40 protein-coding genes and 1 tRNA gene are annotated in these 50,896 nt (G+C 27.5%); 20 read left to right on the top strand and 21 right to left on the bottom strand.

Annotated elements, in window-relative coordinates; genetic code table 11:
• Positions 1-159 precede the first annotated feature (159 nt).
• The 6 genes from uvrB to R4K56_RS06065 all read right to left on the bottom strand — a co-directional run bounded on the left by uvrB (position 160) and on the right by R4K56_RS06065 (position 6,876).
• Positions 160-2,211 (bottom strand): excinuclease ABC subunit UvrB, encoded by a 2,052-nt coding sequence (gene uvrB, locus R4K56_RS06090; protein WP_335772166.1) that lies wholly within the window; start codon positions 2,209-2,211, stop codon positions 160-162.
• 14 nt (positions 2,212-2,225) lie between these two features.
• A complete protein-coding gene (locus R4K56_RS06085; RefSeq protein ID WP_335772165.1) occupies positions 2,226-3,080 on the bottom strand; it encodes a M23 family metallopeptidase in 855 nt (284 codons plus the stop codon).
• A complete protein-coding gene (locus R4K56_RS06080) occupies positions 3,077-4,252 on the bottom strand; it encodes a hypothetical protein (RefSeq protein WP_335756713.1) in 1,176 nt (391 codons plus the stop codon). Before R4K56_RS06080 ends, R4K56_RS06085 begins: the two co-directional genes overlap by 4 nt.
• Before the next feature lie 44 nt (positions 4,253-4,296).
• Positions 4,297-5,478, bottom strand: coding sequence for a M23 family metallopeptidase (locus R4K56_RS06075; protein WP_297296044.1), 1,182 nt, complete (start codon positions 5,476-5,478; stop codon positions 4,297-4,299).
• Between the two features lie 73 nt (positions 5,479-5,551).
• The gene (locus R4K56_RS06070) at positions 5,552-6,238 is read right to left on the bottom strand and encodes a tetratricopeptide repeat protein (RefSeq protein ID WP_335756714.1); all 687 of its coding nucleotides are present in this window, start codon (positions 6,236-6,238) and stop codon (positions 5,552-5,554) included.
• A 137-nt stretch (positions 6,239-6,375) separates the two neighbouring features.
• Positions 6,376-6,876: an imm68 putative immunity domain-containing protein gene (locus R4K56_RS06065; RefSeq protein ID WP_335772164.1), complete on the bottom strand. Its 501-nt coding sequence runs from the start codon at positions 6,874-6,876 to the stop codon at positions 6,376-6,378.
• 247 nt (positions 6,877-7,123) lie between these two features.
• Between R4K56_RS06065 and R4K56_RS06060 the strand changes: the two genes are divergently transcribed.
• From R4K56_RS06060 to R4K56_RS06050, 3 genes are all read left to right on the top strand, one after another.
• Positions 7,124-7,194, top strand: a tRNA-Cys gene (locus tag R4K56_RS06060).
• A gap of 12 nt (positions 7,195-7,206) precedes the next feature.
• Positions 7,207-9,099, top strand: coding sequence for a penicillin-binding protein (locus R4K56_RS06055; RefSeq protein WP_335760110.1), 1,893 nt, complete (start codon positions 7,207-7,209; stop codon positions 9,097-9,099).
• A 24-nt stretch (positions 9,100-9,123) separates the two neighbouring features.
• The gene (locus R4K56_RS06050) at positions 9,124-10,026 is read left to right on the top strand and encodes a carbohydrate kinase family protein (RefSeq protein WP_335772163.1); all 903 of its coding nucleotides are present in this window, start codon (positions 9,124-9,126) and stop codon (positions 10,024-10,026) included.
• Positions 10,027-10,029: 3 nt separating this feature from the next.
• On the opposite strand, the gene R4K56_RS06045 is transcribed toward R4K56_RS06050, so the two are convergent.
• From R4K56_RS06045 to R4K56_RS06035, 3 genes are read right to left on the bottom strand one after another with little or no spacing between them, the layout of a single operon-like run.
• On the bottom strand, positions 10,030-10,584 hold the full coding sequence (locus R4K56_RS06045) for a hypothetical protein (RefSeq protein WP_335772162.1): 555 nt from the start codon (positions 10,582-10,584) through the stop codon (positions 10,030-10,032).
• Between the two features lie 27 nt (positions 10,585-10,611).
• Entirely contained in the window at positions 10,612-11,784 is a 1,173-nt protein-coding gene (locus tag R4K56_RS06040; protein WP_335772161.1) for a tetratricopeptide repeat protein, read from the bottom strand.
• Between the two features lie 22 nt (positions 11,785-11,806).
• On the bottom strand, positions 11,807-12,481 hold the full coding sequence (locus tag R4K56_RS06035) for a bifunctional nuclease family protein (RefSeq protein WP_335756720.1): 675 nt from the start codon (positions 12,479-12,481) through the stop codon (positions 11,807-11,809).
• Positions 12,482-12,680: 199 nt separating this feature from the next.
• Here R4K56_RS06035 and R4K56_RS06030 point away from each other — a divergent pair, with 199 nt between their 5' ends.
• From R4K56_RS06030 to R4K56_RS06015, 4 genes are all read left to right on the top strand, one after another.
• Complete coding sequence (locus R4K56_RS06030) at positions 12,681-14,441, top strand: SpoIVB peptidase S55 domain-containing protein (protein ID WP_335772160.1); 1,761 nt, start codon at positions 12,681-12,683, stop codon at positions 14,439-14,441.
• A complete protein-coding gene (locus R4K56_RS06025; RefSeq protein ID WP_335756722.1) occupies positions 14,428-16,479 on the top strand; it encodes a ligand-binding sensor domain-containing protein in 2,052 nt (683 codons plus the stop codon). The genes R4K56_RS06030 and R4K56_RS06025 overlap by 14 nt, the downstream gene beginning before the upstream one ends.
• A 117-nt stretch (positions 16,480-16,596) precedes the next feature.
• Positions 16,597-18,066, top strand: a complete 1,470-nt coding sequence (locus R4K56_RS06020) for a phosphotransferase (protein WP_335769362.1) — start codon at positions 16,597-16,599, stop codon at positions 18,064-18,066.
• Positions 18,067-18,075: 9 nt separating this feature from the next.
• Complete coding sequence (locus R4K56_RS06015; protein ID WP_335772159.1) at positions 18,076-18,969, top strand: DMT family transporter; 894 nt, start codon at positions 18,076-18,078, stop codon at positions 18,967-18,969.
• On the opposite strand, the gene R4K56_RS06010 is transcribed toward R4K56_RS06015, so the two are convergent.
• The 6 genes from R4K56_RS06010 to R4K56_RS05985 all read right to left on the bottom strand — a co-directional run bounded on the left by R4K56_RS06010 (position 18,964) and on the right by R4K56_RS05985 (position 26,122).
• The gene (locus R4K56_RS06010) at positions 18,964-19,584 is read right to left on the bottom strand and encodes a GNAT family N-acetyltransferase (protein ID WP_335772158.1); all 621 of its coding nucleotides are present in this window, start codon (positions 19,582-19,584) and stop codon (positions 18,964-18,966) included. The two genes, R4K56_RS06015 and R4K56_RS06010, sit on opposite strands and share 6 nt — an antisense overlap.
• Before the next feature lie 11 nt (positions 19,585-19,595).
• Entirely contained in the window at positions 19,596-22,136 is a 2,541-nt protein-coding gene (locus R4K56_RS06005) for a helicase C-terminal domain-containing protein (RefSeq protein ID WP_335772157.1), read from the bottom strand.
• A 133-nt stretch (positions 22,137-22,269) separates the two neighbouring features.
• A complete protein-coding gene (locus R4K56_RS06000; protein ID WP_335772156.1) occupies positions 22,270-23,451 on the bottom strand; it encodes a CapA family protein in 1,182 nt (393 codons plus the stop codon).
• Positions 23,452-23,495: 44 nt separating this feature from the next.
• A complete protein-coding gene (locus R4K56_RS05995) occupies positions 23,496-24,899 on the bottom strand; it encodes a hemolysin family protein (protein WP_335757246.1) in 1,404 nt (467 codons plus the stop codon).
• Between the two features lie 24 nt (positions 24,900-24,923).
• Positions 24,924-25,613: a peptidoglycan recognition protein family protein gene (locus tag R4K56_RS05990; RefSeq protein ID WP_335757245.1), complete on the bottom strand. Its 690-nt coding sequence runs from the start codon at positions 25,611-25,613 to the stop codon at positions 24,924-24,926.
• Between the two features lie 8 nt (positions 25,614-25,621).
• On the bottom strand, positions 25,622-26,122 hold the full coding sequence (locus tag R4K56_RS05985; protein ID WP_008726787.1) for a chemotaxis protein CheX: 501 nt from the start codon (positions 26,120-26,122) through the stop codon (positions 25,622-25,624).
• Positions 26,123-26,503: 381 nt separating this feature from the next.
• Here R4K56_RS05985 and dnaE point away from each other — a divergent pair, with 381 nt between their 5' ends.
• A complete protein-coding gene (dnaE, locus tag R4K56_RS05980; protein ID WP_335772155.1) occupies positions 26,504-30,208 on the top strand; it encodes a DNA polymerase III subunit alpha in 3,705 nt (1,234 codons plus the stop codon).
• A 290-nt stretch (positions 30,209-30,498) separates the two neighbouring features.
• On the opposite strand, the gene trpS is transcribed toward dnaE, so the two are convergent.
• Entirely contained in the window at positions 30,499-31,497 is a 999-nt protein-coding gene (gene trpS, locus R4K56_RS05975) for a tryptophan--tRNA ligase (RefSeq protein ID WP_335772154.1), read from the bottom strand.
• A 23-nt stretch (positions 31,498-31,520) separates the two neighbouring features.
• Positions 31,521-32,510: a PSP1 domain-containing protein gene (locus tag R4K56_RS05970; RefSeq protein ID WP_335757264.1), complete on the bottom strand. Its 990-nt coding sequence runs from the start codon at positions 32,508-32,510 to the stop codon at positions 31,521-31,523.
• 166 nt (positions 32,511-32,676) lie between these two features.
• Here R4K56_RS05970 and R4K56_RS05965 point away from each other — a divergent pair, with 166 nt between their 5' ends.
• Entirely contained in the window at positions 32,677-33,306 is a 630-nt protein-coding gene (locus R4K56_RS05965) for a hypothetical protein (protein WP_335772153.1), read from the top strand.
• Between the two features lie 655 nt (positions 33,307-33,961).
• Positions 33,962-34,990: a tRNA 2-selenouridine(34) synthase MnmH gene (gene mnmH, locus R4K56_RS05960; protein WP_335772152.1), complete on the top strand. Its 1,029-nt coding sequence runs from the start codon at positions 33,962-33,964 to the stop codon at positions 34,988-34,990.
• 84 nt (positions 34,991-35,074) lie between these two features.
• On the opposite strand, the gene R4K56_RS05955 is transcribed toward mnmH, so the two are convergent.
• The 3 genes from R4K56_RS05955 to R4K56_RS05945 form a co-directional block, all read right to left on the bottom strand.
• Positions 35,075-37,255, bottom strand: a complete 2,181-nt coding sequence (locus R4K56_RS05955; protein ID WP_335772151.1) for a methyl-accepting chemotaxis protein — start codon at positions 37,253-37,255, stop codon at positions 35,075-35,077.
• A gap of 146 nt (positions 37,256-37,401) precedes the next feature.
• Entirely contained in the window at positions 37,402-38,091 is a 690-nt protein-coding gene (gene tsaB / locus R4K56_RS05950) for a tRNA (adenosine(37)-N6)-threonylcarbamoyltransferase complex dimerization subunit type 1 TsaB (RefSeq protein WP_335772150.1), read from the bottom strand.
• Positions 38,088-38,543, bottom strand: a complete 456-nt coding sequence (locus R4K56_RS05945; RefSeq protein WP_297295983.1) for a YaaR family protein — start codon at positions 38,541-38,543, stop codon at positions 38,088-38,090. The genes tsaB and R4K56_RS05945 overlap by 4 nt, the downstream gene beginning before the upstream one ends.
• Before the next feature lie 199 nt (positions 38,544-38,742).
• On the opposite strand from R4K56_RS05945, the gene R4K56_RS05940 reads away from it, so the two are divergent.
• The 5 genes from R4K56_RS05940 (at position 38,743) to R4K56_RS05920 (ending at position 45,766) form a co-directional block, all read left to right on the top strand.
• Positions 38,743-39,438, top strand: a complete 696-nt coding sequence (locus R4K56_RS05940) for a YggS family pyridoxal phosphate-dependent enzyme (protein ID WP_335772149.1) — start codon at positions 38,743-38,745, stop codon at positions 39,436-39,438.
• Positions 39,439-39,967: 529 nt separating this feature from the next.
• Entirely contained in the window at positions 39,968-42,673 is a 2,706-nt protein-coding gene (locus R4K56_RS05935) for an ankyrin repeat domain-containing protein (RefSeq protein WP_335772148.1), read from the top strand.
• A gap of 157 nt (positions 42,674-42,830) precedes the next feature.
• A complete protein-coding gene (locus R4K56_RS05930) occupies positions 42,831-43,865 on the top strand; it encodes an NADH:flavin oxidoreductase/NADH oxidase (RefSeq protein ID WP_335772147.1) in 1,035 nt (344 codons plus the stop codon).
• A gap of 167 nt (positions 43,866-44,032) precedes the next feature.
• The gene (locus R4K56_RS05925) at positions 44,033-44,965 is read left to right on the top strand and encodes an Rpn family recombination-promoting nuclease/putative transposase (protein WP_335772146.1); all 933 of its coding nucleotides are present in this window, start codon (positions 44,033-44,035) and stop codon (positions 44,963-44,965) included.
• 54 nt (positions 44,966-45,019) lie between these two features.
• Entirely contained in the window at positions 45,020-45,766 is a 747-nt protein-coding gene (locus tag R4K56_RS05920; RefSeq protein ID WP_335772145.1) for an ankyrin repeat domain-containing protein, read from the top strand.
• Positions 45,767-45,773: 7 nt separating this feature from the next.
• Here R4K56_RS05920 and R4K56_RS05915 read toward each other — a convergent pair whose 3' ends face one another.
• Positions 45,774-47,060 carry an ankyrin repeat domain-containing protein gene (locus R4K56_RS05915; RefSeq protein ID WP_335759820.1) on the bottom strand — a complete coding sequence of 429 codons (1,287 nt, stop codon included), beginning with the start codon at positions 47,058-47,060 and terminating at the stop codon, positions 45,774-45,776.
• Positions 47,061-47,250: 190 nt separating this feature from the next.
• Between R4K56_RS05915 and R4K56_RS05910 the strand changes: the two genes are divergently transcribed.
• From R4K56_RS05910 to R4K56_RS05890, 5 genes are all read left to right on the top strand, one after another.
• A complete protein-coding gene (locus R4K56_RS05910) occupies positions 47,251-47,823 on the top strand; it encodes an HDIG domain-containing metalloprotein (protein WP_335772144.1) in 573 nt (190 codons plus the stop codon).
• Between the two features lie 16 nt (positions 47,824-47,839).
• Positions 47,840-48,481: an isochorismatase family protein gene (locus R4K56_RS05905; RefSeq protein WP_335772143.1), complete on the top strand. Its 642-nt coding sequence runs from the start codon at positions 47,840-47,842 to the stop codon at positions 48,479-48,481.
• Positions 48,478-49,011, top strand: coding sequence for a methylated-DNA--[protein]-cysteine S-methyltransferase (locus tag R4K56_RS05900; protein ID WP_335772142.1), 534 nt, complete (start codon positions 48,478-48,480; stop codon positions 49,009-49,011). Before R4K56_RS05905 ends, R4K56_RS05900 begins: the two co-directional genes overlap by 4 nt.
• 19 nt (positions 49,012-49,030) lie before the next feature.
• Positions 49,031-49,585 (top strand): GNAT family N-acetyltransferase, encoded by a 555-nt coding sequence (locus R4K56_RS05895; protein ID WP_335757277.1) that lies wholly within the window; start codon positions 49,031-49,033, stop codon positions 49,583-49,585.
• 521 nt (positions 49,586-50,106) lie between these two features.
• A complete protein-coding gene (locus tag R4K56_RS05890; protein ID WP_014932870.1) occupies positions 50,107-50,652 on the top strand; it encodes an AAA family ATPase in 546 nt (181 codons plus the stop codon).
• Positions 50,653-50,896: the final 244 nt, after the last annotated feature.

The raw sequence follows: 50,896 nt of genomic DNA, 5'->3' as shown, positions 1-50,896 counted from the left end.
CTGAAAATTTTTAACTTTCTTTATTATCATCTTTATTTTGTATAAGTTATATAAACTTCTATACATTTATAAAAAAATATAAATATGAAATTAGTCTTAAATCATACTAAATATATTTTGTAGTAATTAAGTTTAGTGATATTTGATTGCATATAAAAATTATTTTTTACGTTTTCCATTCGGATTTTTAGAAGTTACATTTTTATGCACTGATTTTTTAGCAGGATTTAATTGTTTAAGCTGATTTATTTTCTCTCTTATTTCAATAGCCTTTTCAAATTCTAAACTGTCAGAAGCTCTTTTCATTTCTTTTTCAAGCTCTTTTATATAATCATCGCTTTGCTGTTCAGGGTCTATTCTTACTCTTTCATTGAAGCGTCTGAAATCGAAATGAAGTTCATAAGAAGTTTCAACTTTTTCTTCGCGTTCAATTATATCTTGAATCTTTTTGATAATTGTTTTTGGAGTGATATTATGTTCTTTATTATACTCCATCTGTATTTTTCTTCTTCTTTCAGTTTCTTCTATAGCCACTTTCATAGCATCGCTTATACTGTCAGCAAACATTATAACTCTGCCGTTAGCATTTCTTGCTGCACGTCCAATAGTCTGTATTAGGGTAGTTGTATTTCTTAAGAAACCTGTTTTATCAGCATCAAGTATTAATATGAGCGATACTTCAGGAACGTCAAGCCCCTCTCTTAAAAGGTTAATTCCAACAAGAACATCGAAAGCACCAAGTCTTAAATCTCTTATTATTTCAACACGTTCTACAGTTTGAATGTCAGAATGTAAATAACGAGTTCTTACTCCATTTTCATTTAAATATTTTGTAAGGTCTTCTGCCATTTTTTTTGTAAGTGTAGTTATGAATATTCTTTCATTGTTTGATATTGTTTTCTTTATTTCTTCAAGTATTCTGTCTATCTGTCCGTCAATAGGGTATACTTCAATTATAGGATCAAGCAATCCGGTAGGACGAATAATCTGTTCTACAACTTGGCTGCTTTTTTTTAATTCATATTCTGCTGGTGTGGCACTTATGTATATTGTGTCATGAGTGAGTTTTTCAAATTCTTCAAAGTATAAAGGTCTGTTGTCAAGAGCTGAAGGAAGTCTGAATCCGTACTTTACTAAAGTTTCTTTTCTGCTTCTGTCTCCGAAAAACATTCCTCTAATTTGCGGAACGCTTACATGCGATTCATCTATTATGGTTAAAAAATCTTCTGGGAAATAGTCTATTAAACAAGCAGGTCTGTCTCCTTCTTTTCTTCCAGATAATGGTCTTGAATAGTTTTCTATTCCTGCACAGTATCCTACTTCTCTAAGCATTTCTAAATCATATTTTGTTCTTCCGTATATTCTTTCTGCCTCTACTAATTTTCCTTCGGATTTGAATTTATTATATTGTTCTTCAAGTTCTTCTTCTATCAATTTTATTCCTGCTGCTAATTTGTCGCCTCCTGTAACGAAGTGTTTAGCAGGATATATTACAACTCTTTCCTGTTCTGATAATTTTTGTCTTGTAATAGGATCAATTTTTATTATTCTTTCAACAGTATCACCGAAGAATTCTACTCTTATAACCTCATCAGAATAGGCACTCATTATTTCTATAGTATCACCTATAACTTTGAATCTTGCTCTTTCAAGTACATCTTTAACACGTTCGTATTGTATTGAAACTAACTTTTCAATTATTTCATCTCTGTCATATTCTCCGTCTTTTTCTATAGCAATATATAATTTTCTATAATCTTCAGGAGAACCCAAACCGTATATACATGAAACAGAGGCAACTATTATAACATCACGTCTTTCAAGAAGCGAAGTAGTAGCTTTAAGTCTTAATCTGTCAATTTCATCATTAACGGAAGCGTCTTTATCAATATATAAATCTTTTGCAGGGACATAAGCTTCAGGCTGATAGTAATCGTAGTATGAAACGAAATATTCTACTGCATTATTTGGAAAAAAGTCTTTTAACTCTCTGTAAAGCTGAGCCGCCAAAGTTTTGTTATGCGACATTACAAGTGTAGGTCTGTTTGCTTTTTCTATAACATTTGCTATTGTAAAAGTTTTTCCGCTTGCTGTAACACCCAAAAGAGTTTGATATTTATTTTTATTTTCAAGTCCTTTTACAAGTGATTCTATTGCAGTTACTTGATCGCCTGAAGGTTTGAAATTTGATTCTAATTTAAAATTTCCCATAGTTTTTAATTATTTTAATAAAAATTAACGGTTCTAGTTAATACTACAGTTTTATTATCAAAATCTGTAACCTCTGCTTTGAATGTATATTTTCCTCTTTTAGGAGTAAATACACCGCCTCTATAGAAATGTGAATCTACACCATATACTTCTTCAAAAGTATAATTTGGGGATATATAATATACATTATCCCTTTTTATAAAATATGTGAAATCATAATCTCTTACTAATTCATTATTCATAAATATTTTCACTCTTTTAAGCCCCATAGGTATGCTTCCAAGTAAGTCATAAGCTTTTACGAATAATTTTATTTCTCCGTTGTAACTCATAGGCATTTTGTCTTTTATTTGTATAAGTCTGTTTTCAGTTCTCAAATAAATTCCATGTATTAATGGTGCCTGAGTTGAACCTTTACTTATAGTTAAATATTCCAAAGGGTCTACTACTAATCCTTCTTTCATATTTTCTATTGTCAAATGTAAATGTGCTCCTCCAGATCTTCCGCTGTTTCCAGTAAGAGCAATAACATCTTTTTCTGTTACTTTTGCATAAGATTTTTCTACTGTACCCGGTTCTATATGATAATAATAACTTCTTAAATTGTCTGGGTGTTCTATCATAACCACATTTCCAACACCATAAAGAGGTCTTGTAGGGTCTTCTTCTTCATCTATATAATAAACTATTTCTCCGTCTTTAACCGGATATATTTCCATTCTATTTCCGCCGAAATCAACTCCGTTATGAAAATGGTCTGTTCTGAATTCTCCGAATGTACTTGTTATCCTTATTCTATTAGGATCAATAGGTACTCTTGCAAATAAAAATGATGATATTAAAAACATTAACAATGCATATTTTTTCATAGTTTAACCCTCTTGTATGTATAAATCATTTTGTCGCTTACAATCATATATTCATTTTCTAAATTAGATATATCGAGATTATATACCCAGCCATCTAAATATTTTTCAAAAACAATCTCTTTCAAATTATTATCATATATTAATACAACACTTTTAGCATCTTTTGAAACACTCATAATAGTAGAATTAGTTTCACTGTTTAATTTCATATTGATAGCATTTTGCATATTGTATTTTTCTAAATTAATTCTATCAATTTCTTTTCCTTTGTTTAAAGTGTATAATACAATATCTCTGTCAGCAAGCATATATGCAAACATTGATTTTTCACTTACATAACTAGATACATGACGTCTTCTATTAAGTCCAGTATCCAAATACCACATAGTACTTCCATTAGCATCATAAAGAGTCATATATTCCGGTCTTATTCCGCTAACAGATAAAGCAAAACTTCCATATTCACTTATAGCAACTGATTTTACTATATTTATCTCGCTTAATATAGTGGATATTGCAAAACTTAAATTTCCGTTTCTGTTTATATATGCTATATCTCCGCTTGAAAATCCCGCTATATAATCTCCTGTATTAAGTGCGAAAGCTCCGTCAGTAATAATTTCTCCGTATTGAATATGTTTGCTTAATGGGTTATTGTTAAAGTCAAACATTTGTATTTTTGAGTTATCGCTTGAGTGATACACTATTCTTTCAGCATAAGGTGCCATTTCCGGATATATAGAAGTATTAGTACGCCATATAATAATACCCATATTATTATAAGCATCTATATAATTACCATATCTTTTGTATATGATGAAATTTTGATTATTGGCACTTGCTAATTCTCCTCTCATCAAATTTGTACTGTATATGGTATCTCCATTAAAGTCAAAGTAATGTACTATTCCTTCCGGCTTTGTGAAAAAATTATGTTTGAATATGCCGTCAATATTGAAATTATCATCATGGGAAGGAGGTTCAATAGATGTGGTTTCTTTATTCCAAACATTCACAGTATTATATTCTTCATTTAATCTGTTTGTACCAAAAAAGAATATAAATAAAATTATTAAAACAACTGCAGTTATAATAGTTAAATATCTAATAAATAAAGGTTCTATTTTATGTATATTCTCTAATTCTATTATTGATTTTTCTTTTATCTGCATTACTATTTTATACTCTCTTTATAATTAAAAAATAAATATATGAATTATTTTATTTGTGTAAGAACTTTTGTATTAAAAGAAACAGGCTTTTCTAAAATGCTTAATGGATCAAAAGTCATATTTCCAGCTCTCATTTCCCAGTGACAGTGAGGGCCAGTAGACATTCCTGTAGAACCTATTAATCCTATAACTTCTCCTTTTTTTACATATTGTCCTTCTTTTGCTATTAATTTAGACATGTGGAAATATGAACTATATACGCCTTCTCCATGATCTATAACAACACAATTTCCTCTTACGAATAATTCCCTTGATACTCTTACAACACCATTATTAGCAGCTATTATTGGAGTACCATTTGTATTTGCTATATCGAAACCTTGATGATATCTGGCATAGTCTTTAGTATATCCTCTAAAAGCACCAAATCCAGAAGAATATCTTCCTTGAGAAGGCATTATATAAACTTTATCTGCATAATTTGTTGGAGTGTAGCTTATATATACATTTCCGTTTAATAATTCTTTTTCTTCTCTTGATTTTTTAGGGTTACTTATTATATTTTTCATTGTTGCAGTAACGCCTGGAATTTGTTTTGGTTTTGGAGGTGGCGGAGTAAAGTCTAATTTTATATCTATTGATACTTTAAGAAGTGTTTTATCTTTTAATTCTATATCTGATACGAATTTATATTTTTCATCTTGTGCACCTACATATATTCCAAATATGCTTTTATATACTTTCATATTTCTGTCAGCATTTTTTACTTCAAAGAATTTTACTATAGGTCTTGCACTTCCGAGAAGTTTGGAATTTTCTATTTTTATTTCATCTTTAGAAGCTATAAATATTGTTGATACTTTTCCAGCATAAAAAGGAAACGGATCAGCATATATTTTTATATCTTCATCATAATTTTGAAAATCTTTTAAAGATTGAAAATTTTTATCTTTTATATATAAAGCTCCATTTATAAGTTCTACTTCATTAGTATTGATTTTTACTTTAGTGTTTGGAGCGATGTAGTAATATTTATCATCTATATTTATTTCAATAAAAGCATTCTTCTTTGTTTCTAATATATCTTTGTCATAACCTTTGTCTGATGAATTAAGATTAACAGTTTTTCCATCTCTAGTGATTGTGATATTTCCTGAGTACTGAAAGTTATAATCAGCGTATAAAGATATAGAAACTAAAAATATAATTGTAATAATATATTTCATAAAACTCCCTCTATTATATTTTATGTAATTATACTTTATCAAAATAAAGAATATTTTTTGTGTATATATTAAATCATTTTTTTGATGCTTGATCTAATTTTAATAAATGATCTTTAATATCCCTATTAGTAGGTGCAAGTTCAAAGGCTTTAGTTAAGAATTCTTTAGCATGTTCTAAATCATTTTTTTTGAGGAAAGCCCAACCTAAAGAATCTAAATAAGCAGGATTATTAGGATCTATTGATACAGCTTTTTTTATTTCTTCTATACCTTCATCAATATTTGTTTCTGTGTCAACTAAAATAAATCCTAATGAGTTTCTGGCATTGGCACTTTTAGGATCAAGATTAACAGCTTTTTTCAAATGCTCTATAGCTTTTCTTATATTTCCCTTTTTATAATATACATATCCTAAAGCAGCATGTATTTGAGTATTTTCAACTCCTGAAGATAAGGCATCTATAAGCTCAAATTCTGCAAGGTCGTACATTTCTTTTACAGCATAAATATATCCAACTATTATATGAGCCTGCATAAGTCTTAAAGGGTTGTCTAAGCGTCTCATTATTTTATCAAATACTTGAAGGGTATTGTCATAATCTTGAATTTGTGCATAGGCTAATGCTAAATGATATCCTGATTCAACATCATTTCTTTCTGAGAATATTTTTTCTAATGAGTCTATTGCCTCTTTATAGTTTTCATTTCTAAAAAATTTTATACCATCTTCTAATTTGCTTCTACTAGAGCCTATACTCATATATACTCCTACTATATATTTGATTTCGTATATTGTATATTTATAATATAAAAATCTCAATATATTTTAAATAAAACTTCTATAAAAAAATTATGTAAAGTTATTAATATTTTTTTTATTTATTTTTTATAAATTTATTAAAATGTAAATTTTGACATTTCATTTGCTATATATTTTGTCTTTTCAGCAATATCATTAATAGTTTCATCATCACACATATCAGCTAAATCATATTCAGAAGCATTAGCAGAAAAGTCATTTAATATATTTATAAATGATTCTATATCTTCCTTATCAGTATTTATTGATATGTATTTATCTTTTTCAGAATTACTATATAAATCTTTTAAATATATTTTTTTGTTATGAAGACATTCTAAAATTAATACTGATAAATCTAATATTAAATCTATTACTATATCTATATTATGTTCAATACCATTACAAACATATTTTATATCTTTGCTTTCTCTAAATGAATCAGCTTCTATTGGGGAATATTCATTATATATATTAAAGTTAGTGAATATTTGCTTAACACTATATTGAGTATCATCATTCTCGTTAAAATAATCTAATAGTACTAATGAGTCATCACAGTCACCGAAATATTCTCCCCATAACTTATCTATATACATATTATTCCTTTTGTTATAAATAATTTAACGCCTATATTATATAAGAAATATATTATTTGTAAAGTTAATTAATGTGTAAATATAATTCAATTTTATTGAATTAAATAAAAATATTTTTAATTTCCAACTTGAATATGTAAATATTAAATGTGTTGTATATTAAAATAGATATTTTCTTATTAAATTAAATTGTTAACATATTGACTTTTTATTTGTTTTAGTATAAGATTACTACATCTAAAAATATGGCGGCGTCGCCAAGTGGTAAGGCAGGAGTCTGCAAAACTCTTATCATCGGTTCAAATCCGTTCGCCGCCTCATTTTCTAATTATGAATGAAATTCGAATAAAAAAGTTATATTTATTTCTCGTATGTTTTGTTATAGTAACTATTGCTATTCTTTTCAGACTTTTTAATCTTACAGTTAAAGACAGAAAACCATTAAGTTCATTAGACGGCTTAGATAAACCAAGAGGAATTATATATGATTCAAAAATGCATCCTCTTACAATTAATATACCAGCTTATACAATTTATCTTGATACTGAATCTGTTGCTTTAGACGGTAATGAAGATACTGATATTAATGAAGCTTATACAAAGATTTTTAGTATTATTGGTATTACTAAAGAGAAATTTACAGACTTGCTCTCTACAAAAAGAAGAACTATAAGATTGGCTCAGAATATTAATTTGGAATCATATAAAAAAATAAAAGAAATTAAAGATAAATATACTGTAAGAAGTATTTATGGAATAGAAAGCTATAAAAGATTTTATCCTTATGAAGATGTTTTCGCTCATGTTATAGGTTATATGAATAAAACTGAAACGGAAGGTTATGCTGGTCTTGAGGCAACTTATGAAGCTATACTTTCTTCAGAGAATGATAATCCTAAAGATATAGTATTAACTTTAGACAGAGATGTTCAAACTATAGTTCGTAATGAGGTTTTAAAAACAGTTGCTGAGAAATCACCTCAATCTGTTACAGTTATAGTGTCTGATGTAAATACAGGTGCAATAATAGCTAATTATTCTTATCCTTCTTTTGATCCTAATAATCCTTTTGTTTATGTTAATAATGAAAGAATGGACAGAAGTATAATGAGTACTATATATCCCGGAAGCACTATGAAAATATTTGCAGAACTTGCTGCTATAGAGCAGGGAGTTGTAAACAGTGATGAGGTTTTTCATTGTAAAGGATATTATGATTACAGCAGGCAAACACGTATACATTGTGATTATCCTCATGGAGATGTAGCTTTTAATGATATATTAAAATACAGCTGCAACTATGCTATTGTTACTATAGCAGAAAGAATAGATAAGCAATTTTTTTATGATTATTTAAAGAGATTTGGTTTCGGAGAGCCTACAGGTGTAGGCCCTTATAAAAATGAATGGAGCGGTATATATCACCCATTAAATAAATGGCATAGATTTTCAAGAGGTTATTTAGCTATAGGTTATGATTTGAGTGTTACTCCTATGCAGATAGCTGCTTCTTATTTACCGTTATTAAATGGCGGTTGGAAAGTTCCTATGCATGTAGTTGATTCATTATACGATGGAATAGAAAAAATAAGCGTTACAAATAGATTGAAAAAAACTAGAATTATAGATGAACAATACTCACAAATAGCAAGAGTTCTTCTTAGAAAAGGTGTTGAGTCTGGTTCTACAGGACATAGAGCTAATTTACTTAATATAGATGTTGTAGGAAAAACTGGTACTGCTATAACTGAAGTTTATAGAGGAAATGATAGTGAGAAGCCAGAAAAATATTATCAGTCTATATTTGTTGGGGGGTTTCCTCTTGAAGACCCTAAAATATCAATACTTGTTTTACTTGATGACCCTTTAGGTTCTGGAAGCAGAGCAGCTGGAAGGGTAGCAGCTCCTCTTTTTGCTAAAATTGCTAATCAGATTATACCATATTTGGGATTGGTTGATGGAGAAATATATTCAATAAATACTAATGACTTTTTATCTTTAGTTCCTCCACCTAGTAATACTACTAATAATATAATGCCTAATATAACAGGTCTTTCTTTAAGAGATGCTTTGAATAATATATCTTATATTGTATCTAACAATAATGCTAAAATAGCTATACAAGGTGAAGGATATGTGTCTGAATTTTCTCCTCAGGCTGGAACTTCTATAACAAATAATTCTGTGATAAGATTATTATTAAAAGCACCATTAAGTGAATGATAATTATTATTTTTGGAGTTTTTTATGAATAATATACTTACTTTCGGTGAACTTTTATACGATGTGTATGATAATGTTTCAGTAATAGGAGGAGCACCTTTTAATTACTCATTACAGTTATCAAGACTTATAAATAATGAAGATAAGCTAAGATTTATTACTGCATTAGGTAATGATGATTATTCAAAAGATGCTATCAATTTTATAAATAATGAGAATATAGATTCTTCATTAATAGAAATATTAGATAATTATGAAACAGGTAAAGCTACTGTATTTCTTAATGAGAAAAAAGTTCCGGATTATATAATACATGAAAATGTTGCTTGGGATAATATAGAATATAATGAAAATATTGAAAAAGCTTTAGAAGAAAAGTATGATATGTTCTACTTTAATATACTTTCTCAAAGAAATGAAAAATCATATACTACATTGAAAAAAATATTTAAAAACATAGATTCTAAATATAAAGTATGCGATGTTACTTTTAGAAAGAATTATTATACAAAAGATAAAATAAAAGAATCTTTAGAATTCGTTAATATATTAAAAATTAATGATGACGAACTTGCCGTTATAAAAGAACTTTTCTATCCTTCTTTAGAAAATGATAATGAAACTTTATTAAAAGCAATTAACAAAGATTTTAATATTGATTATATATTCCTTACTCTTGGGGCAAAAGGTGCAAGTGTATTACATAATAATGAATATATATTTAGTCCTTCAAATAAAGTAAATGTTATTGATACAGTTGGTGCCGGAGATAGTTTCTGTGCTGCTTTAAGCTATGCTATACTTAAAAATCTTGATGTTAATAATGTATTAAAATTTGCTTCAAGTGTTTCAGAAGAAATGGTGCAGGTAAAAGGCGGTACTGCAAAATATGATACTAAAAAAGTGAAGTCTAAATTTGGTTTATAATATTTAGGTTCTTCCAGTATAGTACTTGAACTTTTCTTTAGTTAGAAATCTTAAAGAGGTGAATTTACCTGTATATTGTTCATTAGTTATGATAGTCCATCTTATATTATCATAGAATTCTTGCAGGTTATTTTGAAGCATGTTATCTATATATGCAGATGGATATTTTGAAATATATTGGTAGATTTGCCTATTTATTAATAAAGTTATAAATTTTTTAGGCGGAGTATTATAGGCTAGTAATGCTTTTTGTATTCTAATATTTTGATTTATAGACATTTTTTCTTCTTGAGTTTTTGCTTCTTTTTCTCTTTTTTCCAAATCAGTTAATGTTTTTTGAATATTATATATATTATTACTGTATATAGTTTTGCCTTCATCTGTAAAAATATAATTAGCATCTATATAAAAAACATATTCTTTATTGTCTGATGATAAAAGTTTATCAAATTTTTCTATTATTCTAAATTTAATATTTAGATTATAATTGAATGTATTTTGAGAATACAGTAAAATACTAGGTAGAGTTAATAATAGCAGTGTAAAATATTTTATCATATACTATTATTCGGAATTATTTTCTTATTATTTTGGAATAGATGACAATAATCTCATAAAATCTTTATCATTTGGGAATAATTTTAAAGCTTCTTCAGATATATCATTTGCATTATTATATCTTCTTTCATTATATTCAGTAACAGCATAATTATAATATGAAACTTTCAAATTATTTCTTAATACTTTGGCATCATCACCTATATCAGCAATACCAAGTTTGTATGTTTGTATAGCATTTGGATAATCTTTTTGACTTAAATATGAAGTGCCTATTGTATTGTAATAATGTATTCTATTATTTTTTGTCATAGAACTTGAAGGATCAAATATATAAGCTTCTTCTAAAGTTTTATATGCTTCTTCATAATTATTTCTTTTTAAATAATCTAAAGCTAATCTATTATAAGCATTAACTAGATTATTATTATACATTTTAGTATTTGGAGATAGATAATAAGCTTTTTTAGCCATTACTAATTGTTTTTCCAAATCTTTTTCAATTTTCTTTAATGATATAGAATTAGGGTATAATGTTGCTATTAAAGTAAAAATATCCACTTCATTTCTATCTCTATAATTTCCTTGAGGTACGAATGTAACTATTGTGGAATTTCCAGTATTTCTTATTTCTTTTTGTCCCGGATTAAATCCTCTTGATATAGTTGTTTCTACATCTATTTTTCCTTGATCTGTATATACAGTACAAAAAGAGTGACTAGATGTTAATACACCTGTAACTTTAAATCCGAATTCACTATATAATAATGAATATAATATGCTTGAAGATAAACAGTTATATTCTCCTTTATATATTAAATCTTGGAATAGAGTAGATGTTTCAAAATATTGTTTTAACACCCCGCTGGAATATAACCAATTTAATAATCTTTTACCGAAATCATAAGCACCTTCTTTTGTATATTGAGATAATTCTTTTTTGGCAAGATTTCTTATTTCATCTAATTTTCCTCTGAAAAAATCGAATTCATCTTTATCTGTAATACCAGATGCAATTATGAAACCATCATAATGTATTTCTAAATCATTAGTTTCACCATTATCTATTTTTGTAAAGAAGTCATATTCCAATTCAGTAAGTTCGTCTGCATCAAATCTTATTTTATCAGATGGTTTAGCATATATTATTGAATATGAAACAAATATAAGAAATAAAAGTATTTTAATATAGCTTTTCATATAACCTCTAAAGTTATAAAAATTATTCAGTTAAATTATCAAGTTCATCTCTGTATCTTGCAGCATCTTCATATCTTTCTTCTCTTACTGCCTGATCCAATAATCTTTGTAATTCTTCTTTGTTTTTTTTGCCGCTATCTTTAATACTTTGATTATTCTGGTTTATATTATTATTGTTATTATTTTCTTCAGGTTCTCTCTTTAAGAAAATATTTTCACTTCCGCTTTCTTTCAATTCTTCTCTATCAAATCTTTGATATGTGAAAGGGATACTGTCTTTTACTTTCATTAAAGTATCATTTTCTTCTAATACTATTCCTGCTTTATCTACAACATGTTCTTCTATAAATATAGGAGCTCTGCATTTGAGAGAAAGAGCTATAGCATCAGAAGGTCTTGAATCAATAAATATATTTTTTGCATTATGTTCAATAACTAATTTTGCAAAAAATGTATCTAAATGTACATTATCTATTATAACATTTATAAGTCTTATATTGCAATTTTCAAATATACTTCCTACTATATCATGTGTAAGAGGTCTTTCAATTTTATATCCTATAAGACTTGACATTATAGATTGAGCCTCTAAATATGCTATAGATATAGGGACAACTTTATCAGACTTTTCTGGTTTTAATATAACAACAAAACCTTTATCGGTTATTGCTAAATTAAGTATTTTTGCTTCTACCACTTTATAAACCTCGTTTTTAAACCTATTACTTATATTTACTTACTATAATATTAATATATATATATTATTTGTCAAGGTAAATTTTATTTAATATTCTACTTGTCGATAATTAAAAATTATTATATTATAATATTTTACTATTTATATTGAAATATAGTTTAATAAAAGTTATAATCACTTTAAAATATAATTTATAAATATGGAATCTATGAGAAAGAAAATATTTTTTATTTTAGTATTAACAATATTTTTCACATTTAATTTGTTAGCACAGACAACCGAAGATTTACCTCCTTTGCCTCCTGAAAATCCAGAGGTTATTCCTATGAGTGAAATACATGAAGGAATGGAAGGTGTAGGCTATACCGTTATACATGGTACTAATGTACAGCCTTTTAAAGTTAAGGTATTATCTATCTTGAAAAAGAGATGGCATAATAGTGATGCTATACTTATACAGTGTGAAGGATTAAATTTAGAACATTCGGGTACTGTTGCAGGTATGAGCGGTTCGCCTATATATTTTGACGGTAAAATAGCTGGTGCTTTAGCTTTTGGTTGGAATTATGCAAAAGACCCTATAGCCGGAGTTACTCCTATAGAAGAAATGTATAAACTATATGAAGATACTAATGCCAAAGCTCCTTCCTTAGGTTTTGCAGATGATAATTCACTTCAAACACCTCTTATATTCTCAGGTATAAGCAGCAAGGCTTTTAATGAATATTCTTCTTCATTTAAGAAAAGCGGTTTCTATCCTATGCAGGCAGGCGGTTCAGTTTCAGATACTAATCAAGCTAGTAAATTTTTGTTTGGTGATTCTGTTGCTATAGTTATGGCTGACGGCGATGTTTCTCTTGCTGGAATAGGTACTGTTTCACATACAGATGATGAAAAATTCTTACTTTTCGGTCACTCAATGTGGTCTAAAGGAAGATTAAGAGCTCCAGTATCAAGAGCATATATAAATCATATAGTAGCATCAGTTGATTCTTCATTTAAATTGGGTGCTGCTTATTCTAATTATTTAGGATATACTGTTTATGACGGTGTATTTGGTGTTTCCGGAGTTTATGGGGAAGTACCTGAAAATACTATGGTTCCAGTAAAATTGGAAATAGAGGATCAAACATTCCTTACTAGAGATTATAATTTCAGAGTATTGAATGATCCTACTTATTTTACAGATATACTTTCTATGGCTATATATAGTGCTATCAGTTCTACAGCCGGCGGAGATGAAGAAGGTGTATTCAGTATTAGTTATGAAATAGAAACTGATTATTTTGCCGAACCTTATAAAGTTACAGATAAAATATTAGCTTATTCTTCTACTGATGCTTTCAAATCAGCTATAGAACAATTAATATCTCCTATTGATTTCTTTATATACAATAATTTCAATAGGGTAGGTATAAAATCAGTAAAATTGTCTATAAAAAGAAATAATCTTGAATATGCTTTCTTAAATGATATTACTTTAGTTGAGCCTAGAGCAGTTGCGGGTGAAACTATACATTTAAGAGTAGGTGTTACGCCTTATGGACAAGAAAAACAATACATAGATATACCAGTTAAACTTCCTGTTAATTTGAAAACAGATGTTTACAGTATTTATGCAGCTAATGAGTATATATATTACTATGCAGAAAAATTATTTATGCCTAGTAAATATGAAATAAGAAGTTTAGATGATGTAATGCGTATATATGGAAAGAGTTATGATGACAGTGCTTTGAAGGTATGGCTTTATTCATCATCAAGAGGTGTTCAAATAGGAAAGGATTCATTCCCGACACTTCCTCCATCAAAATATGGTATAATGGCAAAAAATGCTACATCTGATAAGGCTGCTGTTATTACTGCTATAAATGGAAATTATAAAATGCCATGTTCTATACTTGGATTAATGAAAATAGATATAATAATTGAAGGGGCTAGAAAATATGAAAATCGCTAAGATTGTTTTTATACTGCAATTAATATTTGTATTAACTTCTGCTAATGTTTTTGGTGTTGTTACTAGGACATTATCTAGCACAAAAAGAGGTTTTTATGATAATGGTATATATGATGGAATAATGCTTACAGAACAGGGCAGTTTAACTTTAGCTCCTGTTATAGAGCAAAATGGTTCTATTAATGGAAAAGATATTTGGAAAATATATCCAGCTAATGACGGAACTATGTTTGCTGCTATAAGCGGAACAGGGGCAGAATTATATAAAAGAGAAGCTGATTCTACTAATTTTACTTCTTTTGCTGCGGCAACTAATGAAAGTGCTTTTACAGCTGTCATTAGTGATAGTGCCGGAAATGTATATGCTGCTACTGGCCCTTATGCTAAAATTATTAAATATGACAGTCAAGGTAATGAGATTTGGAGTAAAACTTTAGATGACACTTATGTATGGGATATGAAGTTTGATAACAATGGTAATTTGTTTGCTGCTGCGGGCGGTAATAATGCCAGAGTATTAAAAATTACATCTGATGGAGATATTAGAGAAATATTAAAAACAGATGAACAGCATGCTATGTCATTATATTTTGATTCTAAAAATCATAAACTTTATGTAGGAACTGCAGGCAGAGGTCTTGTATTATGCATAGATTTAGCTACTAATTTAGAAAATCCTTCTCATAAGGTAGTTTATGATACTGCTGAAAATGAAGTTTATGCTATTACTATGGATAATATAGGTAATTTATATTTTGGTACTGCTACTAGAGAACCTGCTTATTTAATGCTTCCTTCTATAATAGATGGTGATAAAAGACCTAATGAAAGCGATAAAGAATTTAGAAATTCATTATATAAAGCTGATACTAATGGAACTGTTCAAAGATTATTCTTCTTAAATCAAACATTAGTTTTAGCATTAAGCAGTGATAAAAATAATAATGTATATTTTGTTACTGGAGATACTGCTGATATATATAAGATAAATGGAAATGATGGACTTTTATCTTATATAGGCGGATTAAAAAATAAAATACTTTCTACATTTGCTGTTAATGAAGAAGGACTTTATTTTGCTATATCAAAAACGGGTGAAATATATAAAATAAAACATGGATATCCAACTCAAGGAAGTTTCACAAGCGATACATTAGATTTAAAACTTTTAAGTAAATTAGGAAGTTTAAATACTATGACTACTATTCCAGATGGTGCTAATGTAACTGTTGAAGTTAGAACTGGAAATGTGGCTAGAGTAGATAATACTTGGAGTGATTTTACTCCGGTTGATGCTAATGGAAAAGTAAATGTTCCAAACGGCAGATTTATGCAATTTAAAGTTACAATGGAAACTACTGATGAAGAATTAACACCAGTATTGAATTCTATGGATTTTACTTATGTTGAAAATAATTTAGAACCTGAAGTTTTGAATGCTGGTCTTACTACTAGATATCGTCAGCAAAATGATTCTTCTGAAACTGCTAAAAGTCCTCAGCTTGAAGAAAATGAAGCTATGGTATATTGGAAAGGTTCTGACCCTAATGGCGATAAACTTATATATGATTTAGAGTATAGATTAAAAGGTGAAAAAAATTATAGAAAATTAGCTAGTAATTTAGAAACATCATATTATAAATTTAATTCTTATTTAATGCCTTCTGGTATTTATGATTTCAAAATAACTGCAAGTGATAAATATGATAATCCAGTTGGAGAGATAAAAACAAAAACTTTAGAGGTATTTAATGTAAAATATGATAATGATCCTCCTGAAGTTTTTGATTTCAATGTTTCTGGTAATGGAGCTAATAGACAAATTACTTTCAGAGTAGAAGATAAATTATCTTTTATTAAAACTGTTAGATATTCTACTATAACAGGAGAGTGGAGATATATTGTTCCAGATGATAAATTATTAGATTCTATGAATGAAACATTCTCAATTACTATAGATGATCCTGATGCTGGCTCTGTAACTATTGAAGTAATGGATGCCGATGGTAATATTAAATATTATTCTTTTTTGATATAATTTTATAAATTAAATGTTATTGAGATAGTGAATTTATATTTACTATCTCTTTTTTATTTGTATATAATTAAATAAATGAAATATATTATCTAATATATAAAAAATAGCGGAGGTAAAATGAAGGCTATAATACTTGCAGATTCAAGAACTTTAAAACTTACTCCTTTCAGTCTTGTTAAACCAGTAGCATTATTAAAGATAAATGGAAAAACAATATTAGAAAATATGATTAATATTTTGAAAAAAGAAAATGTTGATGATATAACTGTTGTTACTGGATACAAACATGAATTATTTGATGAATACAAAACAAAATTAGGTTTTAAAAATGTAGTACATAAAGATTATTATACCAAAAATACAAGTGCCTCATTAAAATTGGTTATAGATGAAATAGAAAAAGGCACAATAATACTTAATGGAGATATGTTTTTAGAGGATAACTTTTTTAAATATATTAGACCTGATATATCGCAATTTTTATCACAAAAAATAATAGATAATGCTGTTTCATTTGGTTATATATCTGATAGAAATTCAAAGCTTGTTGATATAGATGCCAATGCTACAAATGGATATGGAGATGGTATTGCCATATTAGATAATGAAGAAGATATTGAGGTTTTAAAAACTGAACTTATGAATATTCCTGATTATGATGCTTGGGAGTATTGCATATTAAATTCTATTGATAAAATAAATTTTTATGTTTTTGATCATGATAATCTTTATACAAGAATTAATTCTTTTGGAGATGCTTTATATCATGATAATTTACTTACACCAAAGGAATTAGCTGAGCAATGTTCTGATAATGATAGGGCAGAAAAACTTGGCGGAATTACAAATATTAATTATAAAATAAAATTCTTAGGTCAGGATAAAGTTATAAGAATACCTGGAAAAGGAACAGAATATATATTAGATAGAAATGCTGAAAAGAAAATTTTGAATATTATATACGATAAAGATATAGTTCCTAAAAGTGAATTTTATGACAGTGATTTAAAATTAACTGATTTTTTAAAAGGATATAGAAATTTAGAATTCCATGATATAAAGAATGATTTTGATGTTGTTCTGCCTCTTATAATAGAACAGATGAAAAAATTGCATTCATTAAAACATGAGGATTTTGAATCTTTTAAAACAATTTCAATAGTTGAACAAATAAATAATTATGAAAGACTTGCAAAGATTCAATTAGTCACAAGATTAGAACATAAATTTATACTTGATTTAGCCAGAAAGATAGATAATTCACCGAAAGTATTATGTCATATGGATTTGCAGCTGCCTAATATAATGTATAATGGTAAAGATATAAAGTTTGTTGATTTTGAATATGCAGGATTTTCTTCTATTATTTGGGAGCTTGGTAATTTTACTGCAGAATTGGAATTGAATCAAAAACAGATAGAGAAAGTTATAAATTTATATGGCGATATTACTTATCGTGAAATTATGATAGGGCAATTAATATCCAATTATGTATGGGCTTTATGGGGTTGGATTTGCGATCATATATCATTGGGAAGAAATTATTTAACTAGATTTCATGCCAATATGAATATTTTTGATGATTAAAGATTTTTTATGAATTATAATAAACAAAATTTTTTAGGACATAGTTTAGCTTTTATAAGTGTTTTTATATGGTCAGCACTTTATGTTTCTACAAAAATATTATTAGAACATTTTAATGCATTTGAATTATTATTTTTACAATTCATTATAGGTTATATTTTCCTTTTGATTATTAAACCAAAAAGACTTGTATTAGAAGATAAAAAAGATGAAATATATTTTATTATATGCAGCCTTTTCGGTATTACAATATACAATTTATTTTTGAATATTGCTATAGATTATTCTTTAGCTTCTAATGTTAGTGTTATAATTGCAGCATCTCCTTTATTTACTGCTTTAATTAGTTTTTTATTAAAGATAGAGAAGCCTTATTTTAATTTTTTTATTGGATTTATTATATCTATAGTTGGTATTATTATAATAACTTTCAATGGAAAAATAGAATTGCAGTTAAAACCTTTAGGAGATATTATGGCTGTAATTTCTAGTATAGGCTGGGCTGTTTATTCAGTATTTATAGTAAAGATTACATATAAGAAATATGACTTTATATTATCTACTAGAAAGATTATATTTTATGGAATTGTATTTATGATTCCTTCATTTTTCTTTTTTGATTTTAATCCGAATTGGGCGGCATTAAAAAATCCTATAGTATTATTTAATATGCTGTTTGTAGCTATTTTTGCTTCCGGTATATGTTTTATTATATGGAATGAAGCAACGGATTTAATAGGAGTTTTAAAGACTAATGTATATGTTTATTTGACTCCTATAATTACTATAATTATTTCTATAATAGTGCTTAAAGAAAGAATGACTTTTATTGCTTTTATTGGTATAACTTTAACATTGATTGGAGTTATAGTTTCAGAATTAAGATTAAATAAAAAATTATAGTTCTTTGTCGTATAAATAAAAATCTATATCGTATTTTTTAGTGAATGGTATTGAGAAATGTTTTTCTTTATTTTTATGCATTCCAAAATGTTCATAAAATTTATAATTACAATAAGTATCAGTATATAAATAAAGATTGTTAATATTATTTTCTTTTAGATAATCATTAAATTGCTGAAAAAGTGCTTTACCTATACCAAGACCTTGACAATCTCTGCTTACTGCGAAAAATGAAAGTTCAGCATCATAATTTTTATTAGTTTGTTTGTATAGATTATTATTTATTGATTTTATTTTTTTGTATACTAATAAAGAAATGAGTCCTTCAATATTTTTTGACATTTTAGATTTTATTTTTTGTATTTGATTTTGGTATAAATTATTTGTTTTTGAATTTGTTATTTTACCTATTAAAAATCCGACAGGTATTTCATCTTTTAAAGCTATATTAGCGAATGTTGCAGTATTAAGAAATGAATATAAATTTAATTGAGCTGTAAGTTTTGCATTTCTTTCTGATAGTATATTATTAAATCCCCAAACTTTTATTACAATGTCAGTTAGAATATGGAAATCATTTTCTGTATATTCTCTGTAACTAATATTGTGACTCATAATTTGCTGTTTTAATAATCAAAAAAATTATTCATATCTTTAAATATTTCTTTCATACTTCCTCTTAATAGTGTAGCATTAGGAAGTGATTGAATGAATTGAATGCCGTAATTTTTGGTATATAGTCTTCTGTCGAGAACAAATACAACACCTCTGTCATCTTTGCTTCTTATAAGTCTTCCGAATCCTTGTTTGAATTTTATAACTGCAAAAGGTAGGGCATAATCTAAAAAGGCATTGCCTCCATTTTCTTCGATGAATCTGTATCTTCCTTCACTTATAGGATCTGTTGGTACTGCAAATGGCAATTTAGGGATTATAACAACTTCTAAATTTTTTCCTGCAACATCTACACCTTCCCAGAATGAATCAACGCCATAAAGTACATTGTTTGAAGAAGATTTGAACATATCCAATAATGTATGTCTGTGTACTGATGCTGTTTGTGCTAATGCATTTATATTTTTCTTTTTTAATTTTTCAGATGTACTTTCATAAACGCTCATTAAAGATGAAAATGAAGTAAATAATATAAATGCTCTGCCTCCAGTGATATTGCATACATCTAATAATATTTTTGATGTGAAGTCATTAAATGTATCGCTTGCTACATCTGGCATATCTGTTGCAATATAAAGCCTTGCATTATCTTCATAATTGAATGGAGATTCCAAATATATTTCTATTTTTTTATTTTTTTCTATAAAATCAAAACCTAATCTATTAGAAAAGAAATTAAAACTTTTTGAAACTGTTAAAGTTGCTGAGTACATTGCAACAGTATCAAATCTTGAATATAAATAGTCATTCAAATTTTTTGCAACTGTAACAGGTGTTAAATGCCAATTAAGTATAAGACTTCCTTTTTTAGTTAGTCTTGTTTCTATCCATCTTATATATTCATCTTTTTTATAATCTATTGCAGCATTTAATGATACTAATTGTCTTTTCAACCTCTCTAAATAGGCATTTGACATCTGTGCTATTTCTTCATAATCAAAACCTTTTTCTATAGCAATATCAAAAAACTTTTTATATAATTTATCGCAAGTATTTACAAGCGAAGTCATTGATAATACCATTTCTCTAAGAGGTTTTAATCCGTCATTTTTCCAATGAGCTGTACTAACAAGTTCAGGACTTATTCTAAATTTGTATCCCAATCCTTCTTTTGTCTGTATGTTTTTATGACAATAATTAATAAATTCTTTTGATTTATCATCTACAACATTTTTTAATCTTGCTGTATAATCATGTGCTTTATTTATTAAATCTATTATTTCATCATATTCCGATTTTTCAATTAATGCTTTTTTCTCATTAAGCATAATATTGATACTTTCTATAACTCCAAGTCTTTTATTCTTTTTTATTCTTGAAATATAGAAAAGTGCTTTTAGTATACCATTTTTACTTCCTTCATCACCAAAGTAACTGGAAGCAGAATTCTCGAAATTATGTGCCTCATCAATTAAAACTTTTGTGTATCTAGGAAGAAGACTGTATCTGCCTGCAGTTTCTGCATATAAAGATAAATCTGCACAAAGTATATGATGATTAACTATTAATAATTGAGCAGCATTTAATTGTTTACGCATTTTATAGAAATAGCAGTCTTCTAAATATTCGCATTTTCTATGAGTACAAGTATCTGTATCACAGCAAACCATTTCCCATAATTCGCCTTTAGGCTTGTATCCTAAATCTGTGATTGATCCGTCTTTAGTTACATTAAACCAATTATTTATATCTTCAAAAAAATGTACCTGCTCTTCAAAATCAAATCTGTCTGCATCGTTTAAAGCTTCTTTTACTTTTTTAATGCATACATAATTATTGCGTCCCTTAACTAAAGCGTATTTTACACTAGGAGCAATTCCGCCTATAATAGATGGTATATCTTTTGAAATTATTTGTTCCTGTAAATTTATTGTATTAGTTGATATAACTATTCTGGTTTTATTTTCTTTAAGCCATAAAAGGGCAGGCACTAAATATGCAAAAGATTTTCCAATACCTGTACCAGCTTCTGATATTAAATGTTTATTATTGTTGAATGCTTCTATTGTAGCTTCTACAAGTTCTGTTTGTTCCTGTCTGTATTCATATTTTTTTAATAATTTGCTTAATGTTCCATTTTCAGTAAACATAAATAAAGCATCTGGAGTATCTATTGTTTTTACATTTTCTGATTTTATAGGCTTTACAACTTCATAATATTCATCAACATCATTATTTACTATATAGAAACCAACTCCTGCATTATTTCCGAGTTCGCTTGCTATTGCTAAATCAGCTCTTGAAGGTGTAAGCTGTCCAGATGGGTGATTATGAATTACAGCATCAAATTCTAATGATAGTGATATAATTGCTGGTACTGAGTCTTTATTTCCTCTTGCCATTACTTCTATATAATCAAGTATACCATAAGCATTAAAATTTATTCCAAAATATACTTCATTTCCATAAGCGTCTACTATCGACTTTCTCATAAAGTTAATTGCGTCTATGGAAAATACGCTGTCTATTTCTCTTGCATAATTATTACTCATATTGGTATAATAATATAGTATATATCGAAATCTTTGTCAATGTTTTTTTAATATAGTTTTATTAACAAATACAATTTTTTATTTCTAAGCATCTATTCAGCCCGCCCACCCCTTATATGATAGGCATTGATTTTTAATTATGGGCTAAAGTATTATTTGTATTAATTTCATTAGTTGTTATGTTGTTTACAAACATAGTTTTTACTTTTTCATTAGTTAGAGGAGAGTAAAAATCATGTATTAATTCATAACCTTTTTTTATTGCATTAGTATCATAAGCACTATAAATATGATTGCTTGATAGAGTAGGCATATTTATGTTAGGATCTTCTTTGATAGGCTTCATAACAAAATCAAATCCGCTTTTCTTGAAGAATGCATAATAAGTTGGAACATAAGAAAAATTAATTTCTTTGTTTTCATTAATTTCTAATGAAACAACAGTACCTATGTCAAGATAAGGATATCTTCCTTTGTGATTTGCTATAAAATTTCCTAAAGAATATATTATTATACCGCTATGATTTGTACCTTCATATATCTCTACAGGTCTAGGAACATGCGGGTGATGACCTACTATTATGTCAACTCCATTTTCTATTAATGCTCTTGCAGTTTCCTTAGTTGCTTCTTCAGGAGCAGTTGTATATTCTAATCCGAAATGCAATGATATTATTTTTATTTCATTGTTTGTAGCAAGTGCCAAATCAGATTTTACTTTTTCTATTAAATCTTCTTGTTTAGGGAAAAAATTCATAAAATAGAAATGATCATTTTTATTTGTTTTATGACTTAATCCATTATCAAGCATTGTATATGCTGATATAAAAAGAGGCACATTATTAATATTTGTTATGACAGGTGCTATACTATGTGAATTAGTAGAACCTCCTAAAGTCAATTTATTATTTCTATGAAGCTCAGCAACTGTTTCTGATTCTGCTTGAGCTCCTTGGTCATAGGCATGATTATTAGCAATGGAAAAAGTATTAAAATAATTGAAAAAATATTTTAAATAATCTAATGAACCATTAAATTCAGGATAAGGCATAGGAGGCTTATTAGTATTAACAACGAATTCTAAATTGGCAAATACAATATCTCCTTGAAAGTAATCTTTTAAATCTATTAAAACATCATTACTTTCAAAAGCCTTAACTATAGTAGGGTGAGTCATTATATCACCAGTGAATACTAATTTAATACTTTCAGGCGGCTCAGGAATTTTTTCTTCTTCTTTTTTATTTACTTCATTGTCGGAACATGAAATTAATAAGGATAAGAAGAATATAACAGCAATAATATTTTTTATCATAGTTTTTTACCTAATTGTTTTTTTTATTTGTTATTTTTATTATCTTATTCATTTGCAATTTCTAAATCATTTTTTTCCATATCATGCATATCTATTTGTTCATTATTTTCAGTGTTGTCAATATTATCATTACCTCTTGTATATTTTAGAGGAGTGAATTCTATTTCTACAATTCTTCTGTCTTCAACTTTCATTATCCTTCCTCTATAACCTTTTAGTATAAAACGTTCATTAGTTTCTGGAATATGATCAAGCATATCAAGAACATATCCTGCTATAGTTTGATATTCTTCATGCTCTAATTCTAATTTTAAAGTTTTATTAACATCTTCTATAGAAGCATTTCCGTTTATAATTATTCTTTTTCCTTTAAATCTTATTACATCAGCCTCTTTTTTATCGCTTTCATCTTCTATATCACCCATAATTTCTTCTATTATATCTTCCATAGTAACAAGTCCTGCAGTTCCGCCGTATTCGTCAATAGTAATAACCATTTGTAATTTCTTTTTTTGCATATCATTAAATAAACTGCTTATAGTTTTAGTTTTAGGTACGAAATATGGAAGCATAATATAATCAATAGCTTTCTTTTTTATTTTGTTTGCTTTTTTGCCGCCGACTTTAACATATTCTTTAAATAATGATCTTGTATGAAATATACCTATTATATGATCAACTGTTTCTTCATAAACAGGAAATCTTGAAAGACCAGTTTCTACAGTAAGTTTAATTATCTCATCAACATCTGTTTCAGCTTCTATACATACCATATCAACACGCGGAGTCATAATTTCTTCTACAGTTTTATTTCTAAAATCTATAACACCAGTAAGAAGTTCATGAGTATATTCTTTTATTATACCTTCTTTATGTCCTAAATGAATTATAGTTGTAATATCTTCCATACTTGATAAAGCACTTCTTTTTTCTGCATTTCTTAACTTTTTAGGTACAAAATAATTCATTATGAAAGTTGTTACCTTATCCATTAAAAAAGTTATAGGTTTGAATATGAAATGACAGAATTTCATGAAATATAAAAGATAAGGCATTACTTTTTCAGCATTTACTCTCATCAATACTTTTGGTAATATTTCACCAAATATGATAATTAATATTGTTATAGTAGCTGTTGATATTGTTACCATTACATTTGTTGTTAAGTATGGCAAAGCATCAGCCAGCCTTATAGCAAATACTGTTATTATTGAGCTTGCTGTGATATTTACTATATTATTTCCAACTAAAAGAGTAGGGATCATAGAACTTGATTTTTCCCAATACTTTTTATCTTCTTCTTTTATTTTTTTCTCTCTTACCAAACGCATTAATGTAACATCATCAATAGAAGTATATGCTGTTTCACTTCCAGAAAATAACGCTGACAATATTATAAGTATGACAATAGTTAGTATTTCAAATAAATAAATTAATATAATCTCCATGATTTTATAAACCTTATTACTTTTTTATAATCTTTCTCTTAATTCCTTCATAAAATTAGTACCAGGATCTCTTTTTCCAGGATTTATGTATTTTGTATTTAGTTCTTTATATAAAGAATAATGAGGAAGTGTTTTATCTTTATATTCATAATGAGCTATAACGTATTTTATACTTTTATATTTGTTTTGTAGATATTTTATTAATTTGACATTAGATTCTAATTGTTCTTTAGTAAGTTTATCGGGATAGCCTATATTTTCTATACTTATAGAAGTATAATTAAATCCGACAGTATGTCTTGCTATATATTCCGTTGGAGTATTTGCATATATTGTACCATCATAATCTACTAGAAAATGCGTTCCAACATTTACTTCACCTCCAGCTTCTATGTCTGGTCTTCCAATTAATAAATCATTTTGAAATATGTTAACTGCTATTTTTAGATTTGGTGTTTCTGTAGAATGAACAACTATTATTTGAGGATTATCTAAATATATTAAAGGCTGTCCATAATGAACTTTAGTATAATCCGACAATAGTTTTAATCTTAAAGAATTAGGCGTAATTTTATAACTGTTATTTATATCTATTTTAGGGGTATTATTTCCTGTTTTGGCATAATTAGTATTAATAACAGTATCTCTCATTGTGTTGTTACAAGATAATACTGTTATTATAATAAATATTGTACCAATTATATTTTTTAACATTTAATAAATTAAGCGTCCATAGCTATATTAACGCTAACGAATCCAAGAGAAGATTGGAAAGGTATGATTATAGTTTGTAAATTTTTAGGAATTATTTGTATTTCTTTACCAAAATAGAGTATAGGAGGAGTAATATCGCAGCTTATTCCTTCTTCAGCCAATTTAGTAATAGCAAGACCGCTTATAGTATTTCCCATTTCATTTATAACACTTCTCATCATATCTTCAAAATCATCTTCAGAATCATATTCACCGCGTTTTTTATCTGTAAGATTTTCAGTTAAAAGCTGAGAGAAATTTTCTGGGAATTCATAAAGAACCTGTCCATTAACATCGCCTACAATTCCAATAGCAACACCATATCCAGAAAATAACTTACGTCCCTGACCTTTTACTAAAGTACCTTTTTCCATTGTAAGTCCTGCCATTTCTTTAAATATTGATACTAAAGACACTATGAATGGATTGATAAATCTAACATCCATAAATTTTATAGGAGTTGTAGCCATGTTTTTAATTCCTTCATTATTATTTTATTTTACTTATAATTATAACATACTTAATTTTTATTTCAATCTAAATTGCCAATTATTTATTACTTATGTAATTAAATGATTTATTTATAGTTATATTTTTTATTGTTATTAGTAATTATGTTTTTCTATATAAGTTTTTTAAAATAATTTTGTTAAGTTTTTTATGTATTTATTTTATGAAGTATATGTTTTATTAATATATGAAATAAAATATTTTGAGAATATTAATTTTATAATAAATATACCGTAAATATTTATAGTAAAAATATAAAAACTATTTATATATTTTTTATGAATTTAACTTGATATTTAACTTAAATGATATAGAATAAGAACAATAAATAGGGGTTTATTATGTCATTTGTTCATTTGCATGTACATACACAATATTCAATACTTGACGGAGCTTCAAGGATAAAATCACTATACTCAAAAAAAGATAAGAAAAAAAGGCTTATACCTGGTTTGATAGACAGAGCTGTTGAATTAGGAATGCCTGCAATAGCTATAACAGATCATGGTAATATGTTTGGAGCTATGGAATTTTTTTCTGAAGCTAAAGATAAAGGCATTATACCTGTTATAGGATGTGAGCTTTATGTAGCCCCTAAAACTAGATTCGACAAAAAATTAGAGAACTCAGAAGAAAAAAGTGCAATGCATCTTATTATGCTTGCTAAAGATAAAGAAGGATATAATAATTTATGTAAATTGGTTACTTTCGGATATACTGAAGGTTTCTACTATCGTCCTAGGGTAGATCATGAATTAATAGAGAAATATAATAAAGGTCTTATTTGTTTATCAGCATGTATGGGGGGAGAAATTCCTATAGCTATAAGGAAAAAAGATTATAAGCAAGCATCAAAATTAGCTGAATATTATAAATCTATTTTTGGTGACGATTTTTATATAGAACTTCAAGATCATGGAATGCCTGAAGAAAAGACTTTAAATAGTGCTTTATATAAGTTGGCAAATCATCATAATATAGAATTGGTTGTAACTAATGATGTGCATTATGTATCTAAAGAAGATGCTAAGGCACATGAAATACTTTTGGCTATACAGACAAAAGCTACTTTGGATTCTCCTAGAAGATATAAATTCCCAAGTAATGAATTCCATTTAAAAACTGAAGAAGAAATGATGAAATCATTTGCCAAACTTCCAAAGGCATTTGAAAATACAGTAAAAATAGCAGAGCAATGTAAAGATTTGAATATAATGACAAAAACCTATTACATGCCTAATTATGAGCTTCCTAATGGTGAAACTGAAACTTCAGCACTTAGAAATATGTGTATGGACGGTTTGAACAAATATTATAACAATAATATACCTAAAGAGGCTATGGAAAGGCTAGAAATGGAATTAGGTGTTATAGGAAAAATGGGATTTGAAGGTTATTTCTTGGTAGTTCAGGACTTCATTAACTATGCTAGAAATCATGATGTTGCAGTTGGTCCCGGACGTGGAAGTGCTGCTGGTTCAATAGTTGCATTTGCTACAGGAATTACTAAAGTTAATCCTCTTGATTATAATTTGCTTTTTGAAAGATTCTTGAATCCGGAAAGAAAAAGCATGCCCGATATTGACGTTGACTTCCAAGATGATAAGAGGGAAGTTATAATAGATTATGTAAAAAATAAATACGGTAAAGACAATGTTTCACAAATAGCTACTTTTGGTGCTTTGGGAGGACGTTCTGTTATAAGAGATGTTTGCCGTGTTATGGGTATAGATTTAGCTACAGCTGACAGGCTTGCTAAAAGTATACCAGATGATGTAAAAAGAGTAGTAGATATATATGATCACCCAGATTGTGCTGATCTTGTTAAAGAGATAGAAGGTAATAGAGAATTAAAAAATATGTATGAAATATCTACAAGACTTGACGGTTTGGTTAGGAATGTAGGTCTTCATGCTGCTGGTGTTATTATATCTTCTCACCCTATAGCTGATTTAGCACCAGTTTATCAGGATTCTAAGACAGGTACTAGAGCTTGCCAATATGAAATGACTTATGTTGAAAGTGCCGGTCTTATAAAAATGGACTTTTTAGGTATTAAAAACTTAAGACTTATAAAAGATGCTATAAAAGATATAAAAGACAGATATGGTATTGAAATAGATATAGATAAGATTCCTTTAGATGATGAAGCTGTTTATGATATATTTAGAAGTGCAGATACAGGCGGAGTTTTCCAGTTTGAAAGTCCTGGTATGCGTCAAATGCTTATAAATATTCAGCCTACAGGTTTTGATGACTTAGTATCAAGTGTGGCATTATACCGTCCAGGCCCATTAAACTCTGGTATGGATAAAGACTATGCTGATAGAAAAAATAAAAGAAAAGAAATAGTATACAAACACCCAGATTTAGAGCCTATACTTAAAGAAAGTCAGGGAGTACTTATATATCAAGAGCAGATTATGGCTATAAGTAGGGTTATAGGCGGATTCACTGCTGCAGAAGCTGATGATTTAAGAAAGGCTATGGGTAAAAAAATCGTAGAGAAAATGAACTCTATGGAAGAGAAATTTATTAAAGGCGGACTTGAAAGAGGTTATGATAAAGAGTTATTGACTTATTTATTTGATACAATGAAAGGTTTCGCTGAATACGGATTCAACAAGTCTCACTCTGTTTGCTATGCTTTAATTGCTTATCAAGAGGCTTATATTAAAGCTCATTATCCTATGGAATATTATGTGGCTTTACTCAATACTGTTATAGCTGACACGGATAAAATTTCTCTATATCTTAACGAAATTAAACAGAAAAATATAGAGATAGTTACAGCAAGCGTATTTGAAAGTGATGCTTTATTCTCTCAAAAGAATGGCAAAATAGTTTATGCTTTACATGCAGTTAAAGGTGTAGGACTTCATGCTGCTTTAGCTATTCAGGAAGAAAGAGAAAAGAATGGACAATTCAAAAATTTAGAAGATTTTGTAAAACGTGTTGATGTTCATTTAGTTAATAGAAAAGTATATGAAACTCTTATAAAATGCGGTGCTTTTGCTGAATTCGGTCATACTGAAAGTGCTTTGATTTCTTCACTTGATGCTATACTTGCTCATGCATCTAATTATCAAAAAGAAACTTTATCAGGTCAGACTATGTTATTTGACTCTATGTCTGAAGATGATACCGGTGGTGCTTCTTTGGTAATAGAAAAGCAAGTTGAGTATGCTTCTAATATTTTGATGGAAAATGAAAAAGAGGTTTTAGGTTTTTCATTAAGATATCACCCTTTTGCAAGATATATTACTAAAATTGATTATAAATATTTCAATAATACTTTAGATATAGATAATTTAAAAGATAAAGATGAATTCTTAATTCCTGCAGTTGTTCTTAATGTTATAGAATCAACTACAAAGAAAAATACACCTATGCTTACATTAAAAGTTATAGATTTATTCTCTGAGTATGTATTCTATATAACAGCTAAAACTCAAATAGAAAAATTTAAAGATATGTTAAATGAGCAAGTTGGTATTGTGATAAAAGGACGCAGAGAGAAGAACAGATTTTCTGATAAAATATACAACAATATAGTTGATATTAAATTATTGGATTCTTTCTTAAAAGATAAAAATCTTAAACTTAAAGAAGTTAAAAGAGATAACATAAAAAGAGATAATGTAATTGAAACAGCAGCAGAAAATAAACAAGTTCAATCTCAAAATGAAGCTCCATTTAAGAATATTAATAAAGAAAATGATATTAAACGTTCTGATAATGTTGTTTCAAATACTCCGTTTACAAGCAGACCTAATAATAGTATAGCTGTTAAACATTCTAATAGCGGTAAAAAACAATTAGCTCTCTATGTGAATAAAAATATATTTGATGATATGGATTTATTATGTTTGCAAAATGCAATATCTTTGAATCCTGGAGATTATACTATATTCTTAAAATTAAAATCCGAAAGCGGTACAGAAGTATTTAAAATAGGTGAGGATTATAAGGTTGATCCTAATCAGAGATTCTTGAATGAAGCTAAAAGTTCATTAAGGTCTTTAATAGAAATAGAATATGCTTAAAAGATGATTTAGAGATATAAAAAAGACTGTTAATTTTTGTTAATTAACAGTCTTTTTTTATGTGGAATACAAATTATTATTTTTTATTATTGCTAATAAAAATTGTTCGCTCAAAGGCTATGTTAAGTAAACTTGCCAGAGGCTCACAATTTTTATAATTAGCTTTACAATATTTAAAAATTATTATTTTTTATTATTGCTAATAAAAATTGTTCGCTCAAAGGTTCTGTCAAGTAAACTTGCCAGAGGCTCACAATTTTTATAATTAGCTTTACAATATTTAAAAATTATTATTTTCTTTTATTGTCTACTAATCCCATTTTTTCTCTTACTTCATATAATGTTTTTTCAGCAACTTCAGAAGCATTTTTAGCTCCTTCTTTAAGAACATCATAAATATAATCTTTATCATTAGATAATTTATTGATATTTTCTCTAATAGGTGCTAATTCGTTATTTATGTTTTTTGCTAGCATTCTCTTACATTGTACGCAGCCTATAGTTGCATTTTTACAGCCTTCGCAAATTTCTTTTTGCTCATCTTCAGTAGAAAATATTTTATGATAATTATAAACATTACATATATCAGGATTTCCAGCATCTGTTTTTAATTTTCTGTTTGTATCAGTCATAGCTTTCTGCATTATTAATTTCTCAGTTTCTTCTGCTGTTAATGATAATGCAATATGGTTATTCAAAGACTTACTCATCTTATTTTGACCATCTAATCCTAATATTCTTAAGACCTTACCATGGTAAGTATCTGGTTCTTTAAAATATTCTCCGTATCTGTTATTGAATTTTCTAACTATCATTCTAGTTAATTCAACATGCTGTTCTTGGTCTTCTCCAACAGGGACAATGTCTGGGTGATAAAGCAATATATCAGCAGCCATTAATGAAGGGTAGGTTAATAAAGCAGCATTAATATTTTCTACATTTTTTCTTGATTTATCTTTATATTGAGTCATTCTTTCTAACTCTGCTACAGGTATAATAGAGTTAAATATCCAGGCAAGTTCAGTATGAGCTCTTACATCAGATTGTACGAATATAGAACATTTTTTTGGATCAAGTCCGCATGCTAAATATTCTGTAGCTGCATCCATTATTCTTTTTTGCATTTGAGTAACATCATATTCTACAGTTATAGCATGATAATCAACTATACAAAAAAATCCGTAATAATCATCAAGTATAGTAACCCAGTTTTTTAAAGCACCAAGATAATTACCAATATGAAGTGAACCAGTAGGCTGTATTCCGCTTAACATAACTTTTTTTGACATTTTATAACTCCATTTTATTAATTTTATTCAGCTTTTATATTAGCAATTAAGAAACCTTCTTCAGTAGTTTTTAAATCGCTAACATTAATATATATAAGTCTTTTATCTTCTGTTTCTATTAATAATTTTTTGTTTAAAGGATTCAAATCTTTTATTACAGCAGGTACACTATTAAATACTAATTTAGTTCCAACTTTAGGTAAGTCTTTCTTTAATGAACAATAAGCCTTATATTCATGACCTAAACAGCACATAAGTCTTCCGCATTGTCCTGATATTTTTATTGTATTCAAAAGCATTCCTTGTTCTTTTGCCATCTTTATAGTAATAGTTTCAAATTTACCTTTTATTACTTTGCAGCATAATTCACGTCCGCATATTCCGCATCCGCCTATAGATCTGGCTTCATCTCTAACACCTATTTGTCTTAATTCTATTCTTGTTTTGAAATGTGCTGCTAAATCTTTTACTAACTCCCTAAAGTCTATTCTTTCCTCAGCAATAAATTCGAATAGAAGTTTAGCTCTGTCCAAAAAATAATATGAACTTATTAACTTCAAATCCAAATTATGATTATTTACTTTTTCTTTGCATATTTTAAATGCTTCGGCAGCATCTTCTGTATTTATTCTATGCTGTTCCAAATCTTTTTCATCTGCTATTCTTAATATATTAAATATTTTATTTTTGTTATTTTTTGTTTTTATATGATTGTTTTCTTCTGCTGCTACTATATCTTTTAATTCTTCTGAAATTTCTTCATCATGAGAAGAGTCATCAAGCAAATTTTCATCGTTATTTTCTATATGTTCATTGTTCTCATTGTTTTCGTTATTTTCTTCTTCTAATGAATCTATATCTATATCTTCAAAATTTAATACTTGACCTATTTCTACGCCTTCATCTGTTTCTATAACACAGGTGTCTTTAATTTTTATATTTTCTATGTGTAAATGTTCAAATTTTCCTATATTAGAACCCCTAAATTTTATATGGGCTATATTTTTTATCATTAAAATACTCCAATATTTATTAAAAATAATTAAATTTATAGATATTATATTTTATTTTTAAGTTGATATTATTGCAAGTATTATTTTTTAATATAGGATAAAAAAATATATATTAATGTATACTTTTTTGATTGATAAATATTACATATAGTATATTATAGTATATATGCAGTTTTTGATAAAATTATTTTCGTTAATGATACTATCATTTTCTTTATTTTCATGTGCAACTGTACCAGAAATTTATTTAAAAACTAATAATGGTTCATATTGGAAGGAACTTGTAAAAAATAAAGTGGCTTCAGACAACTATCAAAATATATATAGATTTGATAAAAATGCTAATATGAGCTTAATTGTTTATGGATACAAAAGCAAAATTAAATATACTTTATTTTTAATGAAAGAGCATAATCAAGCTTTTTATTATAAAAAATTTACTTTGAAAAATTATATTATAGAGAGTTTGCCTTCTCTTAATTTATATAGAGATGTTACTACCAAAAATGCTTATACTCCATTATACCTTGATTTTTCATTTTATTTTTCAAGTAGTTTCAAAGATAGAAGTATATACATGCCTATAGGATTAATGGTGGAAGATAATAAATTATATATAGCTAAAGTATATGATTCAAGCTATAAAGACAAATTAAGATATTGGCTTAGAAAAAATGGTTATGGCAGAGGTAGAGAATGGATACCTGCTATAAATGCTGATTGGAGTTCTTACCCTATACCTACAGAACATGAAATTGATTGGGATAAAATTGAATTTGTTGGTACATTATTTTAGTTTAATGATTTTTAAGAATATAGTATACATTCATTAGTTTTATCAAAAAATAATAATATAGTTATTATATACCAAAAATTTTTAAGTTTGACAACCGCGAGCTGCGGCACCTTCCCGCACGGCACTGTTTTATATTATCAAACGCCTACTATACGTGCGGCTGATTACTCATTATTGTATAAAAATTAATAATTTATCTTACAGATAGAACATATTTAACCAATATTAGATAATATTTGATATTATAAAAATTGACAAAATATAGTTGTTTAGGTATATACTAAGAATTTTTAAGTTTGTCAATTTTTTATTGTTCTTTTTCCCGCCGCACGCAGCGTCAAAGAACCTTATATCCTCAATAAACTCGGATACGCTTCGCGAAAGTGCAAGTGTAAAAATTAGTACTAAATCATACTTGTAATATAATTTATTAAATTAAAGTCCAAATGTAGCCTTTTTGCTTCTTTGGGGCACCAAAAGAAGTTGGGTCTTGCGTAAGCACGCAGAGCGGTGGGCAAAGCCCCAGATATAAAATTAAAAATATCAATTTATTTTTTACAAAATATAATTGTTTAGATATATAATATTTTTATTAAATCTCTTTACATTTTTTATTTATATTATAATATTTTAAATTATTAATATTGGAGCATAAATGGTTAAACGTATAAATGTAGAAGAATTTTTTTATTTAGAAAGAAATGATAATTTACCAATAATAGATGTACGTTCTCCTATAGAATATTCTCATGCTCATATTCCAAACGCTTATAATGTTTATTTGTTTAATGATGAAGAAAGAAAGGAAGTAGGTACTATTTATAAGCAAGTAGGACGAAAAGAGGCTGTTTTAAAAGGTTTGGAATTTGTATCTGTCAGAATGACTGAAATACTAAAAAGTATTGATGAAATAGCAAGCAATCATAATAATACTAATAAGATACTTATGCATTGTTTTAGAGGCGGTATGAGAAGTGAATCTGTAGCTTGGCTTTGTTCTAGTTATGGTTATGATGTTTATGTATTGGAAGGCGGATATAAAAGATATAGGAATTATGTTTTAGACTCTTTTGAGAAGGATTATAAAATATACTTACTTACAGGAAGAACAGGAAGCGGAAAAACTCTTATATTAAAGAAGTTAAAGGATAAAGGCTGTAATGTAGTAGATTTGGAAAAATTGGCTAAACATAAAGGTTCTGCTTTTGGTTGGATAGATGAAGGAGAACAGCCAAGTCAAGAGCAATTTGAAAACAATCTTTCTTATGAATTATCAAAATATAATAAAGATGATATTCTTTGGTTTGAAGATGAGAGTCTTCTTATAGGAAAAAGAGCAATACCAAAACCTTTATTTAATAATATGAGAGATGCTGAAAAAATAATATATTTAGATATACCTAAAGAGTGTAGGGCGGAATATATAGTTAATACTTATGGAAAATATAGTTTAGATGATTTAAGAGAATCTATATTAAAGATAAAAAAACGCTTGGGCGGAGAGAGATTAAAAGAATCTTTAGAATTGCTTGACAGCGGTAAGATGTATGAATGTGTATTAAATATGCTATATTATTATGATAAGGCTTATAAACTTAGTATAAATGAAGAAAGACTTGTATCTATAGAATGTAATAATCAAAATTTCGATGAGATAATCGAGCTTATACTGTCTAAAGTTTAATATATATTTGTTTAATTTTTTGCAATAAAAAAGCGAGGGATTAATTAAAATCTCTCGCTTTAATTTTTTATTTATTAAAAAAGATTAAAATGATTCAAAACCATCAGAAGTATCTTTAGAAGTATCGAATGTATTTCCAAATTCACTATCTTTTACTGTTCTATTTGAAACAGCAGGAGCTTTTTCCTCATGATGTTTTTTGATAGGACTTTTTAATTCTGGTTTTTTAGTTACAGGTTTACTGCTGCTTGTAGTATGGCTAGTAGTACTGCTGCTTGAAGATGAAGAAGTAGTTGTACTTGGAGCAGGTTTAGAAGAAGGTTTATTTTCTTGAACTGCTTTTGCATCAGTTTTTGGTTCAACTTTTTTCTTCTCTACTTTAGCTATATTCTTTTTATAGTTAGAACCTCTTAATTTGAAGAATTCCATAGCTGTTAATAATTCTTCAGCTTGAGAGAATAAAGCTTCAGAAGCAGCTGTTGCTTCCTCTACTAAAGCAGCATTTTGCTGAGTAGTCATGTCCATCTGAGTGATAGCAACATTAACTTGATCAACACCAGCTTGCTGTTCCATAGCTGTAGAACTTAAATCCTGCATAATTTTTGCAGTTTCTTCGATTTGAGCTCTTAATTTTTGGAATATTTCTTGAGATTCTCTAGCAGTTTCTGTTGCTGTAGCTATTTTTTCTTCTGAGTCAGCTACTAAAGTAGTAATGTCTTTAACAGAAGTTTGAGTAGTTTGAGCTAGGTTTCTTACTTCAGAAGCAACAACTGCGAAACCTCTACCTTGTTCACCAGCACGGGCAGCTTCAACTGCAGCATTAAGAGCAAGTATATTTGTTTGGAATGCTATATCTTCAATTATTTTTGTAATAGCACTAATTTTAGAACTAGATTCATATACTGCTTCAATGTTTTGAGTAGTTTCTTCAATAATCCTTCCAGCATCTTCAATAGCACCTTTAGAATTGATCATCATATTGTTACCTTCTAAAGTATGTTCGGCAGACGATTTTATTGTAGAAGCAATCTCTTCCATAGAAGAAGCTGTTTCTTCAAGACCGGAAGCCTGATTTTCTGTTCTGTTAGATAAATCTATATTACCTTGTGCTACCTCATTAGCAGATGCTTTTACAGTATAAGCACTGTCATATACTATTCTTACTTTTTCATTCAATTGATCTAATATTTTTATTAAAGCAATAGCAATTTCACCAAATTCATCTTTTCTCTTTTCAAATCCAGGAGGAGTAGACCAACTAAGATCACCTTTAGACAAACTAGTTAAGTCTATAGCTAAAAGGTTTAATATAGTAGTTATTTTGTTTATATAGAATACTATTACCAAAGAAGCGATTACAAGTATTATAATAGTACCAATAATAGCATATCTTTTCATTGAAGTAATATGAGAGTATAACTCATCTGATTCTATACTCATAACAATAGACCAACCAGAAATAGGTTCTCTATAGAAAGTAGCTATAGAATCTTTATTATTAAATGGTGATTTAAACTCATAATATCCAGATTCATTTTCAACCGCATATTTAATATAATCAGCATTTCTTAAAACTTCATTTCTAACATGTGAAGGAACAGGGTCAGCAATAACCCATCTATCTTTATCTACAATGAATGGGTGACCTGTTTCACCAAATTTAACAAGATTTAATTCTTTATCTATGAATCCTAACCAATCAATCATAGTTGATATTGCCCCAACTATATTACCTGTACTGTCTTTTATTGGTGAAAAAATCTTAACTACATATTTATTATTGTCTGCAGGAGAAGGATCAACAGTGTAATGCATTGATGATTGTCCTGCCATAATTTTTTGCCATAATTCTGTATTACTAAAATTTCTAGCAGTATTTACCACTTTACCATCTAAATTATCAGCTATTACATTTCCAGAACCATCAAGTATAACAATACCTTCAACGTTATGGTTATTAGCTACAATCTTTTTTAAGCTTGCTTCAACAGCTGCTTTTGATTCTGGTGTTCTAGTTCTAATATATGTTATAAATTCAGGGTAACCGCTGCTTATAGCTTCAGACGTATATATTGCCTGACCTAGCCATACATTTATCATTCTTGAATATACTTTTGTAGTAGTTTCAAATCCAAATATAGCCGATTTTCTTATACCCTGAGCACCTATATTGATTAGTAAGGTAACTAATATAGTTGTCATAATGGTAACGAGTAGCATTACGAAGAACGGAATTTTTACCTTCAAGGACTGTAACTTTCTCACTTTCAAACTCCAACAATTTTTTATTAATGTTAAAATATAACTATTAATATTCTTATATATAATAACAATATTTTTTACGAAGTCAAGATATATTTTTTACACATCATATAAATTATCGTATAAATTTTACTTGTTTTTTAAAAAAATTAGATTTTTTTATATTCAGCTTCACTTTTTCTTATATATAGTGGTAAAAGTGTGAAAATATCATCAAATTCCTTGCCTTTTGATAATTTTATTGTATTTGATGCTCTTATAATGTGATAGGAGTTATCTAAAATAGTGAAATTATAGTCTTTAAGATTTTCTTTGAAAAATTCATAATTTCTAACAAATCCATCTCCGCATAAAGTTATATCTTTATTGCTGGTTTCTATGGATTTAATTATGTTTATGAATTCTTCATAGGTTAAATCTAAATTTTCTTTTATTTTTTCATCATTGTTGTAGATATTAGCGTAAATACTTCCTTTTCTGGCATCAATTATAGATGCTTTGATACCTTTATATTCTCTAATGTTTTCATATAAAGTATCTAAGCTGGAAATTCCTATTATAGGTATATTTCTAGCATAACATATAGTCTTTATTGTTGCAAATGCTATTCTAAGAGCTGTAAAAGAACCAGGACCAATTCCTAATGCTATGTAATTTATATCATTTAATGATAGTTTATTTTCTTCCAAGAAACTATTTAATATTGGAAGTAATTCTTCATTATGGTTTCTTACATTCTCTTTATTATATTCTGATATTATTTCTGGATTTTCTGATTTTTGTATAGCTATGGAAAAGCTAGAGGATACTGTATCAAAAGCTAATATATTTTTATTCATGACATTAAATCTAATACTAAACCTTTAAGTCTCATTACCTTATTTGCTATTGCAATATGGTTTTTTTGTTCTTGCATAATCAATTTATATAGAGAATCCAATTCTTCATTGATTTTAGAAACTACTTGATATTCACGCCCTCTCCTCATATATGATGAAACTATTCTGATTCTATAAGCGTCTTTTACTAATTTGTCTGTTAAAGATCTAATTAAGTCTCTGAATTTCTGAAAGTCTTTGATGTTAGCACTTTTTTCTAAAAGATTGCCGGCATCATAAATTTGTCTCTTTAATTCATCTAATTCATAAGAATACTTTCTTATTTCCTTTTCTTCTTCCAACATTGTTGCAAACGGAGATGATGATACAGCAACTTTCATAGAAGCATCTTGCGAAGTCATTAATAGGCTGTTTAAATTCATCTCTCTGTTTCTTCTTTCTTGGACTCTCATTATTTTTCTCCATTTTTATTTTTTATTAAAGTTATGTTAACTTAAAATATATTATGTTAACTTAACATAGATTGGATAAAATATCAATATATTATAAATCGTATTTTTAATATTTTGCTTTACCATTTTTTACATTTTTTAATATTTCTATATGATTGAAAAAAAAATAAAAAGATTTATAATGAAATCAAGGTGCAAAATGGATAAAAATGAAATATTAACAAGATATAATACTATATTAGATAATGTTCGTAGTATGAAACAAAAGTATAATATTAATTATGATATTAATATTGTTGCTGTAAGTAAATATTCATCTATTGAAACTATAAAAGAATTTTTGTCTTTAGATCTCGATTTGCCTCTTGCTGAAAGTAAAGCTCAAAGTCTTAGAGATAGGGCAACAGAGATATCAAATATAAAAGATAATGTTAAATGGCACTTTATAGGACGCATACAAAGTAATAAGGTTAAATATATAGTAAGGTATGCTGATTTAATACAAAGTGTTGATACCATTGAAGTTGCTGAATGTATAAACAAAGAAGCTGTAAAAAATAATAAAATTCAGGATATACTTCTTCAATTTAATATAAGCGATGAGGAACAAAAAGGCGGATTTAGTATAAATAATTACATTGATGTATATAATACCATTACACAATTTCCTAATATTTCAGTAAAAGGTTTAATGGGTATTGGCAGAGATACTGAAGATTTATCCATTATTGAAAATGAATTTGAAACTCTTAATAAAATATACAAAGATATAAATTCAAAATATAATAACCCTTTATCAATTCTTTCAATGGGAATGTCATCGGATTATGAATTGGCTATCAAGCATGGTTCTAACATGCTTAGAATAGGAAGCAGTTTTTTAGGATATTCTTAATATATATTGAAAATTTTTAAGTTTGTCAATCGATGACTTTATATAGAATTATCAACTTTTTTGCCGCACAAAAAAGTTGCAAAAAACGCAATTGCTAGAACTTTATATTAAAAACATTTCTATTAAATATAGGATATATTCTAAATTTAATTAAAAATGCAGTCCTTTTGCTTCTTTGGGGCACCAAAAGAAGTGGGGTGCGGGGCAAAGCCCTGCAGATATTTAAAATTTAAAAAAATTATTTTTGAAAAAGTATATTTGTTTAGCTATATACTATATTGACATATTGTTTATTATAGTTTATCTGATTATAAAATATTAACTCTATATAATTTAAATATAATAATTTCGAAATATATTATATGTTATTGCAATATAAATTGGCTATAACTATATATTTTATATTTACAATGAATAGCTGTTATAGTATATAATATTTTGATTTTAGAATATTGTTATTAATTTATTATTATTATATAATTTTTGACATTATGTTTACTAAAATAAATATATTTAGGAAATTACTTTTATGATTAGAAACGGATTTTTATTAATTATATTACTTTTTACTATCAGTTTTAATATATTTGCCCTCACCTCAAAGGAGCAGGAATTTTTTAATGCTATAAAAGAAAATAAATATGAATCTCAATTAAAAAATCTTTTAAGATATAAAATGAATTTGAATGCTACAAATGAAAAAGGATTAACTCCGCTTTTGTATGCTATCGAATGTAATAATGAAAGAGCGGTAAGAGTATTGCTTGAATATAATGATGTTAATATAGAAGCTAAACTCCCTAATAATTTTGCAGATTATCCATATATAAATAAAAATGAGGGTGATAGCTTTAATATAGGGGGAGCTACTCCTTTAATGTTTGCTATATTCAAAAATAATCCAAGAATAGTTAAACAGCTAATAGACAAAGGAGCTGATGTTAAAGCTAGAGATAATGAAGGAACTTCTGTATTTTTATATGCATGCGGTTTTGGAAATGGTAATATTATAAGAATGCTTCTTGTAAAAGATAGAACTTTAGTTAATGATAAAACTCCTAATATTAATGTTAATGGACTTCATTATGCTGCTTCTCTTAATAATTTAGAAACTATTAATTTCTTGATTAAAAATGTTGATATGAATATTAATGACAGAGATTCAAACGGATGTACTGCTTTATATTATGCCGCTTACTATGCAAAAAAAGAGGCATATAATCTTCTTATTAAACTTGGTGCTAATAAAGATATAGGAGATAATTACGGAGTAAAGCCTGAATATATTTTATCCGGAGGAAGTTCAGCTGTTGATTTAGGTGCTGATATTAATGGAGAAAATAATAATTCATTTACAAATACTTATGAAGAAAATATGTATATTATTAGAACTATTCAAACATCAGACACTAATGCTTTAAGAAATATAATGATGTATTCTAACTTTAATATGAACTCTGTAATTATAGCTTATGAAACTCCTCTTACTTATGCTATACATCTTGGTAAAGATAATATGGTTAATGAACTTTTAAAATATAGAATTGATAATACAAATATTATTAATATAGAAACTAGTTTTATACCAAGAGATGATTTATATTTTAATGAAAGCAGAGCAGAGTTCACAGGTTATGTATATTTGTATAATGCAGGTCCTTTGCAGTATGCTATATTCAAAGGAAATACTAATATAATAAATACTCTTCTAAAATATGGAGCTGATATAAATAGAAAAGATAGTTTAGGAAATAATGCCTTGATGTATGCGGCAAGCTATGGAAGTGCAGAAGTTATTGATACGCTTTTAAATTATTCAAGCAATGCCTATAGAGTTGTTGATATGTATGGAGACACTCCTTTACATAATGCTGCAGCTTTAGGAAATACTAATACTTTGACTGCACTTATGAATAGAACTCCTATAAATATAAATTCTCAGAATATTGACGGTAATACTCCTTTGCATTTGGCTGTAAAAAATCATAATACTAATACATACAGATTTTTACTATTAAAAGGTGCTGATTATACTATAAAAAATTATGATGGAAAAACTGCATCTGATTTACTATATGGCGATGGTGTTGAAAGTATAGAAAGTATTATAAGTAATAGTATGAATACTAATTCATTGAATAATACTAACTATTATACTAATACTAAATTAAATAACAAAAATAATGGTAATACAAATTCAAATAATACTAATTCATCAGGAATTACAAATTTCATTGATACCAATTTCAGTAATAGTAACTTTAATAATACTAATGATGATAATAATTCATATAACTATATTGAACAAAATGATAATATAATTACAAATTCATATAATAATATTAAACCAAATAATTATGATATAACTGCTGATTCATATAATATAAATAATTATATATTTGATAATGTTAAAGTTATACAAGCCAATACTTTTGCTGATGATTTAATATATGAATATAGCGATGAGGGAAGTATCGATGATAGTAATGATGATTATGTAGAACCGGATACAGATGATGATTATTCTGATATATATGAAGCGAGTAAACCAATTTTTGATGCCATATATAATGGTAATATTGCTGATTTGTTAAAGGCTATTGAAAATGGTACTAATATAAATCAAAGAAATGCAGAAGGATTTACTCCTTTACTATATGCAATAAATTATGATAAAGTAGAAGCAGTAAAGGCTCTTTTAAGTTATAGTAATTTTATAGATATAGAAATGCCGCTTAATGGATATACTAATATATATTCTGTTAAGGGTAAAAATTTTAGCGGTGAAGTTTTATTTAATGGAACAACTCCATTGCAATATGCAATATTTAAAGGTAATACCAATGTTGTTAATTTACTTATAGATAGCGGTGCTGATACTAGAAAAAAAGATTATAATGGATATTGCAGTTTATTTTATGCTTCTGCATTTTCTGATGCTAATATGATACATTTCTTATTAACAAAAGATCCTACCTTAACTAGAGAAAAATCTTTAAGCGGAAGAACCGTTATGCATTTTGCTGCTATTTATGGTAATGATGACGCTATATCATATTATTTATCTAATACTTTTTTAAGTATCAACGCCATAGACAATGAAGGAAATACACCTTTACATTATGCCAGTGAAAAAGGATTTGCTTCTACAATTGACTTACTAATAAATAGCGGTGCTAAAACTGATATTGCAAATAATGCAGGACTTCTTCCATCAGATTTACTTAAAAAATAAATGTGTTATATGTGTTGTTTTTGTTTGTAATCTTTTATTCACAATATAATTATATATTATATTGTCATAAATTAATTATATTGTGAAATTGAAATATATCTTAATATGTATATACTTTATAGTAGTATAAAAAGAAATAATAGAAGGAGATTTGAAAATGAAAGCAGAAAAAAGTAATCTTTTTACGCCTTTGAAAATAGGTAATATTGAAATAAAAAATAGAGTAGTGATGCCTCCAATGTGTATGTACTCTGCTGAAGATGGTTATGTTAATGATTGGCATTTACAGCATTATGCTACAAGAGCTATAGGAGGAACAGGTTTAATTATTGTTGAAGCTGCAGGAGTACTTCCTTATGTAAGTTCTATTACTGATAATGACTTAGGTATATGGGACGATAAATATATTGACGGTTTAGGCAAGCTTGTAAAAGTTATAAAAGATAATGGAGCAACAGCTTGTATACAGATTAACCATGCGGGAAGAAAATGCGAATCTACGAAAGTTGATAAAATTTATGCTCCTTCCGCAGAAGCATTTAATGATAAATATAGAACTCCGGTTGAAATGACTCAAGATGATATAAATGAAGTTGTTGATGCATTTGTTAAAGCATTTGTAAGAGCTAAGAAAGCTGGCTTTGATATGGTTGAAGTACATGCTGCTCATGGTTATTTGGTATCTACATTCTTATCACCATTATCAAATAAAAGAACTGATGAATATGGTAAAAACAGAGCTAAAATCTTAGAAGAAATTTTAAGAAAAGGTAAAGAAGCAGTTGGAAAAGATTATCCTATACAAATAAGAATATCTTCTTACGATTGGAGAGAAGGCGGAAACACAGTAAAAGATTTTGTTCAAATGTTAAAGCCATTAGAAGAAGAAGGATTATTTGATTCTATAAATGTAAGTACAGGTGCTGTTACTGCTGACGGAAAAATTATTCCTTATGAAGGATATCAAATTCCTTTCTGCAGAGAATTAAAACAATATATAAAAGTACCTTGTATTGGAGGAGGACTTTTAACTGATGCTAAAATGGTTAATATGATAGTAAGAAACTCAGCTGCTGATGCAGTTTATATAGGCAGAGAGTTATTAAGAAATCCATATTGGGCATTGCAGGCAGCAAGAATTTTAGGTATTGATGTACCATTCCCTAAACAATATGAACAAGCCAAAAGATAATCATTAAATATTGTAATTTTTAGCCTGATTATGTTTATGCATAGTCAGGCTTTTTTATTAAAAAATTGTATTAATATTATTATTTTACTATAATAAAAAGTTATTGAAAAGTATTTATAACTTTGACAAATAATATTCTTTTTAGTATAATATTTTTTATGAGTAATATGACTAAAAAATTAATGGGCAATAAAGAAATAAAATATTTTAATCCTTTAAATGATTATTTTATACGATATCTTTTTACTGATAAAGGCAGCAGTGAGGCTATATTATTAGATTTTATAAATTCTATAATGCTTAATGCTAATATGAAAACTTTTCGTTCTGTTGAAATTTTAACACCATTTAATTTGAAAAAGAATAGAAATTTAAAAGAAACAATAGCACCGAAGGTGGGCAGACGCCTAGATGTAAAATGTCTTACACAGAATGGTTCAGTGGTTATAATAGAAATACAATTACAAGGTAATTCAAGATTTCCAGAGAGGATACTTTACTATTGGGCTGCCAATTATAGTAAGTTATTAAAACATGGCGAAAAATACGATGAATTAACTCCTGTAATAAGTATTAATTTATTAAATTTCAATTTGGATAAAACTAAAAATATACATTCTTGTTATATGCTTTATGAGATGAATAATAAAAAACTTTTAACAGATCATTTACAAATACATATAATAGAGTTAAAAAAATTCAAGAAAAATATGCTGGCTAAAGATTTGAATTCTTGGCTAAAAATATTCACAAGTAAAAATTTGGAGGCTTCTATGTCAGAGATAGTAAAAGAAAAACCTATAATGGAAGAAGTTCAAAGAAAATATAATAATTTTGTAAAAAGTAAATTGATGATGATGGAATATGAGAAGAAAGAAGCTTATATATATGGTAATCAAATAATGATGGAAGAAGAAAGAAGACTAGGAAAAGAAGAAGGAATAAAAGAGGGAAAAGAAGAAGGAATAAAAGAAGGTATGGAAAAGGGAACAAAAGAGGCTTTAATATTAACTGCTAAAAATATGAAAAACAAAAATATGGATATAAAATTAATAAGCGAAATAACAGGACTGAATATAGAAGAAATAGAGAAGATATAAAATTCTTTACTAATTTAATAAAGTATTTTGTTTTTTATAATAGAACCGTAGATTATGAGATCTGTATTTGTTATTATATTTATCAGTATCTTGTGTAATGTTATGTATTCATTCACTCAAGATGAAAACGATTTACTTATGGCAGCTGAAACTTCCGATGTTGCTGCTATGAGACGTATATTGAGTAAACAAAATATAAATGTTAATGTTCAGGATAAATATGGAGTTACACCTTTAATGTACTCAGTGTTAAATAAAAATATTTATACATTAGAATTATTATTAAAAAATAAAGCTAATCCTAATATAAAAAATGACAGCGGAAAAACAGCTTTAATATATGCATGCAATAATTGCGACTTTGATATGATACAAATGCTTATATGGTATAATGCTGATGTTAATATTACTGATAATTATAAATCTACAGCTTTAATGTATGCTTCAAATGGAGATTCTAGTATTATAAAATTATTAATAGAATCTGGTGCTGATGTTAATGCACAGAATTTGGACGGTAAAACGGCTATAATGTATAATGTTTTAAATACTGCTGATGTTAATACTATTGATACTTTTATTAGTTTAGGTGCTGATCTTAATATTCAAGATATTCACGGTTATAGTGTTTTGATGTATGCTTCCATATTGGATTATAAAAATTTAGTGACCATGTTTATAGAAAATGGTGCAAATGTAAATAAGAGAAATAATTACAATAAAACTGCTTTAACAATGGCTGAAGAAAATAAAAATTATAAAATGGCTGAACTTCTAATTAAATATGGTGCAGTAAGATAATAGTATTTTAATTTACTTCTTCCAAACCTAATAATCTTCTTATTTCTTTATTGTTGCTTTTTTTTGCTAATTCTATTGCTTTACTGTCTACAGTTGCATTACTTCTTATAATCTTTCTGCACATTTCATAATTATTGTTTTCTACAGCTATAGCCAATGGACTATATCCTCTTTTATCTTTCATATCAACATTAGCACCATTTAATAAAAGATTTTCAACTATAGAAATATTATTGTTTTTAACAGCTACATGTATTGGGGCATATCCATTATCAATATTGTTTAATTCTGATTTTGCATTGATTAATATATTTGATATTTCAGTATCATTGTTAGAAACTGATATATTTAATGCTAATTGATTTTTATTATTTAATATATTTACATTAGCATTGTATTTTATTAAAGCGTTTATAACTTCTATATATTTGCTGTATTCTTTTGAATTATGAGCATTAATTACGGCTAAATGTAAAGCAGTATTTCCATTTTTATCCTGTATATTAGGATTAGCATTTTTAGAAAGAAGAAGATTAACACTTTCTAATAATTTATTGGAATTGTTTTCTATAACATAATGCAAAGAAGTTTTGAAGTTTGCATTTGTATTATCTATATCAGCACCTAATTTTATAAGTTCATTTGCTGCTTCTATGGATCCATTTCCTACAGCATAATGAAGCATTGTATTAGTATCTTTAGTATCAACATCTATTCCTAAAGTTTTTACTAAATAGTTTATATTCTCTACATTGTTTCCAATACTTGCAGATTTAATTAATGATACAACATCTTCACTATTCATAAGCAAATAAATATTTTTATTAAGATATAATTCTAATATTTTTGGACTTGCATATTCTGAAGCTAAAAATTCACTTCTTGGCTTTTCTTTCATTTGAAAATTAATATTTGCTCCAGAATCAATCAATAATTTTACGGATTCAAAATTATTATTAATAGTTGCAATATCCATAGCAGAACAATAGGAACCGTCTATTGATTTATTATTTTTTGTTATTTTAGTATTTTTATCTAATAGGGTATTTAAATCAGTATATTTTGAAGTTCTCAAAACATTTATAGATGTGATTTGATTATTTTCAGCAGCTATATGCATTAAAGTGTATCCTCTTTCATCTTTAAGATTAGGATTAACATTTTGGGAGAGCATCAATTGTATAGTCTTTGCATCTCCTGTTTTTACAGCATTTATCATTTTATTTTCATTTTCAGTCAATGCATATAGAGTTATTATATTAAAAAATACAGCTATTATAATAAATTTTTTCATTATAGTCCCTATTTATTGTATTATGTATACTAAATTGCTATTATAATATTCGTTTTTATATTTATTTTTATTACAATTTTTTTGTGAATTTATTTTATTTATATAAAATATTATATAAATATAAGAATAAAAATATTGAAAAATAGAAAAATATAATATATACTTATGCTAATCTTTGGAGGTTTTTTAAATGGCCAGTATAGATAGAGAAAGAGCTATTGAATTATTTAAGAAGTATAATGACGAACATTCTTTATATAAACATGCCTTATCAGTTGAGGCAGTAATGAGATATTTTGCTAAAAAGAATGGAGAAGATGAAGACGAGTGGGGAATGGTAGGACTTTTACATGATATGGATTATGAAAAGTATCCTAATGAACATTGTATTAAAGTGAAAGAAATATTAGAAGCAGAAGGTTTGCCTGAGAATTTTATACGTGCTATTCAAAGCCATGGATATGGGCTTTGTACAGATATTGAACCTATAAGCAATATGGAAAAGACATTATATGCAGTTGATGAGCTTGCTGGTTTTATTACTGCTTGTGCTTTGGTTAGACCTTCAAAGAGTTTAGATGATATGGAAGTAAAATCAGTTAAAAAGAAATTAAAAGATAAAGCTTTTGCCGCCAAAGTTGATAGAACAGTTATAAATAAAGGTGCTGAGATGTTAGGTATTCCGATGGACAAACTTATAAAAGAAACTATACAAGCACTTATTCCTGTACAAGAGAGTATAGGGCTTCAAAAAATTTCTTAAATTATGGATATAAGTTATGAGTAAGATAAAAATACTAACAATAGTAGATATGCAAAATGACTATATGGAAGGCGGTCCTATGGCAGTAAAAGGTGCTGCAAAACTTGTTCCTGTTATAAATGACCTTATAAAAAATGGTGAATATGATGCTATAATTGCTACTCAAGATTGGCATCCTTCTAATCATATATCTTTTGCTTCAACTCATGAAAAAGAACCTTTTTCAAAAATAAAAGTTATAGACCAAGATACTGGAGATGAAGAAATTCTTACTTTATGGCCTCGTCATTGTGTGGCCAGAACTTATGGTTCGGCTATAGTTGACGGACTTAGAAAGAAAAGAGATTATATATACGTTCAAAAAGGTGTTGATCCTGATGATGAAGGTAATTCTGGTTTTTCTTATATGCACAAAGAATTTATTGATGCTGCCAGAGAAAATAAAGAAACTTTAATACTTGATTTTGTAGGTGTTTCACTTGATTATTGTGTATTCTTCACTGCCAGAGATACTGCAGAATATGTGGCTTCTATCGATGCTGAATATTTAGTTAGCGTTAATGTGCTTGAATATGCATCTGTTGCGGTTAATCCTGAAGTTGTTGAAGCTTTATATACTTCATGTCCGCTTATTAATCTTAAAAAGGTTAGACTGTGAATATAATTAGGCTTGAAAAAAAAGAGAATTATAATAAAGCCTATATTTATAAAAGCCCTATTGGAGATTTAATACTTACAACAGATAATAGCAGTCAATATATAACATCATTAGAATTTACATTGAATGATAATCAAAATATTATTGAATATGATGAACCTTCCGTTATAAAAAAAGCTAAAAAAGAACTTGATAATTATTTTTCTAATACATTAAAAATATTTACTGTACCATTAGCAATATATGGAACAGATTTTCAATATAATGTTTGGATAGAAACTTCTAAAATACCTTTTGGAAATATTATAACTTATTCAGATATAGCGAAGAATATTTCAGATCGTAAAGGAAGTATATCAAGAGCAGTAGGAATGACAGAAGGAAAAAATAAAATAGCTATAATAATACCTTGTCATAGAGTTGTTGGAAAAAATAAAAAGCTCACTGGTTATGCAGGCGGACTTAATAAAAAAGAATATTTGCTTAAACATGAAGGTTTTAATATAGTTGATTATAAAATTATGGTTTGATGAAGCTTGAAGGATTTTTATGCTTAAAGAAACTTATAAAACTAATAGGCTTTTTTTAGTGCAGCCAAATATTAATATGGCATCAGAAATAGTTGATTTTTATAGCAGAAACAGGGAGTTTTTTAAAGTATTTGATCCTCAAAGACCAGAAGTTTTTTATAAAGTTTCAACACATAAAGATATAATAAAAAGAGAGCTTGAAGAAGTTAAACAAAAAAGAATGCTTAAATTTTGGATTTATAAAATTGAAGATAAAAAAAGAATTATAGGAATGATTAATTTTAGTAATATTGTTCTTGGTTCTTTTTTATCTTGTACTGTTGGTTATAAATTAGATGAATTTGAACAGCATAAAGGTTATATGACAGAAGCTCTTAAAGCAGCTATAATAATTGTATTTAAAGAACTTAAACTTCATAGGGTAGAAGCTAATATAATGCCTCATAATAAACCTTCATTAGAATTGGCAAAAAGGCTTGGTTTTGAAAATGAAGGTCTTGCCAAAAACTATTTAAAAATTAATGGTAAATGGGAAGATCATGTTCATATGACTATATTGAATGATGAAGTATGATCTGTATTTTTCTAGTATTTTATTTTCTATTTCTTAAATAAATTTTTTAAAATATTTTTTAGTGTTATTGACAATATTATCAGTATATGTTAAATTTTACTAAGTGACTGGGTTAGTCAGTAAAAAATTATATTAATTTGTTTGTTATGAATAAAAATACTAATATACCAGAAGATAAAAGAGAAACTATTATTAATGCCTCCATTGATGAGTTTGCAAAGCATGAATATAAACATGCTATTTTATAAAATATTGCAAACAATGCCAATATATCAAAGTCACTTTTATTGTATCATTTTCAAAATAAGAAAAATTTATATTTATATGTTTATGAGTATGTATATGAATATATAGAAAAAGTTGTAGCGGATTCTGATTTTTTCAAGATAACAGATTTTTTTGAGCTTATGGAATATTCCTTTTATAAAAAGTTAGAAATGATGTAGATTTGTTCATAGTCTTATGGTATAATTCACCTAACAACAGAGCGACAAATCGGGATTTGTGGAGGTAAAATATAGATGAATCAAGGTAGAATTATTGTAATCACAGGTACGCCGGGGACAGGAAAAACTACAACGGCATCTGCTGTTGCAAAAGAATCAGATTTGGAAAAGTCTGTGCATATGCACACAGATGACTTTTATCATTATTTGAGTAAAGGGGCAATACCACCGCATTTGCCAGAATCAAATGAGCAAAATTTGATTGTCATTGAAGCGTTTTTAGAAGCTGCGAAGCGATATGCTCGTGGTGGATATGATGTAATTGTAGATGGCATTGTAGGACCGTGGTTTTTAGAGCCGTGGCTCAACATTGTTCAAGAGCATTATGAAGTACACTATATCGTTTTAAGGGCAAGTAAAGAAGAAACTATGAAGCGAGCTATCGAACGCTCAAAGTTAGACAGAGAAACAAATATTGAATTAGTTGAAACAATGTGGAATCAATTTTCCAATTTAGGAATCTATGAATTAAATGTTATAGATACAACTACGCATTCAATCAAAGATACTGTTTCAGCAGTAAAAGAAAAAATAGTAAGCGGTACGGCTTTACTATTTTAGACAATTCCCATTTATCGGGGAGTTTGCCGCCCGCTTAAACAACTAAATACATCCACCAAGAGCAGCTATTTTCCACCACGAAAACGGCTGCTCTTTTCTTTTACCCATGAGTAGAAAGGAGCGACCACCTATGACGAAACCGAGAGAGAAAACCCACGAGGAATTGACCGCCGAGATTGAGGACGGGAAGAAGAACAATAAAAGAATTAATATATACCTAAACAACTATATTTTGTCAATTTTC

Source organism: Brachyspira pulli, assembly GCF_036997785.1.
GTDB lineage: Bacteria > Spirochaetota > Brachyspiria > Brachyspirales > Brachyspiraceae > Brachyspira > Brachyspira pulli.
Note: the sequence above shows the minus strand (reverse complement) of the source record. Positions and strands in the feature narration are given on the sequence as shown.

Excerpts from the sequence above, each read along its gene's own strand:
- uvrB (WP_335772166.1), bottom strand. The coding sequence starts at position 2,211 with ATGGGAAATTTTAAATTAGAATCAAATTTCAAACCTTCAGGCGATCAA.
- R4K56_RS06085 (WP_335772165.1), bottom strand. The coding sequence starts at position 3,080 with ATGAAAAAATATGCATTGTTAATGTTTTTAATATCATCATTTTTATTT.
- R4K56_RS06080 (WP_335756713.1), bottom strand. The coding sequence starts at position 4,252 with ATGCAGATAAAAGAAAAATCAATAATAGAATTAGAGAATATACATAAA.
- R4K56_RS06075 (WP_297296044.1), bottom strand. The coding sequence starts at position 5,478 with ATGAAATATATTATTACAATTATATTTTTAGTTTCTATATCTTTATAC.
- R4K56_RS06070 (WP_335756714.1), bottom strand. The coding sequence starts at position 6,238 with ATGAGTATAGGCTCTAGTAGAAGCAAATTAGAAGATGGTATAAAATTT.
- R4K56_RS06065 (WP_335772164.1), bottom strand. The coding sequence starts at position 6,876 with ATGTATATAGATAAGTTATGGGGAGAATATTTCGGTGACTGTGATGAC.
- R4K56_RS06055 (WP_335760110.1), top strand. The coding sequence starts at position 7,207 with ATGAATGAAATTCGAATAAAAAAGTTATATTTATTTCTCGTATGTTTT.
- R4K56_RS06050 (WP_335772163.1), top strand. The coding sequence starts at position 9,124 with ATGAATAATATACTTACTTTCGGTGAACTTTTATACGATGTGTATGAT.
- R4K56_RS06045 (WP_335772162.1), bottom strand. The coding sequence starts at position 10,584 with ATGATAAAATATTTTACACTGCTATTATTAACTCTACCTAGTATTTTA.
- R4K56_RS06040 (WP_335772161.1), bottom strand. The coding sequence starts at position 11,784 with ATGAAAAGCTATATTAAAATACTTTTATTTCTTATATTTGTTTCATAT.
- R4K56_RS06030 (WP_335772160.1), top strand. The coding sequence starts at position 12,681 with ATGGAATCTATGAGAAAGAAAATATTTTTTATTTTAGTATTAACAATA.
- R4K56_RS06025 (WP_335756722.1), top strand. The coding sequence starts at position 14,428 with ATGAAAATCGCTAAGATTGTTTTTATACTGCAATTAATATTTGTATTA.
- R4K56_RS06020 (WP_335769362.1), top strand. The coding sequence starts at position 16,597 with ATGAAGGCTATAATACTTGCAGATTCAAGAACTTTAAAACTTACTCCT.
- R4K56_RS06015 (WP_335772159.1), top strand. The coding sequence starts at position 18,076 with ATGAATTATAATAAACAAAATTTTTTAGGACATAGTTTAGCTTTTATA.
- R4K56_RS06010 (WP_335772158.1), bottom strand. The coding sequence starts at position 19,584 with ATGAGTCACAATATTAGTTACAGAGAATATACAGAAAATGATTTCCAT.
- R4K56_RS06005 (WP_335772157.1), bottom strand. The coding sequence starts at position 22,136 with ATGAGTAATAATTATGCAAGAGAAATAGACAGCGTATTTTCCATAGAC.
- R4K56_RS06000 (WP_335772156.1), bottom strand. The coding sequence starts at position 23,451 with ATGATAAAAAATATTATTGCTGTTATATTCTTCTTATCCTTATTAATT.
- R4K56_RS05995 (WP_335757246.1), bottom strand. The coding sequence starts at position 24,899 with ATGGAGATTATATTAATTTATTTATTTGAAATACTAACTATTGTCATA.
- R4K56_RS05990 (WP_335757245.1), bottom strand. The coding sequence starts at position 25,613 with ATGTTAAAAAATATAATTGGTACAATATTTATTATAATAACAGTATTA.
- R4K56_RS05985 (WP_008726787.1), bottom strand. The coding sequence starts at position 26,122 with ATGGCTACAACTCCTATAAAATTTATGGATGTTAGATTTATCAATCCA.
- dnaE (WP_335772155.1), top strand. The coding sequence starts at position 26,504 with ATGTCATTTGTTCATTTGCATGTACATACACAATATTCAATACTTGAC.
- trpS (WP_335772154.1), bottom strand. The coding sequence starts at position 31,497 with ATGTCAAAAAAAGTTATGTTAAGCGGAATACAGCCTACTGGTTCACTT.
- R4K56_RS05970 (WP_335757264.1), bottom strand. The coding sequence starts at position 32,510 with ATGATAAAAAATATAGCCCATATAAAATTTAGGGGTTCTAATATAGGA.
- R4K56_RS05965 (WP_335772153.1), top strand. The coding sequence starts at position 32,677 with ATGCAGTTTTTGATAAAATTATTTTCGTTAATGATACTATCATTTTCT.
- mnmH (WP_335772152.1), top strand. The coding sequence starts at position 33,962 with ATGGTTAAACGTATAAATGTAGAAGAATTTTTTTATTTAGAAAGAAAT.
- tsaB (WP_335772150.1), bottom strand. The coding sequence starts at position 38,091 with ATGAATAAAAATATATTAGCTTTTGATACAGTATCCTCTAGCTTTTCC.
- R4K56_RS05945 (WP_297295983.1), bottom strand. The coding sequence starts at position 38,543 with ATGAGAGTCCAAGAAAGAAGAAACAGAGAGATGAATTTAAACAGCCTA.
- R4K56_RS05940 (WP_335772149.1), top strand. The coding sequence starts at position 38,743 with ATGGATAAAAATGAAATATTAACAAGATATAATACTATATTAGATAAT.
- R4K56_RS05935 (WP_335772148.1), top strand. The coding sequence starts at position 39,968 with ATGATTAGAAACGGATTTTTATTAATTATATTACTTTTTACTATCAGT.
- R4K56_RS05930 (WP_335772147.1), top strand. The coding sequence starts at position 42,831 with ATGAAAGCAGAAAAAAGTAATCTTTTTACGCCTTTGAAAATAGGTAAT.
- R4K56_RS05925 (WP_335772146.1), top strand. The coding sequence starts at position 44,033 with ATGACTAAAAAATTAATGGGCAATAAAGAAATAAAATATTTTAATCCT.
- R4K56_RS05920 (WP_335772145.1), top strand. The coding sequence starts at position 45,020 with ATGAGATCTGTATTTGTTATTATATTTATCAGTATCTTGTGTAATGTT.
- R4K56_RS05915 (WP_335759820.1), bottom strand. The coding sequence starts at position 47,060 with ATGAAAAAATTTATTATAATAGCTGTATTTTTTAATATAATAACTCTA.
- R4K56_RS05910 (WP_335772144.1), top strand. The coding sequence starts at position 47,251 with ATGGCCAGTATAGATAGAGAAAGAGCTATTGAATTATTTAAGAAGTAT.
- R4K56_RS05905 (WP_335772143.1), top strand. The coding sequence starts at position 47,840 with ATGAGTAAGATAAAAATACTAACAATAGTAGATATGCAAAATGACTAT.
- R4K56_RS05895 (WP_335757277.1), top strand. The coding sequence starts at position 49,031 with ATGCTTAAAGAAACTTATAAAACTAATAGGCTTTTTTTAGTGCAGCCA.
- R4K56_RS05890 (WP_014932870.1), top strand. The coding sequence starts at position 50,107 with ATGAATCAAGGTAGAATTATTGTAATCACAGGTACGCCGGGGACAGGA.